At 69.4% G+C, this 57,491-nt stretch carries 50 protein-coding genes (1 of these 50 running past the window's edge); 23 read left to right on the plus strand and 27 right to left on the minus strand.

The genetic code is table 11. The features are described 5' to 3' along the window. Positions 1 to 9 precede the first annotated feature (9 nt). From lipB to Q0Z44_RS06760, 3 genes are all read right to left on the minus strand, one after another. Positions 10 to 717: a lipoyl(octanoyl) transferase LipB gene (gene lipB, locus Q0Z44_RS06750; RefSeq protein ID WP_298011368.1), complete on the minus strand. Its 708-nt coding sequence runs from the start codon at positions 715 to 717 to the stop codon at positions 10 to 12. Between the two features lie 39 nt (positions 718 to 756). Further along, positions 757 to 1,899, minus strand: coding sequence for a DNA-processing protein DprA (gene dprA / locus Q0Z44_RS06755; RefSeq protein ID WP_298011369.1), 1,143 nt, complete (start codon positions 1,897 to 1,899; stop codon positions 757 to 759). A 102-nt stretch (positions 1,900 to 2,001) separates the two neighbouring features. After that, the gene (locus Q0Z44_RS06760) at positions 2,002 to 3,210 is read right to left on the minus strand and encodes a LysM domain-containing protein (protein ID WP_298011370.1); all 1,209 of its coding nucleotides are present in this window, start codon (positions 3,208 to 3,210) and stop codon (positions 2,002 to 2,004) included. 210 nt (positions 3,211 to 3,420) lie between these two features. On the opposite strand from Q0Z44_RS06760, the gene def reads away from it, so the two are divergent. The 4 genes from def to Q0Z44_RS06780 all read left to right on the plus strand — a co-directional run bounded on the left by def (position 3,421) and on the right by Q0Z44_RS06780 (position 9,232). Further along, positions 3,421 to 3,936 carry a peptide deformylase gene (gene def, locus Q0Z44_RS06765; RefSeq protein ID WP_298011371.1) on the plus strand — a complete coding sequence of 172 codons (516 nt, stop codon included), beginning with the start codon at positions 3,421 to 3,423 and terminating at the stop codon, positions 3,934 to 3,936. Between the two features lie 5 nt (positions 3,937 to 3,941). Next, positions 3,942 to 4,898 (plus strand): methionyl-tRNA formyltransferase, encoded by a 957-nt coding sequence (fmt, locus tag Q0Z44_RS06770; RefSeq protein ID WP_298011418.1) that lies wholly within the window; start codon positions 3,942 to 3,944, stop codon positions 4,896 to 4,898. 79 nt (positions 4,899 to 4,977) lie between these two features. Further along, a complete protein-coding gene (gene htpX, locus Q0Z44_RS06775) occupies positions 4,978 to 5,829 on the plus strand; it encodes a zinc metalloprotease HtpX (protein ID WP_298011372.1) in 852 nt (283 codons plus the stop codon). A gap of 97 nt (positions 5,830 to 5,926) precedes the next feature. Beyond that, on the plus strand, positions 5,927 to 9,232 hold the full coding sequence (locus Q0Z44_RS06780) for an EAL domain-containing protein (RefSeq protein WP_298011373.1): 3,306 nt from the start codon (positions 5,927 to 5,929) through the stop codon (positions 9,230 to 9,232). Between the two features lie 23 nt (positions 9,233 to 9,255). Here the strand turns inward: Q0Z44_RS06780 and Q0Z44_RS06785 are convergent, their stop codons facing one another. The 11 genes from Q0Z44_RS06785 to Q0Z44_RS06835 form a co-directional block, all read right to left on the minus strand. After that, positions 9,256 to 9,822 (minus strand): TMEM165/GDT1 family protein, encoded by a 567-nt coding sequence (locus Q0Z44_RS06785; RefSeq protein ID WP_298011374.1) that lies wholly within the window; start codon positions 9,820 to 9,822, stop codon positions 9,256 to 9,258. Positions 9,823 to 9,877: 55 nt separating this feature from the next. Next, complete coding sequence (locus Q0Z44_RS06790; RefSeq protein ID WP_298011375.1) at positions 9,878 to 12,352, minus strand: DUF1631 family protein; 2,475 nt, start codon at positions 12,350 to 12,352, stop codon at positions 9,878 to 9,880. Positions 12,353 to 12,419: 67 nt separating this feature from the next. Next, positions 12,420 to 13,436 (minus strand): protein translocase subunit SecF, encoded by a 1,017-nt coding sequence (gene secF, locus Q0Z44_RS06795; protein ID WP_298011376.1) that lies wholly within the window; start codon positions 13,434 to 13,436, stop codon positions 12,420 to 12,422. Positions 13,437 to 13,463: 27 nt separating this feature from the next. After that, positions 13,464 to 15,326: a protein translocase subunit SecD gene (gene secD, locus Q0Z44_RS06800; RefSeq protein ID WP_298011377.1), complete on the minus strand. Its 1,863-nt coding sequence runs from the start codon at positions 15,324 to 15,326 to the stop codon at positions 13,464 to 13,466. A 24-nt stretch (positions 15,327 to 15,350) separates the two neighbouring features. After that, positions 15,351 to 15,674 (minus strand): preprotein translocase subunit YajC, encoded by a 324-nt coding sequence (gene yajC, locus Q0Z44_RS06805; protein WP_298011378.1) that lies wholly within the window; start codon positions 15,672 to 15,674, stop codon positions 15,351 to 15,353. A 97-nt stretch (positions 15,675 to 15,771) separates the two neighbouring features. Continuing rightward, positions 15,772 to 16,083: a DUF493 family protein gene (locus tag Q0Z44_RS06810; protein WP_298011379.1), complete on the minus strand. Its 312-nt coding sequence runs from the start codon at positions 16,081 to 16,083 to the stop codon at positions 15,772 to 15,774. A 63-nt stretch (positions 16,084 to 16,146) separates the two neighbouring features. Then, positions 16,147 to 17,433, minus strand: a complete 1,287-nt coding sequence (locus Q0Z44_RS06815; RefSeq protein ID WP_298011380.1) for a D-alanyl-D-alanine carboxypeptidase family protein — start codon at positions 17,431 to 17,433, stop codon at positions 16,147 to 16,149. Positions 17,434 to 17,522: 89 nt separating this feature from the next. Then, complete coding sequence (locus tag Q0Z44_RS06820) at positions 17,523 to 18,185, minus strand: alpha/beta fold hydrolase (protein ID WP_298011381.1); 663 nt, start codon at positions 18,183 to 18,185, stop codon at positions 17,523 to 17,525. An 11-nt stretch (positions 18,186 to 18,196) separates the two neighbouring features. Then, a complete protein-coding gene (locus Q0Z44_RS06825) occupies positions 18,197 to 18,523 on the minus strand; it encodes a 2Fe-2S ferredoxin (RefSeq protein WP_109034117.1) in 327 nt (108 codons plus the stop codon). 9 nt (positions 18,524 to 18,532) lie between these two features. Beyond that, a complete protein-coding gene (locus Q0Z44_RS06830; RefSeq protein ID WP_298011382.1) occupies positions 18,533 to 19,693 on the minus strand; it encodes a VanZ family protein in 1,161 nt (386 codons plus the stop codon). Between the two features lie 34 nt (positions 19,694 to 19,727). Then, positions 19,728 to 20,174, minus strand: a complete 447-nt coding sequence (locus Q0Z44_RS06835) for a CopD family protein (protein WP_298011383.1) — start codon at positions 20,172 to 20,174, stop codon at positions 19,728 to 19,730. A 295-nt stretch (positions 20,175 to 20,469) separates the two neighbouring features. Here Q0Z44_RS06835 and hemB point away from each other — a divergent pair, with 295 nt between their 5' ends. Then, positions 20,470 to 21,471 (plus strand): porphobilinogen synthase, encoded by a 1,002-nt coding sequence (gene hemB, locus Q0Z44_RS06840; protein WP_298011384.1) that lies wholly within the window; start codon positions 20,470 to 20,472, stop codon positions 21,469 to 21,471. A gap of 24 nt (positions 21,472 to 21,495) precedes the next feature. Further along, positions 21,496 to 22,716 (plus strand): CorA family divalent cation transporter, encoded by a 1,221-nt coding sequence (locus tag Q0Z44_RS06845; RefSeq protein WP_298011385.1) that lies wholly within the window; start codon positions 21,496 to 21,498, stop codon positions 22,714 to 22,716. Here the strand turns inward: Q0Z44_RS06845 and Q0Z44_RS06850 are convergent, their stop codons facing one another. From Q0Z44_RS06850 to tsaB, 3 genes are read right to left on the minus strand one after another with little or no spacing between them, the layout of a single operon-like run. Then, positions 22,717 to 23,577 (minus strand): uracil-DNA glycosylase, encoded by an 861-nt coding sequence (locus Q0Z44_RS06850; protein ID WP_298011386.1) that lies wholly within the window; start codon positions 23,575 to 23,577, stop codon positions 22,717 to 22,719. It lies immediately after the preceding gene. Further along, positions 23,564 to 24,067: a ribosomal protein S18-alanine N-acetyltransferase gene (rimI, locus tag Q0Z44_RS06855; RefSeq protein ID WP_298011387.1), complete on the minus strand. Its 504-nt coding sequence runs from the start codon at positions 24,065 to 24,067 to the stop codon at positions 23,564 to 23,566. The genes Q0Z44_RS06850 and rimI overlap by 14 nt, the downstream gene beginning before the upstream one ends. Continuing rightward, positions 24,068 to 24,832: a tRNA (adenosine(37)-N6)-threonylcarbamoyltransferase complex dimerization subunit type 1 TsaB gene (tsaB, locus tag Q0Z44_RS06860; RefSeq protein WP_298011388.1), complete on the minus strand. Its 765-nt coding sequence runs from the start codon at positions 24,830 to 24,832 to the stop codon at positions 24,068 to 24,070. It abuts the gene before it with no gap. A gap of 41 nt (positions 24,833 to 24,873) precedes the next feature. Between tsaB and Q0Z44_RS06865 the strand changes: the two genes are divergently transcribed. Continuing rightward, the gene (locus tag Q0Z44_RS06865; RefSeq protein WP_298011389.1) at positions 24,874 to 26,451 is read left to right on the plus strand and encodes a D-alanyl-D-alanine carboxypeptidase; all 1,578 of its coding nucleotides are present in this window, start codon (positions 24,874 to 24,876) and stop codon (positions 26,449 to 26,451) included. Positions 26,452 to 26,518: 67 nt separating this feature from the next. Beyond that, the gene (locus Q0Z44_RS06870) at positions 26,519 to 26,851 is read left to right on the plus strand and encodes a SemiSWEET transporter (RefSeq protein ID WP_298011390.1); all 333 of its coding nucleotides are present in this window, start codon (positions 26,519 to 26,521) and stop codon (positions 26,849 to 26,851) included. A gap of 42 nt (positions 26,852 to 26,893) precedes the next feature. Here the strand turns inward: Q0Z44_RS06870 and Q0Z44_RS06875 are convergent, their stop codons facing one another. From Q0Z44_RS06875 to purE, 4 genes are all read right to left on the minus strand, one after another. Then, entirely contained in the window at positions 26,894 to 28,024 is a 1,131-nt protein-coding gene (locus Q0Z44_RS06875; protein WP_298011391.1) for an SGNH/GDSL hydrolase family protein, read from the minus strand. A gap of 94 nt (positions 28,025 to 28,118) precedes the next feature. Then, positions 28,119 to 29,174 (minus strand): L-threonylcarbamoyladenylate synthase, encoded by a 1,056-nt coding sequence (locus Q0Z44_RS06880; RefSeq protein WP_298011392.1) that lies wholly within the window; start codon positions 29,172 to 29,174, stop codon positions 28,119 to 28,121. Positions 29,175 to 29,209: 35 nt separating this feature from the next. After that, positions 29,210 to 30,385, minus strand: a complete 1,176-nt coding sequence (locus Q0Z44_RS06885; protein WP_298011393.1) for a 5-(carboxyamino)imidazole ribonucleotide synthase — start codon at positions 30,383 to 30,385, stop codon at positions 29,210 to 29,212. After that, a complete protein-coding gene (purE, locus tag Q0Z44_RS06890; protein ID WP_298011394.1) occupies positions 30,382 to 30,906 on the minus strand; it encodes a 5-(carboxyamino)imidazole ribonucleotide mutase in 525 nt (174 codons plus the stop codon). The genes Q0Z44_RS06885 and purE overlap by 4 nt, the downstream gene beginning before the upstream one ends. A gap of 84 nt (positions 30,907 to 30,990) precedes the next feature. On the opposite strand from purE, the gene Q0Z44_RS06895 reads away from it, so the two are divergent. The 15 genes from Q0Z44_RS06895 to Q0Z44_RS06965 all read left to right on the plus strand — a co-directional run bounded on the left by Q0Z44_RS06895 (position 30,991) and on the right by Q0Z44_RS06965 (position 49,326). Further along, positions 30,991 to 31,977 carry a tetratricopeptide repeat protein gene (locus Q0Z44_RS06895; protein ID WP_298011395.1) on the plus strand — a complete coding sequence of 329 codons (987 nt, stop codon included), beginning with the start codon at positions 30,991 to 30,993 and terminating at the stop codon, positions 31,975 to 31,977. Between the two features lie 255 nt (positions 31,978 to 32,232). Next, positions 32,233 to 32,847 carry a GspH/FimT family pseudopilin gene (locus tag Q0Z44_RS06900; protein WP_298011396.1) on the plus strand — a complete coding sequence of 205 codons (615 nt, stop codon included), beginning with the start codon at positions 32,233 to 32,235 and terminating at the stop codon, positions 32,845 to 32,847. Further along, the gene (locus Q0Z44_RS06905; protein WP_298011397.1) at positions 32,844 to 33,257 is read left to right on the plus strand and encodes a pilus assembly protein PilV; all 414 of its coding nucleotides are present in this window, start codon (positions 32,844 to 32,846) and stop codon (positions 33,255 to 33,257) included. Before Q0Z44_RS06900 ends, Q0Z44_RS06905 begins: the two co-directional genes overlap by 4 nt. Then, positions 33,254 to 34,378 carry a PilW family protein gene (locus tag Q0Z44_RS06910; protein ID WP_298011398.1) on the plus strand — a complete coding sequence of 375 codons (1,125 nt, stop codon included), beginning with the start codon at positions 33,254 to 33,256 and terminating at the stop codon, positions 34,376 to 34,378. Before Q0Z44_RS06905 ends, Q0Z44_RS06910 begins: the two co-directional genes overlap by 4 nt. Beyond that, complete coding sequence (locus tag Q0Z44_RS06915; protein WP_298011399.1) at positions 34,375 to 35,010, plus strand: pilus assembly protein PilX; 636 nt, start codon at positions 34,375 to 34,377, stop codon at positions 35,008 to 35,010. The genes Q0Z44_RS06910 and Q0Z44_RS06915 overlap by 4 nt, the downstream gene beginning before the upstream one ends. Before the next feature lie 11 nt (positions 35,011 to 35,021). Beyond that, complete coding sequence (locus Q0Z44_RS06920; protein WP_298011400.1) at positions 35,022 to 38,864, plus strand: PilC/PilY family type IV pilus protein; 3,843 nt, start codon at positions 35,022 to 35,024, stop codon at positions 38,862 to 38,864. A 44-nt stretch (positions 38,865 to 38,908) separates the two neighbouring features. After that, entirely contained in the window at positions 38,909 to 39,763 is an 855-nt protein-coding gene (locus Q0Z44_RS06925; RefSeq protein WP_298011401.1) for a sulfurtransferase, read from the plus strand. Between the two features lie 192 nt (positions 39,764 to 39,955). Further along, positions 39,956 to 40,438: a type IV pilin protein gene (locus tag Q0Z44_RS06930; protein WP_298011402.1), complete on the plus strand. Its 483-nt coding sequence runs from the start codon at positions 39,956 to 39,958 to the stop codon at positions 40,436 to 40,438. Positions 40,439 to 40,450: 12 nt separating this feature from the next. Further along, on the plus strand, positions 40,451 to 41,107 hold the full coding sequence (locus tag Q0Z44_RS06935; protein ID WP_298011403.1) for a GspH/FimT family pseudopilin: 657 nt from the start codon (positions 40,451 to 40,453) through the stop codon (positions 41,105 to 41,107). Then, positions 41,104 to 41,532, plus strand: coding sequence for a prepilin-type N-terminal cleavage/methylation domain-containing protein (locus tag Q0Z44_RS06940; RefSeq protein WP_298011404.1), 429 nt, complete (start codon positions 41,104 to 41,106; stop codon positions 41,530 to 41,532). Before Q0Z44_RS06935 ends, Q0Z44_RS06940 begins: the two co-directional genes overlap by 4 nt. Position 41,533: 1 nt before the next feature. Next, entirely contained in the window at positions 41,534 to 42,742 is a 1,209-nt protein-coding gene (locus Q0Z44_RS06945) for a PilW family protein (RefSeq protein WP_159098802.1), read from the plus strand. Positions 42,743 to 42,755: 13 nt separating this feature from the next. Then, the gene (locus Q0Z44_RS06950) at positions 42,756 to 43,397 is read left to right on the plus strand and encodes a pilus assembly protein PilX (RefSeq protein WP_298011405.1); all 642 of its coding nucleotides are present in this window, start codon (positions 42,756 to 42,758) and stop codon (positions 43,395 to 43,397) included. Between the two features lie 14 nt (positions 43,398 to 43,411). After that, complete coding sequence (locus Q0Z44_RS06955) at positions 43,412 to 47,674, plus strand: PilC/PilY family type IV pilus protein (protein ID WP_298011406.1); 4,263 nt, start codon at positions 43,412 to 43,414, stop codon at positions 47,672 to 47,674. A 7-nt stretch (positions 47,675 to 47,681) separates the two neighbouring features. Further along, complete coding sequence (locus Q0Z44_RS06960; protein ID WP_298011407.1) at positions 47,682 to 48,416, plus strand: hypothetical protein; 735 nt, start codon at positions 47,682 to 47,684, stop codon at positions 48,414 to 48,416. A 61-nt stretch (positions 48,417 to 48,477) separates the two neighbouring features. Beyond that, positions 48,478 to 49,326, plus strand: a complete 849-nt coding sequence (locus tag Q0Z44_RS06965) for a carbon-nitrogen hydrolase family protein (protein WP_298011408.1) — start codon at positions 48,478 to 48,480, stop codon at positions 49,324 to 49,326. A 23-nt stretch (positions 49,327 to 49,349) separates the two neighbouring features. Here Q0Z44_RS06965 and Q0Z44_RS06970 read toward each other — a convergent pair whose 3' ends face one another. The 6 genes from Q0Z44_RS06970 to Q0Z44_RS06995 form a co-directional block, all read right to left on the minus strand. Further along, positions 49,350 to 49,754, minus strand: a complete 405-nt coding sequence (locus Q0Z44_RS06970; protein WP_298011409.1) for a hypothetical protein — start codon at positions 49,752 to 49,754, stop codon at positions 49,350 to 49,352. 163 nt (positions 49,755 to 49,917) lie between these two features. Then, entirely contained in the window at positions 49,918 to 50,514 is a 597-nt protein-coding gene (locus tag Q0Z44_RS06975) for a hypothetical protein (protein ID WP_298011410.1), read from the minus strand. 16 nt (positions 50,515 to 50,530) lie between these two features. Next, a complete protein-coding gene (locus Q0Z44_RS06980) occupies positions 50,531 to 52,885 on the minus strand; it encodes a hypothetical protein (protein ID WP_298011411.1) in 2,355 nt (784 codons plus the stop codon). Positions 52,886 to 53,020: 135 nt separating this feature from the next. Next, on the minus strand, positions 53,021 to 53,818 hold the full coding sequence (locus Q0Z44_RS06985) for a Crp/Fnr family transcriptional regulator (RefSeq protein ID WP_298011412.1): 798 nt from the start codon (positions 53,816 to 53,818) through the stop codon (positions 53,021 to 53,023). Positions 53,819 to 53,836: 18 nt separating this feature from the next. Then, a complete protein-coding gene (ccsB, locus tag Q0Z44_RS06990) occupies positions 53,837 to 55,192 on the minus strand; it encodes a c-type cytochrome biogenesis protein CcsB (RefSeq protein WP_298011413.1) in 1,356 nt (451 codons plus the stop codon). 18 nt (positions 55,193 to 55,210) lie between these two features. Continuing rightward, positions 55,211 to 57,491, minus strand: partial view of a cytochrome c biogenesis protein ResB gene (locus Q0Z44_RS06995; protein ID WP_298011414.1) — the 3' portion only. It continues 35 nt past the right edge of the window; 2,281 of the gene's 2,316 nt are visible here — the last part of the coding sequence; its start codon lies beyond the right edge, outside the window; it ends in the stop codon at positions 55,211 to 55,213.

Consider the following 57,491-nt stretch of genomic DNA (forward strand, 5'->3'; position numbering starts at 1 on the left):
CTCGGACGCTCAAGGTGCGAGACGTTGCACGAGTTGCGCAGCCAGCACTGCGGCCGCCTCGGCCGGGTCGACCTGCACGCCCAGCGACGCCAGATCGACCGTCGCCAGCCCGGCATAACCGCAGGGGTTGATGCGCTGGAAAGGCGCCAGGTCCATCGCCACATTGAGCGACACGCCGTGGTAGGTGCAATGCCGCGTCACCTTGATGCCGAGCGCCGCCACCTTGCCCAGGCCCTTGAACGGATCGCGCGGGTCGACCGGCGTGGTGAGGGCCGCATGCGAGAAAGGGTCATTGAGCCGCACGTAGATGCCGGGTGCGCTGGCCACGCGGTGGCCGGTCACACCAAAGTGCATCAGCGTGCGAATGACGGCCTCTTCGATGCGGTAGACGTATTCCTTGACGAAATAGCCCCGGCGCCGCAGGTCGAGCAGCGGGTAGGCCACCACTTGGCCCGGGCCGTGAAACGTGACCTGCCCACCGCGGTTGGTCTGCACGACCGGAATGTGGCCGGCGCCTTCGGGATTGAGCAGCACGTGCTCTGGCTTGCCCGCCAGCCCCTGGGTGAACACCGGCGGGTGCTGGCACAGCCAGAGTTCGTCTTGCGTGTCGGGCGTGCGGGCCTCAGTGAAGGCCTGCATGGCGGCGTAGGTCGGCGCGTAGTCGACCCGGCCGAGGTCGCGCACCAGCGTGGATGGAGAAGATTCGGGCGTGCTCACGGACCCGTTTGTATCACCGGGCGGTTCGCCGTGCGGCAATCAGGCCCGCGCGACACGCTGGAACAGCTGGCCCGGCAGCCGGGCGACATGACCTTCCAATTCCAGCTCCAGCAGGCGGGCGCCGAGTTGCGCCGGGCCCCAGCCGGTGCGGGCGCACAGGGCCTCCTGGCTGACCGGGTCGTGGCCCATGGCGGCCAGCAGCGGGTCGGACGGCGCATCAACCTGGTCCCCCGGCGGCTCGCCATGGGCCTGCACCAGGTCAGCCAGCAACTGCACCGGGCGCTGTAGCTGCAACTCTTCCAGCACGTCCTGTGCCGTCTCGACCAGCCGCGCGCCCTGCTTGATGAGCGCATGGCAGCCGCGTGCCTGCGGCGCATGGATGGAGCCCGGAATGGCGAGCACCTCGCGGCCCAGTTCGGCGGCCAGCCGGGCCGTGATCAGCGAACCCGACTGCACGGCCGCCTCTACCACCAGCGTGCCGCGCGGCAGTGCCGCCACCAGGCGGTTGCGCTTGGGAAAGTGCGCCGCCAGCGGCGGCGTGCCGGGCACGAACTCGCTGAGCAGCAGGCCGTGTTCGGCGATGCGGGCGGCCAGGCCGGCATGGGCCTTGGGGTAGACCACATCGGGCCCCGTGCCGACCACCGCGATGGTGCCGCCGCCGGCGCGCGGCTGACGCGCCTGCCCCTCCAGCGCGCCGACATGCGCCGCCCCATCGATGCCCCGCGCCAGGCCGGACACCACCACGACACCCACCTCGCTGAACGCCGCAGAAAACGCCTGGGCGTGGTCCGCGCCCTGCGGCGTGGGATGGCGGCTGCCGACCACGGCCACGGCGGGCCGCTGCAGCAACGTCAGGTCACCCTGCGCGAACAGCAACACCGGCGGGTCGGCCAGATCCAGCAACGCCACGGGGTAGCGCGCGTCGGCGAGGCTCAGCACGTGGTGGCGCGGGCTTTCGGCCAGCCAGGCCTCGGTGCGGGCCAGCACGTCGGGCAGATCGGGCGGCGGGCTACCCAGATTGGCGGCTTCACGCGCCGACACCAGGGTGCCAAGCGCCGACGGCGTGGCCGCGAAGATTGCCTGGGGCGAGCCGAAGGCAGCCAGCAGGCGGCGCGCCAGCAAGGGCCCCACGCGGGGGCTCAGCAACAGGCGCAGCCAGGCGCCGAGTTCATTGATGTCCATCCCTGGATCGGCCCGAGATCGGGCCCGTGAGGCGCTGACCAGCCGCCCTCGCCTCTGCCGGGCGATGGAGCGGGGCCGCGCCGGGTGAAATGCGCAGCCGGATCAGGGCTGCGTGAAGCGGTCGCCGATGCGGACGGCGTCCTGCGTGCGCATGATCAGCGCATACGACATGCGGTCGAACACGCGGAACACGAACAGCAGGCCCTGACGCTCGTCGGGCAGCTTCATGTCCGGCTTGTCGGGCAGCGTCATGTCGCGCACGACACGGCCATCGCGCCACAGCGCCAGCACATGGCCACGCTCGAGGCCGTCGCGGGTGCCACGGTTCAGGGCCACGATCTGGTACTGCCCCGCAGCCAGGGCATCGCCGTAGATCGACACGATGGAGCCTGCGAGGGGCTGGGCCGGCGGGTGCGGCACCAGGTTGTCAAACTCGCGCGGCGGCACAGGAGCCAGCCGGTCGCCCACCGAGGCCTCCTGCCGGATGGTGTTGACGGTGAAGGTGGACGGGATGACGAGCGGCTTGCCGTCGGCGCCCGTGCCCTCGGCGCCCTCGCGTTGCAGCGTGAGCGTGCCGACGTACTGCGCCTCGTAGCCCAGCACCTCCTTGGTGCCCGGGTCGCGCAGGGGCTTGGGTTCGCGGAACAGGCGCCACTCGCGGCGGTCGCCGATGTCGCCACGCACGTAGGCGGTTTCGCCGCGCGACAGCATCACGCGGCCCTCCTGGGTGGCCACGACACGCGGCGCGCTCAGCAACTGCTGGCTGTCTTCGACCAGGATGGCCTCGTTGAAGAAGGATTCGAGCAGGTGCATGGGCACTGCGGCGATCGCGTCGTACAGGCTGCCTTCGCGCACACGGGGCGTGAGCTTGACGTCACCCGACGCACCCAGCGGCTGGCCCACACGCAGCACGGCACGACCGTTGCGCTTGTCGAGGTAGAGGACCTGACCCGGAAAAATGAGGTGCGGGTTGCGGATCTGCTGCAGGTTCATGCCCCACAGCTCGGGCCAGCGCCACGGCGACTTCAGGAACAGCGAAGCAATGTCCCACAGGGTGTCGCCGCGCTTGACGGTGTGGCTGTCCGGCGCGTTGGGCGCCAGCTCGGACAGGGGCACGCCGGCTTCGGCCACCTTCTGGGCCGTGGCCTTTTGCTGCGGCGTAACAGGGAGATTGGGCTCGGCGCCGGCCTGGTGGGCGCCCAAGGCGAACAGGGCCAGCATGGCAGCGCGGGCCACAGGGACGGCCAGCCGGCGGGCGTTGCCTGACACCAGGACGCCTGCCTGCCCCCGGGGCAGCGATTGCTCGGTCATGAAATCGGTCTCCGAAAACCGCCGAAGGGATTTCATCCAGCAAGGACTCCCCGGATTCGGCAAAATCTGGTCAGTGATCGAACGATTCTGCCCGCAAAAACCGGGCGGTCGCAACGAAAATTGCCCGGTGTTACGGCCGGATACCCGCCCCTGGGCGAAGCCGTCGTTGCGCTGCATCCACATTTCATCTCCCTGATTCCACACGCTGCCATGGCCCTGCTGCCCATTCTTCATTTCCCCGACCCGCGTCTGCACACGGTCGCCAAGCCTGTGGCCCAGGTCGATGACCGCATCCGGCAGCTCGTGGACGACATGCTGGAAACGATGTACGACGCCAAGGGGGTGGGCCTGGCCGCCACGCAGATCAACGTGCACGAGCGCGTGGTGGTGATCGACACCAGCGAGGAGCGCAACCAGCCCATGGTGCTGATCAACCCGGAAATCATCTGGGCCAGCGACGAGATGATCGTGTGGGAAGAGGGCTGCCTGTCGGTGCCGACCATCTACGACAAGGTCGACCGCCATGCCCGCGTGCGTGTGCGCGCCACCAACCGGGACGGCGAGGTGTACGAATTCGACGCCGACGAGCTGTTGGCCGTGTGCGTGCAGCACGAACTGGATCACCTGAAGGGGAAGGTGTTCGTCGAATACCTGTCGCCACTCAAGCGCAACCGCATCAAGACCAAGCTGATCAAGCGCGCCCGCGACGAGCAGCACACCGCATGAGTGCACTGAAGGTTGCGTTCGCGGGCACGCCGGAGTTCGCCCGCGAAGCCCTGGCCGCCATCCTGGCCGCCGGGTACACCGTGCCGCTGGTGCTGACCCAGCCCGATCGGCCCGCTGGCCGCGGCATGAAATTGCAGGCTTCGGCCGTGAAGCAGCTGGCGTTGGAGCACGGCATTGCCGTGGCACAGCCGCACAGCCTGAAACTCGACGGCAAGTACCCCGACGAGGCCGCAGCCGCGCGGGAGGCCCTGCTGTCCGCCGCCCCGGACGTGATGGTGGTGGCCGCCTATGGCCTGATCCTGCCGCAGTGGGTGCTCGACCTCCCGCGCCTGGGCTGCCTGAACATCCACGGCTCGCTGCTGCCGCGCTGGCGGGGGGCGGCGCCCATCCACCGGGCGATCGAGGCGGGTGATGCCGAGACCGGCATCACCATCATGCAGATGGACGCGGGGCTCGACACCGGCGACATGCTGCTGATGGCCCCAGACGCGATCCGGCCGGACGACACGACTGCCGCGCTGCACGATCGCCTGGCCGCGCTGGGCGGGCGTCTGATCGTCGAGGCCCTGGCCCGGGTGGACGGCGGCGGCCTGGCCCGCACGCCGCAGCCCGCCGAGGGCGTGACGTACGCGCACAAGATCGAGAAGGCGGAGGCCGCCATCGACTGGCGCCTGCCGGCCATCACACTGGCCCGCCGGGTGCGCGCCTTCGATCCGTTCCCCGGTTGCACCTTCACGTTGCCGGGCGCAGCCAAAGGGGCGGACACGATCAAGGTGTGGGCCGCCAGCGTCGTGCCGGCCAGCGGCCAGCCAGGCGAGGTGCTGCATGCACAGGGCGACACCCTGGTGGTGGGCTGCGGCGAGCAGGCGCTCGCCCTGCATACGCTGCAGAAACCCGGCGGCAAGCGCGTCGGTGCGCGTGAATTTCTGCAAAGCACGACCCTGCCCGCCACACTGGCTTGAACCGCGCGGCACCATCCGCATCTAACGGCTTGTCACCGTGGGGTGACGCCGTTTTCACGGACCAAGGAGGGTCCTCAAGATGTTCAACATGATGAAAACCGCCATCCTGATGGCGGCGATCACCGCCCTGTTCATGGCCATCGGCGCCATGATCGGCGGCCGCGCCGGGATGATGATGGCCCTGGTCGTGGCGCTGGGCATGAACTTCTTCAGCTACTGGTTCTCCGACAAGATGGTGCTGAAGATGTACAACGCGCGGGAGGTCGACGAGACCTCGGCGCCACGCTTCTACGGCATGGTGCGCGAGCTGGCGCAGCGCGCGCAGATGCCGATGCCCAAGGTCTACCTGATCGACGAGCAGGCCCCCAACGCGTTTGCCACCGGCCGCAACCCGGAGCACGCGGCCGTGGCGGCCACGACCGGCATCCTCAACGTGCTCACCGAGCGCGAACTGCGCGGCGTGATGGCGCACGAGCTGGCCCACGTCAAGCACCGCGACATCCTGATCAGCACCGTGAGCGCGACCATGGCCGGCGCCATCTCGATGCTGGCGAACTTCGCGGTCTTCTTCGGTGGGCGCGATGAGGACGGCCGCCCGGTCAACCCGATCGCGGGCATCGCCGTCGCGATCCTGGCGCCGCTGGCCGCCAGCCTGATCCAGATGGCGATCAGCCGGGCGCGTGAGTTCGAGGCCGACCGGGGCGGCGCCGAGATCAGCGGCGACCCCGCGGCGCTGGCCAGTGCGCTCGACAAGATCCACCGCTATGCGCAGGGCATCCCGCTGCACGCCGCCGAGGCTCACCCCGAGACGGCGCAGATGATGATCATGAACCCGCTGTCGGGTGGCGGCCTGCGCGGGCTGTTCTCGACCCACCCTGCCACCGAAGAGCGCATCGCGCGCCTGATGGCGCTGGCCCGCCAGGGCCGCTGAGCCACACAGGCGCCCGGGGTCAAGCCGGCGGGCTGACAGCCGATATCCTCCTGAGCCGTGCCGCGACCCCGTGTCGCGGCAGGCCCGAGGACGCTGGATGCCCATCGACGACCAACACACGCCTGCCCCCCCGCTAGACAAGCCCGTTCTGGGCAACCGCGCCGCCTGGGTGGCGCTTGTGGCCGGCCTGGCCATGAGCGTGGGCGCGTGGTGGGGCGCCGCCCGCCACCTGCAGGACGAAGCCGACGCCGCCTTCCGGCGTGACGCAGCCGACGTGTCTGCGCGGCTGGACGACCAGATGACCCACCATCTGGTGATGCTCAAAGGCTTCCAGGCGCTGTTTGCGGCCTATGGCGACGCCGGCCGCGAAGCGTTTCACCGCCACTACGAGGGCCTCAACGCCGAACGCACCTACCCGGCCATGTGGGCCGTGCATTACGCGCCCCTCGTCAGCGAAGACGACCGCCCCGCGTTCGAAGCGGCGGTGCAGGCCGACCGCACGGTGCGCCCCGATGGCCACCCGGGCTTCCACATCCGGCCGGCCGAGCCGGCACGCGCCACCTACGTGCCCATCACCTACGTCGAACCGGCCGGGCGCATCGACGCCATGCTGGGTCACGACCTGCTCGATGAGGCCGCGCGCCGACAGGCGGTGGTGCGCGCACAGCAGTCCGGCCAGATCGAAGCGGCCCCACCCCTGCAGATCCAGGGGATCACCCAGGGCAGCGGCGTGGTGGTGCGGCTGCCCGTGTACCGAGGCGGCGCGGTGCCCGCCAGCGAGCCCGCTCGGCGGGCCGCCTTCCAGGGCGTGGTGTCCGGCGTGCTGGAATGTCAGACGCTGATGCGACAGGTGGCCGGCCGGCTGGACTGGCGGGACCTGCACTGGCGCGTGGAAGACCGCGGGCCGCTGGACGGCATCCCGGACCATGACTCGGCCGACGTGCTGCCGGTGGTGTTCGACAGCGCTTCTCTGCAGGGGGCCTGGGCTGGCCCGGATGCCGTGAGCCCGGTGGACGACCGCGATCGGGCCGTGCACACGCTGGGCGTGGCCGGCCGCCGCTGGGCGCTCACGTTCACGCGCCCCCCCGTGCGCCCGCTGACTGCGCCCTACCCGCTGGCGCTGTTGCTGGGCGGGGTGGCCGGCTCGGTCGGACTGTGGTGGGCCTGGCGCAACCGCGGGCTGCGTGCGCAGCAGGCCGCCGCACTGGCCGACGAACTCAGTGCCCGCGCCACCGACAACGAACGGCGCCTGCGCGCCATCATGGACCACACCGTCGACGGCATCATCACCGTGGCGCCGTCCGGGCGGGTGCTCAGCCTGAACGCATCGGCGTGCCGCATGTTCGCGCGCCACGCCGACGAGGTACTGGGCCAGCATCTGCGCCTGCTGCTGCCCGAAGCCGGGCGCCACGAACGCGGCGGGCGCGTCGAGCAGTTCCTGCAGCAGCAGTGCACGGGCATGGACGGCCTGGGGCAACGCACCGAGGGCCTGCGCGGGGCGGCCGGCAGCGTCTTCCCGCTCGAGCTCTCCGTGAGCTCGATGGTCTACAAGCAGCAGAAGCACTACATCCTGATCGTGCGGGACCTGAGCACGCAGGAGACCGCCGAGCGCGCCGTGCTCGAAGCGCAGCGGCAGCTCAACGAGGTCGACGAGATGCGCCGGGTGATCGTGCACCACGCGCCCTACGCCATCTGTGTGCTGAACGGGCAAGGCGTGATCCAGGCCATCAACCCGGCGGGCGAGCGCCTGCTGGGCCAGACCGCGATGGAGCTGGTGGGCCGCAGCACGGCCACGCGCTTCTTCGACCCCGAGCAGGTGGCCGAGCGCACCCGCATGCTCGCGATGCGGATGGAGCGCCCGGCCCACACGGTGAACCTGTTCAGCCACCTGGCCGACCAGAGCCCCGGCATCCCGACCGAATGGCTGCTGCGCCGTGGCGACGGGCAGCCGCTGATTGCCGAGCTGTCGGTGACCGAGCTGCGCAATGAGCACGACCAGCTCACGGGCTACCTCGCCATGGCGCAGGACGTGACCTCGCGCCGCGAAGCCGAAAAGCAGGTGCAGCACATGGCGCGCCACGACGCGCTGACCGGCCTGCCCAACCGCAACATGCTGCAGGAGCAGCTCAAGGTCAGCCTGGCCCAGGCCGAGCGCCACGACGGCGCGATGGCCATGATGTTCCTCGACCTCGACCGCTTCAAAAAGATCAACGACAGCCTGGGCCACCACATCGGGGACCATGTGCTGATCGAGGCGGCCCGCCGCCTGAGCACAGCGATGCGCACCTCGGACATCGTGGCGCGCCTGGGCGGCGACGAGTTCGTCGTGCTGCTCACGCAGATTGCGGAGCCGGGCGACGGCATGCGGGTGGCCGACAAGCTCATGGCCCTGTTTGCCGAACCGCTGCGGGTCGGCCCGCACGAGCTGCGCGTGACGCCCAGCATCGGCCTGGCGCTCTACCCCGAGCACGGCCGCGATGCCGTCACGCTGATGCGCCATGCCGACCTCGCCATGTACCAGGCCAAGCACGCCGGGCGCAACCGCATCCAGGTCTACAGCGACCGCATGGAGTCGCCCTCGGCCGAGTCGCTGATCCTCGAGAACGACCTCTACAAGGCCCTCGAGCGCGACGAGCTGCGCCTGCACTTCCAGCCGCAGTTCAGCTGCCGCACGGGTGCCATCACCGGCGCCGAGGCCTTGCTGCGCTGGGAACACAAGGGCAAGCTGGTCTCGCCGGCCGAGTTCATTCCGCTGGCCGAGGAGACCGGGCTGATTGTGTCCATGGGCCGCTGGGTGCTGCGGCGCGCCTGCGCCCTGGCGCAGCGCTGGCGCACCGACACCGACTGGCCGCTGCGCGTGGCGGTGAACCTGTCTGCCGTGCAGCTGGACCGCCCCGACATCGTCGACGAGGTGCGCGCGGCGCTGTCCGACACCGGGCTGCCAGCCACGGCGCTGGAGCTGGAGATCACCGAAAGCGTGGTGGTGCGTGAATCGCTGCGGGCTGCGGCGGTGTTGAACCAGTTGCGCGCCCTCGGCGTGGGCATCGCCATCGACGACTTCGGGGTTGGCTACTCGAGCTTTGCCTATCTGCGCGAACTGCCGGTCGACCGATTCAAGCTGGACCGCAGCTTCCTGAGCGCGGTCCCCCAGTCACCGGGAGACAGCCGTCTGGCCGCCGCGCTGATTGCCATGGCACACCGGCTGGAGGTGGGCATCGTGGCGGAAGGCGTGGAGACCGCCGAACAGGCCGCCTTCCTCGCAGCCCACCAGTGCGACGAAGCCCAGGGCTACTTCCTGGGGCGCCCGATGACGGAGGATGCCTTCGGCGTGCTGCTGCGCCAGCACGTGCGCACCCAGCGCGAAGCGGCCGTCAGCCCACCGGACGCCAGCCTGGCGATCTGAGGCCGCGGCGCCAGCGCCTCAGCTCAGAACAGCCAGAAGGTCAGCACCGCCAGCAGCGCAAACAGCAGCGCCGAGCCCCGGTGGATCCAGTCCATCGGCAAGCGCCGGGTGAGGCGGTCGCCCAGGTAGACGGCCGGCACGTTGGCCAGCAGCATGCCTGCCGTCGTGCCCGCCACGACCTGCACGAAGGCATCGGGAAAGCGCGCCGCCAGCACCACGGTCGCGATCTGAGTCTTGTCGCCCATCTCGGCGATGAAGAACGCGACCGTCGTGGCCGCCAGCACACCCAGACCGGATGGCAGCTTCACCTCGTCGTCGTCCATCTTGTCGGGGATCAGCATCCACACGGCCACTGCCAGGAAGGAGCCGCCCACCAGCCAGCGCAGTGCGTCGGGTCCCAGCCACTGCGTGAGCCACGCCCCCAGCGCGGCCGCCAGCGCATGGTTCAGCACGGTGGCGATCAGGATGCCGAGCACGATGGGCAGCGGGCGCCGGTAGCGCGCGGCCAGCATCAGTGCCAGCAGCTGGGTCTTGTCGCCCATTTCGCCCAGGGCGACGGCGGTGGAGGAGAACGCGAAGGCTTCAAGCATGGCAGAGACAGACCACGGCGTGGGGACGCCCGAGGGCCATAAGGAAATGTGGGGTTCAGTTCAGCAGGCGCTCGGGATCGGCGTCCAGCTTGGCCAGCGCCTCGCGGGTGGCGCGGGTGGTGAGCGACTCTTCTTCCACCGGCACCAGCAGGCCGGCCTGCAGGAAGGCGGCCAGCCGCCGCAACTGAAACAGCACCCCCCGCCCGGACGGCGTGACGAACAGCGCCAGCTGCTTCTGCAGCCCCTGCCAGGCCAGCTGGACGGGCTCGCGACGTTGCCGGTAGTCCAGCTCGAACCAGGCGCCGATCTGCAACTCACGCGCCCAGGCCAGCATCGCCGGCGTGGGCATCGTGCCGCCCTCGGCCACCACTTGCAGTTCGTCGGTCTCGTGCCCCGACAGATCGCGCAGCGTCTGCTCGTCGAGGTCGACTTGCGCCAGGTCGGGCAGCACCTCGTCGAGCGCATCGAGCCGGTCGGTGACCGCCTTCAGGTGGGCCGGCGAGATCGACGCCGAGCGCGCCGAGAACGCCGCGGCCAGGGCTGCGTTGAGCTGCTGCACATGCTCGTCCTGCCGGGCCACCGACAGGCCGGCGCGGGCCATGCCGTCACGCACGATCTTCAGCAGCGGCGGAAGGCGCCGCAGCACATCGGCCCGTTCCTCGCGCGAGGTCTTGGCGCTGGCCGACCAGATCAGGTCGGCGGCGGCCCGCTTGAGCGCGCGGGTCTCGTCGCTGCCGGGGCTGGACTGCACCGCGCTGTGCGCGAGCACGTCGGCCCACACCCGGAACAGGAAGTCGCGCACCCCTTCGTGCACGGGCACGCCATCGAGCATCTTGCGCAGCTCGATCGTGTACTGGATGGCGCAGGTTTCGCGCTGCTCCACCTGCTGCGCCAGCGACACCCCCTTGCGCGACGCCTCGTTGGCATCGCGGAAGTAGGTCTCCAGGAACTTCTGGAACTCGATCAGCACGGTCTGGAACACGCGGCGGCCGGTGTCCGGATAGGCCTCGACCACCTGCACCACCCGCCGGATCTCGGCATGCAGCGCCTCGGCGTCGGATTCGGCACCACCGCCAGCAAAGCCCATCACGCAACTGCCCATGCGGTCGATCAGCATGCGCGCGGGATGGTTGGTGGTGGCAAAGAAGTCGGGCTCGCTGACCGCCACCCGCAGCACCGGCATCTGCAGGCGCGCAAACCAGACGCGGATGGTGGCCGGCAGGCGCTCCTCGGTCAGGATGTGCTGGAACAGCAGTGCGACGATCTCGATCGTGGCGCGCTCGACTGGCGTGGCCGCCGCCTGTTTGAGCGCGCGCTTGCTGTCTTCCAGGTCACGCAGGATCAGCGCCGGCGTGGGCGCATCGCCCACCAGCACGTCGACGTCGGTGTGGCGGCGCAGCGCATGCCCGGCCTCGCGCATCGCCTCGCCCAGGCCCGGGCTCACCAGCACCGGCGAGGTGCCCGTGACCTGCGGCGCCGTGGGCACGAAGCCGGGCACCTGGCGCGCCACCATCTGGTTCAACTTGCCCAGCACCGCCTGGGACTGCCCGGGCGAGCGCAACCCGGGCGTCTGGGTCAGCAGGTGGGTCTCATCGAAGGACTGGCCCAGGGGCTGCAGCCCGCTGTTGTCACGCGTCCCGGCCACCGAGGGCGAGCCAGCCGGCACGCCGCCGCCGGTGCCTCCGCCGGAACCACCCACGCCCCCGCCATGGCCCGCGCCGGGTGGCATCGGCCCGCCAGGCGAACCGGGTGTGCCAGCACTGCCGCCGCCGGTGCCACCACCGCCACCCGCTCCCGTGCCCCCGCCGCTGACGCCAGCACCAGCCCAGCCACCGACCACGCTGCGCCCCGGCACCCCGGTGTCGGCAGCCCGGCGAATGAACGGCCGCAGGTCGATCTCGGGGCGCACGCCGTTGTCCAGCAGCAGCTTGTTCGCATGGTGGTAGGCCTCCTGGGCCCACTGCGCCGTCTCGTTGTTGAGCACGGTCTGCAAGGTCGCCCAGTGGCCGAGGTTCAGGCCGGACAACAGCCAGGCGTCCAGCATCACCCGGCCGAGCCACGACGGGTTGAGCACGTCGACCACACCCGGGGTGTTGTCGATCGCGCCCTGGATGACCTGAAGTCGGGCGCTGAGGTCGGTGTACTCGGAGCCGGTCAGGTCGGCAACCGCCTGCCCCAACCGCACACCCACGATGTCACGCTCGATGTGGCTGTCTTCGACCAGGCTGAGCACCGCCGGCATGCCCCCCCCGACCACGGGACGGGGATCGACCGGACGGCCCAGGCGCAGGGCCTGAGCGGCTTCCCGCAGACGCTGTTCGAGCGCCTGCTGCCATGCCGTCTGCGCACGCGGGAAGTCGAGCACCAGATCGCGCCGCCGCTGGTAGAGCGCCGGCTCCGCCGCCTGGGTTGCCAGCAGCTTGGCTCCATCGACGCAGGCCAGCACCAGCCCGGCACTGCCCCTCAAGAGGCACTCGATGAAACTGACGCGGACGCTCAAGGCCAGCGCTCGATGGGGTCCAGCGGACATGCGGAAGTGAAAACGCCGGGCTCATCACACGACGAACCCGGCGGGGTGGTTCCTGTTGAAAGGGACTCTACACCACGGCACCCGCGTGCGGGTCGTTGGGATCGATGTCTTTTTTGGTGTTCTTCACGAGGTCTTCACGCTTCACGCCGAGCCACATGGCGATGGCCGCCGCCACGAAGACCGACGAGTAGATGCCGAACAGAATTCCGATGGTCAGGGCCAGCGCGAAGTAGTGGAGCGTGGGGCCGCCGAACACCAGCATGGCCAGCACCATCGCCTCGGTCGAGCCGTGGGTGATGATGGTGCGGCTCATCGTCGAGGTGATGGCGTGGTCGATGACCTCGCTCGTGCTCATCTTGCGGTACTTGCGGAAGGCCTCGCGGATCCGGTCGAAGATCACGACCGATTCGTTGACCGAATAGCCCAGCACGGCCAGCACGGCCGCCAGCACCGACAGCGAGAACTCCCACTGGAAGAAGGCGAAAAAGCCCAGGATGATGATGACGTCGTGCAGGTTGGCGATGATGCCGGCCACAGCGAACTTCCACTCGAAGCGGATCGCCAGGTAGATCATGATGCCGAGGACCGTCACCGCGAGCGCGAGGGCGCCGTCGCGGGCCAGTTCATCGCCGACCTGCGGGCCGACAAACTCGCTGCGCTGCAACGTCAGCGGCTGCACAGCCCCCGCCTGACACAGCTGGGACGGGCCCTTCTCGGCGGCCTGCGTGCTCACCTGCCCGCCTTCGGCACGGCACAGCGCATCGAACACCTTGCCGACCACCTCGCCCTGCTTCATGCCGCCGCGCAGTGGCAGGCGGATCAGGACGTCACGCGAGGTGCCGAAGTTCTGCACCTGCACCTCGCCGTAGCCGAGCGATTCAACGGCCTCACGCGCCTTCACCAGGTTGGCGCTCTGGGCGTACTGCACCTCGATGAGCGAGCCACCGGTGAATTCGATCGAGAAGTGCAGCCCCCGGGTGACCAGGAAGAACACCGCTGCGGCAAAGGTGAGGAAGGAAATTGCGTTGAAGACCAACGCGTGGCGCATGAAGGGGATGTCGCGCCGGATGCGGAAGAATTCCATGACCGAGTGTTCCTTGTCTTCCGATTCTTATTCCTGAGGCTTCCAGACCTGGCCGATCGAGACGCTCTTGAGCTTTTTCTGACGGCCGTACCAGAAGTTCACCAGGCCGCGTGAGAAGAACACCGCCGAGAACATCGATGTGAGGATGCCCAGGCAGTGCACCACGGCAAAGCCCTTGACCGGGCCGGAGCCGAAGGCCAGCAGGGCCAGACCGGCAATCAGCGTGGTCACGTTCGAGTCGAGGATGGTGGCCCAGGCGTGCTCGTAGCCGGCGTGAATGGCCGTCTGCGGGGCCGAGCCGTTGCGCAGCTCTTCGCGCACGCGCTCGTTGATCAGCACGTTGGAGTCGATGGCCATGCCCAGCGTCAGGGCGATAGCGGCGATGCCGGGCAGCGTCAGCGTGGCCTGCAGCATCGACAGCACGGCCACGAGCAGCAGCAGGTTGACGGCCAGCGCGATGGTCGAGAAGACGCCGAACAGCAGGTAGTACAGCATCATGAACACCGCGATGGCGCCAAAGCCGTAAACCAGGCTCTTGAAGCCCATCTCGATGTTCTCGGCGCCCAGGCTGGGGCCGACGGTGCGCTCTTCGATGATCTCCATCGGCGCGGCCAGCGAACCGGCGCGCAGCAGCAGCGCGGTGTCGGCGGCCTCTTCCGAGGTCATGCGACCCGAGATCTGCACGCGACCGCCGCCGATCTCGCCACGGATCACCGGTGCAGTCACGACCTCGCCCTTGCCCTTTTCGAACAGGATGATGGCCATGCGCTTGCCGACGTTCTCGCGGGTCACGTCCTTGAAGATGCGCGCGCCACGGGCGTCGAGCGTCAGGTGCACGGCGGCTTCCTGGTTCTCGTCGAAGCCGGGCTGCGCGTCGGTCAGGTTGTCGCCGGTCAGCACCACCTGGCGCTTGACGATGACGGGCACGCCACCGCGCTCGAAGTAGCGCTCGGTGCCGAAGGGCACAGGGCCACCGGCCAGCGCGGCCTGGGCCTCGGTGCTGTCATCGACCATGCGCACTTCCAGCGTGGCGGTGCGGCCGATGATGTCCTTCGCCTTGGCGGTGTCCTGCACGCCGGGCAGCTGCACGACCACGCGGTCGATGCCCTGCTGCTGGATCACGGGCTCGGCCACGCCGAGTTCGTTGATCCGGTTGTGCAGCGTGGTGATGTTCTGCTTGAGGGCCTGCTCCTGGATGGCGCGGGCGCTCTGGGGGTTGAGGGCGCCCACCAGGGTGAGGTCGCCCGAGCCGCCGGTGTCGGTGCCCGGGGTCCAGACCAGGTCGGGCAGGCGGTCCTGCAGCACCGGCAGCGCCGCCTGGCGCGCGGCCCCGTCGCGGAAGCGCACGATCAGGCTGTCGCCCTCGCGGCGGATGCCGCTGTGGCGCACGTCCTTGTCACGCAGCAGGGAGCGGATGTCGACCGTCTGACCATCGAGCTTCTGCGTGATGGCCGCCTTCATGTCGACCTGCATCAGGAAGTGCACGCCACCGCGCAGGTCGAGGCCCAGAAACATCGGGTTGGCGTGCAGGCTGCGCAGCCATTGCGGCGAGCGCGACACGAGGTTCAACGCCACGATGTAGCTCGGGTCGGCCGGATCGGGGTTGACCGCCCGGGCGATCACGTCGCGCGCCTGGATCTGGATGTCGGTGCTGGCAAAGCGGGCGCGCACCGAGTTGCCGTCGAACTCCACGAAGTCGGCCTGGATGCCGGCCTGCTTCAGCGCCGCCTCGACCCGGGCCACGGCCGAGCTGTCGAGCTTGAGCGTGGCCTTGCCGCTGGAAAGCTGCACGGCCGGCGCCTCGCCGAAGAAGTTCGGCAGGGTGTAGATCAGGCCGACCAGCAGGGCCACGGCGATGATCAGGTACTTCCACCAGGGGTAGCGGTTCATGGGGTCCTCGACGGCGCAGCGGGATTACTTGAAGGTGCCCTTGGGCAGCACCTGCACGATGGCCGCGCGCTGCACCTGCAGCTCGACGCCGTTGGCCACTTCGAGGTGCACGAAGGTGTCGCCCAGCTTGCTGATGCGGCCGATGACACCCCCCTGGGTCACGACCTCGTCACCCTTGCTCAGGGCTTCCAGCATCGCGCGGGTTTCCTTCTGGCGCTTCATCTGCGGGCGGATCATGACGAAGTACAGGACGACGAACATGAGGACGAGCGGCAGCATGCTCATCAGGCCACCGGTGGCGCCGGCGGCAGGGGCCGCGGCTTGGGCGTAGGCTTCAGAAATCAACACAGTCAGGTTCCTTCAAACAAAGGGCCGAGGCGCCTCCCGGCTGGGAGGGGCGCGCCGGCCATTGAACGGGGCATTGTATGCGGCAGGCAACCGCACCTCAGAGCACGTACTTCACCAGGGGGTGACCGCTGAGCGCGCGGTACAGGTTGTCGAGCTGGGTGCGGCTGGTGGCCGTGACGGTGACGGTCAGGCCGAGGTACTTGCCGGAACTGCTGGGGCGGCGCTCCAGGGTGTGCGCGGCAAAGCCGGGATCGTGCTCAATGACGATGGCCACGACGGTCTCGACAAAGGTCTCGTTGTGTGCACCCATGACCTTGATCGGGAAGGCACACGGGTATTCGATCAGCGATTCTTCCGGCGGGATCACCGGGTTGGCGGGGGTATGGGCGGGGGGCGTGGTGGAGGCCATGTCAGCGTCCTTTCAGGAAACGGGTACGGAAAGCAGGAAAAGAGGGGGGCAGAAGGTGAGCGGTCACTTCACGCCGAGCCGCACGGCGTCCCACAGGCGGCCGAACCAGCCGGCCGGCGGCACGTCTTCCAGCGCCAGCAAGGGCACATCCTGCCAGTGCTGCGGGCCGATGGCCACCCGAAGGCGTCCCACGGTCTGCCCCTGGCGCAGCGGCGCCATCAGGGGCTCCTGGCGCACCACGCTGGTCTGCAGCTGCCCGCCCTGCCCGCGCGGTACCACGACCACGATGGGCGCGGGGCGGCCCAGCCGCACGGTGCTGGCCTGGCCCTTCCACACCTGCGCGGTGGCCACCGGCTGGCCGGCATCGAACAGGCGGACCATGTCGAAGGCGCTGTAGCCCCAGTTCAGCAGCTTCTGGGTCTCGGCGGCGCGGGCCTCGGGCGACGCGGCCCCGAGCGTGACGGCGATCAGCCGGCGCTCGACCCCTCCCAGGCTGCGGCGGGCGGTCGCCACCATGCCGTAGCCGGCCGCCTCGGTGTATCCGGTCTGCAGGCCGTCGACCGTCGGATCGCGCATCAGCAGCAGGTTGCGGCTCGGCTGGCTCACGCCGGCCACGGTGGCCTGCTGCAGGGACGAGATTTTGAGCACCTCGGGGAAATCGGTGACCAGGCGGGCGGCGATCAAAGAAAGCTCGCGCGCGGTGCTGCGGTGACCGCTGGCGGACAGGCCCTCTGGATTGCGGAACCGGGTGGCCTGCAGCCCGAACACCTCGGCCTGGCGGTTCATGCGCTCGACAAAGGCCTCGACCGAGCCGGCCAGCCCCTCCGCCAGCGCCACGGTGGCGTCGTTGGCGTTGTGCACCACCATGCCGCGCAGCAGGTCGTCGACGCGCGCGCTGCCACCGGCCTTCAGGAAGGCGCGCGATGCACCGGCCATGCCGGCCTTCCAGGCGCGCTCGGACACAGGCAGCGTCTGGTCGGCGCGCAGCTTGCCGTCGCGCAGTGCCTCGCACACCAGCCAGGTCGTCATCAGCTTGGTCAGCGAGGCGGGCTCCAGGGGCTGGTCGGCCTGGCGGGCGGCCAGTGTCTGTCGGCTGGCCAGGTCCTGCAGGATGAAGGCGCGGGCGGCCACCTCGGGCGGCGACGGCATCGCGGTGGCGGGTTCGGCAAACACACTGCGCGCATCGGCAGCCGGGGCAGCGGCCAGCGCCACCGGTGCCTGCCCGCTGGCCAGCGTCACGGCCAGCGAGGCCAGCAGCACACGCCGCCGCCACGCAACAGCATGACGGTCGGGGTGCACTGCCGGGCAGGTGTCGGGGCAGCGAGAGACAAGGCGACGGAGGGCGAGCATCGGTTCAGCAGGGCACGCGGAAGGAGGCAGGTGGGGCCACGGGTGCGGAATTGCAAGCGGCACGCGCGCCCGCCCCGCGGCGGACGCGTTCAGCCGCCCGCGGCCGCCAGGCGCAGGTGCTTGCGCACGACCTCGCGCAGTGTGGGCAACTGGCCGTGAAAGAAATGGCCCGTGCCGGGCACGACGGTGATGGGCAGGCTTTGCGGGCGGGCCCACGTCAGGATGTCGGCCAGCGGCACGACGTCGTCCTCTTCCCCCTCGACCACCAGCGTGTGCGCCGGCACGGGCGGCACGTCGAAACGGGTGGTGGCCGGGCTGACCAGCACCAGCTGGGACGGGCGCGCGGCATTCGGATCGGTGTCGGCAGCCGCCATCAAAGCGGCGTGCGCCCGAGCGGCAACGAAGCCGCCGAACGAAAAACCGGCCAGGGCCAGCGGGAGGTCCTGCAGCGCCGGGTCGGCCCGATGTTGCGCCACCACGGCGAGCATGTCGTCGGTCTCGCCCCGGCCCTCGTCCCAGGCACCCGCCGAGCGGCCGACACCACGGAAGTTGAAGCGCACGGCCCGCCACCCCTGCAGCACAAAGGCGCGTACCAGAGTGTGGACCACCTTGTTGTCCATCGTGCCGCCCATCAGCGGGTGGGGGTGGGCCACGACGGCCAGCCCCACGGGCGCCTGCGCAGGCTCCTCGACGACGACTTCCAGCAGGCCGGCCGGCCCCTCGAGGGTGGTGGATGCGGGGCGTCCGATCATCGCGCGGCCTTTCAGCGGCCGACCGACGGCGGCAGCACCAGACGCTCGACGACCTCGCCCTTGATCAGGTGCTGGTCGACGATCTCGTCGATGTCGCTCTTGTCGACAAAGGTGTACCAGGTGCCCTCGGGGTAGACCACCGCGACCGGACCGCCGGCACAGCGGTCCAGACAGCCGGCCTTGTTGACGCGCACCTGGCCCGGCCCCGCCAGCCCGGCGTCCTTGACGCGCGCCTTGCAGTGGTCGAAGCCTTCCTTCGCGTTGTGGTCGGCGCAGCAGTCCTCGCCGTTGATGCGCTGATTCAGGCAGAAGAAGATGTGGCGCTGGTAATAGCTCATCCCCGCATTCTAGGCACTCGGGCCTCGCCGCACCGCAGCAGGGATTCGGGGCTCGCGGTGGAGCAGTCGTGCCAACAGCCAGGCGAGCGCCACGTAGGGCCACAGCAGCCCGATCCAGCGTGACAGGCCGTGAAAGCGGATGAAGCGCCCTTGCTCCCATGCGGCCAGGGTGGCGGCGTAGTACGGGTCGGTCGGGGCGAGGTGGATCAGGACGATGAGGGCCAGCGTGAGCGCCACGCCCAGCACCGCGCACAGGGTGCGACCCAGCCCCACCAGCACCACCGCCCCCATCGCGCCAAGCATCAGGCCGACCAGCGTGGGCATGGTCATCCACGTGAGCGCGTGCACGGGCGCGAAGTTCAGGGCGGTGGCCAGCGTGGTGACGGCCACGGCCACCACGACCGCCCCGCTCAGCAGCAACAGGCGGAGGCGGCGTGGGCGCGCCACCGCACACGCCAGACACATGGGCACCAGCAGGCCGGCCGCCACGGTCAGCGACTCCAGCAGGGGCGGCCACCCCTCGTGCAGCAAGGCCCCCGTGCCGGCCCACAGGGTGAGCGGGTCTTCGGGCAGCAGCCAGCGCTGCAGCGGCGTGTCGGCCGTCCAGTCGACCAGCAGCACGTGCAGGTGAGGCCACAGCTGTCCCTGCCCCAGCGGCAGCGGCGGCGGAAACAGCAGGCCCAGCGGCCACACCCACAGCAGCGCCAGCCCGTGGCCCGCCTGGGGAATGAACCAGCGCTCGCGCAGACGGTGCCAGCCGTCGATGAGGCCCAGCGCGTGGACGGTGACCGCAGCCAGTGCGCCCCAGGCCGCGCCCAGGGTGTTGAGCACCCAGTCGGTGACAGACGGCACGCGCGCCGGCAGGGTGAACTGGGCCAGTTCCAGCGCGTAGGACAGCGCGGCCCCGCTGAGCACGGTCAGCAGCGCCGACACCGGCACAGAGCGGCCCGAGCGCAGGTGCGCAATGCACAGGATGGCGCCCAGCGGCAGGTAGCCCACGAGGTTGCCGGCCAGGTCGCCGGAAAACTCCTGGCGCAGCTTGGGCAGGGCCCAGCTGAACACCCGGGCATCGGGCCAGTGCCAGCCGCTGAGCGGGTACAGCGTGGCATAGGCGATCAGGGCGATCGCCAGCCAGCTCAGCGGCCAGGCCGCGCTGCGGTGTGCGCTCATCGCCGTCGGTCCCGCGCCAGGCGCGCCGTGGTCCTCAGCCGACCGTCGGCTTGAGCACCACGAGGATCACGATGGCGGCAAACAGCAGCACCGAGACCTCGTTGAAGACACGGAACCAGCGGTGACTGCGGCGGTTGTGCAGCGCTTCAAAGTCGCGCAGCAGCCGCTTGCAGTAGTGGTGGTAGCCAATGGTCAGCACGACCAGCGTCAGCTTGACGTGCAGCCAGATCTGGCCCGGGCCCTTGCCCATGCCGAAGTACAGCCACAGCACCAGCCCCAGCCCGACCGCCGGCATCATCAGGATGGTCGCGAACCGGTAGAGCTTGCGGGCCATCACCAGCAGGCGCTCGCGCTCGGCATGGCTGTCGCCCGGCACCATGGCGAGGTTCACGAACAGGCGGGGCAGGTAGAACAGACCGGCAAACCAGCTGGCCACGAAGATGATGTGCAGGGCCTTGACCCAGAGGTAGGGAGTGCTCATGGAGAGATTATGAGCAGCAGTGCACAGTGGGCGCACGCGCGGTGTGTCGAAACCGCGCAGACAAAAAAAGAGCCCCGGCACGAGCCGGGGCTTTCAAGCCTTAACGCTGTCATCACGGTAAGGCACCTGCTCAGGGAGGAAAAGCAGGGAATGAAAGCCTCGCGGCGTATCATTCGGGATCCATTATAGGGGGGCCCGCGCGGCATGTCTTTCGGCCATGTCCGAAAAACCCCAGATGCCGGCTGATTTTTTGCCAGCTTTGCAATCTTTCACGGTCTTTTCATTGTTCCCGTCGATGTCCATCACCCCCGCCTTCCCCCTGCATCGCCCCCGTCGCCTGCGCAAGGACGCCTTCAGCCGCCGGCTGGTGCGCGAGCACGCACTGAGCACGGACGACCTGATCTACCCGGTCTTCATCCTGGACCAGGACGAAGGCACGCAGGACGTGGGATCGATGCCCGGCGTAGCCCGGCTGGGGCGCAGCGCGCTGTGGGCCGTGGCCGAGCGCTGCGTGGAACTGGGCGTGCCGGTGCTGGCCCTGTTCCCCGTGATCGACCAGGCCCATAAAACCCCCGACGGCCGCGAGGCCTTCAACCCAGAGGGGTTGGTGCCGCGCACGGTGCGCGAGCTGAAACGTCGCTTTCCCGAACTCGGCATCATGACCGACGTGGCGCTGGACCCGTACACCAGCCATGGCCAGGACGGCCTGCTGGACGAGACCGGCTACATCCTCAATGACGAGACCGTGGCCGTGCTGACGAAACAGGCGCTGGCCCAGGCCGAGGCCGGCGTCGACATCGTGGCGCCCAGCGACATGATGGATGGCCGCATCGGCGCCATCCGCCGCGCGCTGGAGGCGCAGAACCTGATCTACACGCGGATCATGGCCTACAGCGCCAAGTACGCGAGCGCCTTCTACGGCCCCTTCCGCGACGCCGTGGGCTCGGCCGCCAACCTGGGCAAGGCCGACAAGAAGGTCTACCAGATGGACCCGGCCAACAGCGACGAGGCTCTGCACGAGGTGGGCATGGACATCGCCGAGGGCGCCGACATGGTGATGGTCAAGCCCGGCATGCCGTACCTGGACATCGTGCGCCGCGTGAAGGACGAGTTCAAGGTGCCCACCTTCGCCTACCAGGTGAGCGGCGAGTACGCGATGCTCAAGGCCGCAGCGCAGAATGGCTGGCTGGACCACGACGCCGTGATGATGGAGAGCCTGCTGGCCTTCAAACGCGCGGGCGCCGATGGCGTGCTGACCTATTTCGCCCTGGAAGCCGCGGCCAAGCTGCGCGCCTGACCGGGGCCGCATGGCGGAGACCGTGTGCGCTTCTTTCTGATCAACGACCAGTTCACTGAGCTGCCGGGCTGGCCGGCCTCACTGCCGTCCCACGGCTTTCTGTGGGTGACCTCTGCGCGGCGCGTCTTCGAGGTGCAGCTGGCCGAGGTGCAGCGCCACTTGCAGCGCCTGGCCGGAGGCAGCCTGGTGGACCTGCACGTCTCGGACCTGCTGAACCCCCAGTTGCCCTCGCAGTACGACTACACCTCGTGGTACGACCTGCTGGTGTTCCGCCGGTTGGCTGCGGGCCAGGGCACGGCCCACCTCTTTCTGGACGACGAGCGCGGCACGGCGTCGAGCGCGCGCAAGGCGCTGGCGGCCATCGACACGAGCCCCGTGGGCTTTGCGGTGTTCGATCGGGTGCTGCTGACCGTGCACCCGGCCGACTGCTCGGTGCGCGACTTCTTCGAGACCCGCCTGAGCCAGCTCAGCCAGGGCCCGCAGGACGGTCAGGGCGCCCCGCGCCTGGAGCCACAGCTGGCGCAGGGCGCGGGCCACGGCGCCGACGACGACGGCCACCTCAGCGCCGACGCCGTGCTGCACGGCTTGAGCGAGAGCCTGCCCCACCGGACGGAAGGCCGCGGCCCGTCGCGGCTGCCGCCCAGCCCGGCGGACTTGATGTTGCGCATCGTCAACCACATGGTCGACAGCTACCTGGACCTGCGCCGCCTGCTGACCCGGCAGCTCGGCTACCTGCAGCAGGAGATGCTGCACAACCGCAACCGCTTCCGCAACTGGCAGGCGCTGCTCGAATCGCGCAACACCCTGCACATGCTGGAGGACACCTGCGAAGACCAGCGCAGCGCGGTACAGGAATGGCTGGATGCGCTGGAAGACGTGCCCATGCCGCAAGACCCGCAGGCCGCCCGCGAACGCGAGGTGCTGCGCGTGCGTTCACGCGATGTGCAGGAGCACATCGAGCGCGTGCTGAGTCATGTGCGCCGGCTGGAGAGCTCGTCGGAAAGCGCGGTGCAGATGCACTTCTCGCTCCAGGGCAGCCGAGCCAACGAAATCATGCGCACACTGACGGTGCTGACGGCCATCTTCCTGCCCCTCAACCTGATCACCGGCATCTTCGGCATGAACTTCGACATGCTGCCGTTGATCCACGAAGCGGCCGGTTTCTGGATCGCGATGGCGCTGATGGGGGTCGTCGTGGTCGGGCTGGTGTGGTGGTTCCGCCGCCAGCGCTACATCGACAGCTGATCAGCCTGCCTCAGCCCGCACCTCGCGGGCCAGGCACAGGTCGGCCCAGGCCAGCGCCTTGTCGGCCGGGTTGCGCAACAGGTAGGCCGGGTGGTAGGTGACCACCACCGGCACGCCCTGCACTGTGTGCACGCGCCCGCGCAGCTTGCCGATGGGCTCGCTGGTCTTGAGCAGCGACTGCACGGCAAAGCGGCCCATGGCCAGGACGACCTTGGGTTGCACCAGCGCCATCTGCCGCAGCAGATAGGGCTCGCACTGGCTCACTTCCTGAGGCTGCGGGTTGCGGTTGGCTGGCGGGCGGCACTTCAGCACGTTGGCGATGAAGACCTGACGGGCGGGCGCGTCTTCGCCGCGGGTCAGGTCGATGGCGTGCAGCATGCGGTCGAGCAGCTGGCCGGCGCGGCCGACGAAGGGCTCGCCTTCGCGGTCCTCCTGCTCGCCCGGGGCTTCGCCGACGATCATCCAGTCGGCCTGCTCATGACCCACGCCGAACACGGCCTGCTTGCGGCTGGCTCCCAGGCTGCAGGCATGGCAGCTGGCCACGGTGGTGCGCAGGGCGGCCCAGTCCATGGTGTCGACGCCGGCGGGGCGGGCGCCCAGCGGGGCCTCGATCGGGGCCGGCTTGTCGGCCATGGCGGGGGGGCGGCCGATCGGCGCGCGGGCGGGTGCGGCCGGGGTAGCGGCGACAGGGCGCTGCGGCACGGCGGGAGGCGCCACGGGGGCCCCTGCGGCAGCGACCGGCAACACCGGCGCGGCCGCCGACTCGGTGACAGTCTCGGCGGGCGCCTCCGCCTCTTCGGGCCAGAACGGCGGCACGCCCATCTCGCGCAGCATGGCGCGCTGTCGTTCAGTCCACCGCATGGGCTTCTCCAGGCCCGGCAGGCGTCAGCGCCAGCCGCATCACGATCGCATCCTCGCGCCCCTCGGGCGCCGGGTAATAGCCTTTGCGCCGCCCCACCTCGACAAAGCCGAGCCGTGCGTACAGCGTCTGCGCCGGCATGTTGCTGGGGCGGACTTCCAGCCACAGGGACTCGGCGCCCTGCTGGACGCAGCGTGCGGTCAGCACGTCGAGCAACGCACGGGCCAAGCCCCGGCCCTGCCAGGCGCGGTCGACCGCGACGTTGAGCAGGTGCACCTCATCCGGGCCGTCCATCGCCACACAGACGGCCACCACCCGCCCGCTGTCCGCATCACAGCGCACGCGGGCCCAGTAGCCTGCTCGCAGCGACGAGCGATAGTTGTCGGCCGTCCAGGCGTGCGAGGGATGCAGGCAGGCCTGGGCCTCCATGGCCACGACGGACGCGATGTCGGCGTCCGTCAGCGGGCGGTCTACATACCGGGGCGGCACCACTCAGCCCCCCTGCCCGGCCGGATGACGGGCGGCGGCGCGTTCGGCCGTGGTCTGGGCGACCTTGTCGCGCACGTAGGTGGGCAGGGCCAGTGCGGCATCGACAGTGTCACCGCGAGCCCATGCGCGCCGTGACAGCGAGGCCAACGCCTGGCCCGAAGGGCGGGCCTCGGCATCGGCCAGCCGACAGCGGCCTGTCGCCAGCACAGGCGCCAGCGCCTCGGCGCAAGCCGAGAGGGCGTTGCCCGCCAGACGCAGGTCGTCGGCCACAGCGCCCTCACCCCAGCGGCGTGCGGGCTCGGCCACGGGCCACAGGCGCGGGGGCTCGACGGTCTGCCATTCGCCATCGCGCCAGGCCAGGGCCGCCACATACAACTCGTCCATGCGGGCGTCCTGCAGCACCCACACGATGGCCCCCTCGGGCACGGCGTCGGGCTGACGCAGGCGGGCGTCTTCGGCCACCGCACGCAGGGTGTCGAGGGAGATCACGGGACACCCCAGGCCCAGGGCCAGGCCCTGCGTGACGGAGCACGCCGTGCGCAGGCCGGTGAAGGCGCCCGGGCCGGCCCCGAAGGCGATGGCATCGACATCCTGCCAGGTCAGCCCGCCCTCGGCGAGCAGGCTCTGCAGCGCAGGCAGCAGGTCGCGCGAGGCCTGGGCACCGCCCGGCAGCTGGCGCACCAGCGTGGCGTCAGGGGTGGCCAGGGCGGCGTGGATCAGGTCGGTGGCGGTGTCCAGTGCAATCAGGACGGCAGGGGACGCGGGCATGGCCGGGAGTGTAGCCACTGCGGCGCTCCTATGATGGCGACATGCCCGTCTCGTCTCTGATTCCGTGCCTGCTTGCCGGGGCTGTGGCCCTGATCGGACCCTGGACCGCCGCGCGGGCGGACGGCACGCCGGCCGCCCCGGCCCCGGACATGGCGACAGCCGCCTCTCCAGCCGGTCTGCCGGACAACGTGCGCCTGGCGCTGGCGCGTGCCGGTGTCCCGCTGGAGGCCGTGTCGGTCGGCGTGTGGCCGGCCGAGGGGGGGGCCGCTCGGGTGGCCCACCTTGACGGGGTCGTGCGGCAACCGGCATCGCTGATGAAGCTGTTCACGACCGGCGTGGCGCTGCAGCGCCTGGGGCCGGCGTGGACCTGGCGCACCGAAGTGGGCCTGGGCGGCCCGCTGCAGCCGGACGGCCGCCTTGCCGGCCCGCTGTACCTGCGGGGCCAGGGCGACCCGGCCCTGGTGCTGGAGCGCCTGGACGCCATGCTGGCGCGGTGGCGGGCCGCCGGGTTGAGGCAGGTGGACGGCGACATCGTGCTGGACCGCCAGGCCTTCGCACTGCCGCCGCACGATCCGGCCGCCTTCGACGGACAGGCGCTCAAGCCCTACAACGGCGGGCCGGACGCGTTGCTGCTCGCGCACCGGGCGGTGACCTTGCGCCTGCGACCCGATGCGGCGCGGCCCGGCTGGGCCCGCGTCGACGTGAGCCCCCCACTCGACGGCGTGCAGTTGCGGGCCGACGTGCCGCTGGGCGACGGCCCTTGCGGCGACTGGCGCCAGGCGATGGTGTTGGGCTTGGCCCCGTCGGCGGGCCTGGCGCAAGGGGGCGACGCCGCGCCATTGCCCGCCCCGGTGGGCTCAGCCCCATCGACACCGTGGACGGTGACCCTGCAAGGGCGCTACCCGGAGAGCTGCGGTGAGCGCGACTGGCCCGTGCTGTGGCCGGCCACCGACGACCACAGTGCCCGGCTGCTGGCATCTCGATGGCGGGCGGCGGGTGGCGCGCTGACGGGGCAGGTGCGCGCGGGGACGTGGCCCGCGGGACTGGCGGTGTGGCAGACCTGGGTGTCTCCGCCGCTGGGCGAGGTGGTGCGTGACATCAACAAGTTCAGCAACAACGTGATGGCGCGGCAGCTGTTTCTGACGCTGGGGCGTGCGCCGACGCCGGATGCACCGCCCGCCAGCCCGGACAGCGCCCGCCAGGTGGTGACGGAGGCGGTGCGCGGGGCCACGCGAGAGGCAGGACAGGACACCGGCCCGTGCGACGGCGAGGCCCTGGTGCTGGACAACGGCTCGGGCCTGTCACGGCAGGAGCGCAGCACCGCCGCGTGCCTGGGCCGCTGGCTGCAGCGGATGTGGGCGGCGCCCACGATGCCGGAGTTTCTGGCGTCGTTGCCGGTGGCTGGGCTGGACGGCACCGCGCGGCGGCTGCGCGGCGTGGCGGGCCAGGCCCACCTCAAGACCGGCTCTCTTGACGGGGTGGCGGGCATTGCCGGCGTGGTGAGCCGCGACGATGGTCGCAGGCTGGCCGTGGTCTTTCTGGTCAACCACGCACGCGCCGAAGCGGCACGCCCGGCGTTCGACGAACTGCTGCTGTGGGCGCGCGCCACAGCGCCATGAAAACTGGGAGAATCCGCGCCGGCCCGATCACCGACGGGCGCAGTCCTTCTAGCCCGGAACCCGCCCCGTGAACCTCGCCGCCCTCCTCGCCTTCGATCCGCATGTCATCGACTGGGTGGGCTCGGCGGCAGCCGTGCTGACCACCAGCGCCTTCGTGCCCCAGGCGTGGCTGACCTTCCGCACGCGGGATGTCAGCGGCATTTCCCTGGGCATGTACTCGGCCTTCACCGGCGGGGTGGCGCTGTGGCTGGTCTACGGCCTCGCGCTGGGTGCCTTGCCGATCGTGATTGCCAACATCATCACGCTGAGCCTGGCGCTGAGCATTCTGGGGATGAAGCTGGCCTATCGCTCGCGCGACGCTGGCGTGGCGGACAAGGTCGCCCCGCACCGCGAGCGCTGAGCGACCCTTCGCGCTCGGCTCCGAGGCCGAGCGCAGACCGCGTCAGAGCGGGTTGCGGTTGACGTTGCTGACGACCAGCGCAGCCAGACGGGCATGGGCCTGGGGCGCGAAGTGCGTGGCATCGGCCCACAGGTACACCGAAGACACGGTGCTGTTGACGACGCCCTGCGACGCGGTGGGATCGGCGTAGCTGGTGTTGCACAGCGGGGCCGCGGTGCCCCGCCCGCTGGCGCAGCCGACGTCGGTCGAGTTGCTGATGCCGTAGCTGCTGCGGGTGCGCGAATCGAACATCTGCTGGCTGAGGGTGTCGGTGCGGACCAGCGTGAGCTGGCGGCCGTCGAAATCGACCTCGGCCTGGTTGGTGACCCCGTCGTTGAAAGCGACGACCAGCTGAAGCAGCGCCTCACGCTCGGTCTCGGTGGCGGCCTGGCCCAGGGGGCTGAGCGACAGCAGCGGCAGCCGGACCAGCGCAATGCGGGCGCCGGTGGGCTTGATGTACTGCGCCATGGCGGTGGACAGGCTGACACCCAGTGCCTTCATCTCGCTGACCAGCGAGGCAAGGGACGACGGACTGGCCCTGTAGCGCGCGAAGGCGTCAAGCACATCGGGTTGGCCGGCCATCATCAGCACGAGGGTGCCGTTGTTGAGCAACGCCACGTTGTTCTGCATGGCGGTGATGACCTTCGCGACACCGGCATTGGTCTTTGCCGCCGCGGCGGACGTGGCGTCGAGCGCACCTGCCGAGGTGGTGGCCGTCACGACCGGGTCGAGGGCCAGCAGGTAGGCCTCACGCGTGGCACCGCTCACCGGACACTGGCTCGCATCGAACCCATAGGCCGCCGCCACCGTCTGCACCCACACGGCGTTGACCTGGCAGTTGTAGCCCATCTGGGTGGGGTCGTTGGTGGTGGTCGTGGTGCTGCCGCTGACATAGGCGTTGCCGGATGCGTCGAGGCTGACGGCATTGACCGTGTACTTCTTGCCCGCGCTGCTCACGAAGCTGTTGTCGTCGCCGAAGCTCACCACCCGAGCGGGCTTGAACTTCGATGCCTGCGAGCCCCCGCCACACGCCGTGACGGTCACCGCCAGCGCACAGGCGGCGGCCACCGCGCCCACGGCCTTCAGGGGCCGGCGCAGTGAGGAAGACGTCAGGGAAACGGGCAGGCGGAACATGGACTCTCCAGATACGGGTCGCGAGACTGAGGCGGCAAGAATAACCGCCTTCACACAGGCGGACGATGTCAGGACGTAAAGAGCCGGTGCGCGATCAGGCCGCGGCGCGACGCAGGCGGTCGCGGACACCGTCCCACGCGGCATCTTCGGGCGGGGTCTCGACCCAGATGAGCTCGACCCCCAGGGCGTCAAGCTCACGCAGGTCGGCAAACAGGTCGTGGGCGGCGGTGGCCGCGTCACCGGGCATGGATCGGTGCACCACGCCCTTGCTCGGCGCGCGGCGGGCCCACAGGCTGCGGGAATACACCGCCACCTTCGGCGGATGACCCGGTTCGCGCAGCGCAGCGGCCAGCAGTTCGGGCTCGAGCACGTCGAGCGCCGCGTCGAGCTGGGTGTCGGCCATCAGGCGCAGGCGGGCGCGCGGCGCGTAGTGCGACGCGAGCGTACCAGGGGCTTTCGGCGCGGCCGGGTCCGGCGCCTCGGGGCTGGACCACAGCACCGGCTGGCCCGCGGCGGCCTCGATCTCGGCCAGCGTGAGGCGGCCAGGGCGCAGCAGCACGGGCTGCTCACGCGAGCAGTCGACGATGGTGGACTCGATGCCCACCTCGCACGGCCCGCCGTCGAGCACCCAGACCTCGTCCAGGCCCTCGCCCGCATCCTGGAACTCGTCGACCACATGGGCCGCCTGCGTCGGGCTGATGCGACCGAAGCGGTTGGCGCTGGGGGCAGCCACACCCAGCACGTCAAGGTTGGCGCACGCCTCGAGCAGCTGCCGCGCCACCGGATGCGAAGGGCAGCGCAGGCCGATGGTGTCTTGCCCGCCGGCCGCAGCGGTGGCGACATCCGGGTCGCGCGGCACGATGACCGTCAGCGGCCCGGGCCAGAAGGCCGCGCACAGGCGCTGCGCCACCGGCGGAAATGCCGAGACGAAGTGGAGCGCCGCCGCGCCGTTGGGCACGTGCACGATCAGCGGGTGGTCGCTGGGCCGGCCCTTGGCCGCGAAGATGCGGGCCACGGCATCGGCGTCGTCGGCGCGGGCCCCCAGGCCATAGACGGTTTCGGTGGGCAGGGCCACCAGGCCGCCGGCCACGATGCGGCGGGCCGCCTGCTCGATGGCGTCGGGTTGGGTCGCGGGATCCAGCAGGCGCATGGTGGTGTGGGCGTTGAAGGCCAGGTCTGGCCGGGTCAGAACGGGGCGATGCCCAGGATGGCTGCGGCCTTCAGTGCCGTGTCACGGGCTGCTTCGGGTGTGGCCGCGGTGACGGTCAGGTGGCCCATCTTGCGGCCCTTGCGCGCCTCGGTCTTGCCGTACAGGTGCAGGTGCGTGCCGGACAGCGCCAGCACGGCGGCCCAGTCGGGCTCGACCTGCGCGGTGGCGCCGGCCGGGAACCACAGGTCGCCCAGCAGGTTGAGCATCAGGCAGGGGCTGTGCAGCACCGGTGCCACCAGCGGCAGGCCGGTCATGGCGCGCACCTGCAGCTCGAACTGCGACACGTCGCACGCGTCGATGGTGTGGTGACCCGAGTTGTGCGGGCGCGGGGCCATTTCGTTGGCGACGATGCGGCCGTCCTGCAGCACGAAAAACTCGATGCAGAGCACGCCCACGTAGTTCAGCGAGGCGGCGATCTTGTGGGCGGCATCGTAGGCCTGCTGCGACACGGCCTCGGTCACGTTGGGCGCGGGCACCGTGGTCACAGCCAGGATGCCGTCGCGGTGCAGGTTCTGCTGCAGCGGGAAGTGCACGACCTGGCCGTCGCGGCCACGCGCCACGATGACGCTGACCTCGTAGGCCAGCGGCAGCATCTTCTCGAGCACGCACTCGACCTGCTGGAGCTCGGCCCAGGCGGCTTCGAGCTCGGCGCGGGTCTTGACGCGCACCTGGCCCTTGCCGTCGTAGCCCAGGCGGGCGGTTTTCAGGATGCCGGGCAGCAGGTCGTCCGACACGGCGGCGAGTTGCTCGGGCGTGGCGATGATGGCGTGCGGCGCGCAGTCGACCCCGCAGCCGACGAAGTGGGCCTTCTCGCGGGCGCGGTCCTGGCAGACGGCCACGGCGGCACCAGCGGGCGCGACGGGGCGGGTCTCGGCCAGCTTGTCGAGCGCGGCGGCGGGCACGTTCTCGAACTCGGTGGTGATGGCCGCGGCCTCGCGGGCCAGGGCGGCCAGGCCGCTCTCGTCCAGATACGGCGTCTGGATGTGGGCGTGCGACACCAGGCCGGCCGGGCTGGTCGGGTCGGCATCGAGCACGGCGGTGCGGTAGCCCATGGCCTGGGCGGCATGCACGAACATGCGGCCCAGCTGGCCGCCACCCATCACGCCCAGGGTGGCGCCGGGCAGGATCACGTCGGAAGCGGCCTTGCTCATGCCTTGGGTTCCATGGTCAGGTCGGCCGTCATGGCGCGGGCCACTTCGGTCTGGCGGGCGCGGAAGGCGTCGAGCTTGGCGCGCAGCGCCGGGTCGGTGCCGGCCAGCATGGCCACGGCAAACAGCGCGGCGTTGCCCGCGCCGGCGGTGCCGATGGCGAAGGTGGCCACGGGGATACCCTTGGGCATCTGCACGATGGAATGAAGCGAGTCGACGCCCTGGAGGTGGCGCGACGGCACGGGCACGCCCAGCACCGGCACGGTCGTCTTGGCGGCCAGCATGCCCGGCAGGTGGGCCGCACCGCCCGCGCCCGCGATGATGGCGACCAGGCCGCGATCGGCCGCTGCTTCGGCATAGCGGAACATGTCATCCGGCATGCGGTGTGCGGAAACCACCTGCGCCTCGAACGGAATGCCGAACTCGGTCAGAATGTCGGCGGCGTGGCGCATGACATCCCAGTCGCTGCTGGACCCCATCACGACACCCACTTTCACCTGGCTTGCGCCCTTCGTTTCCGACACGGTTGGCTCCTCAAACGTCAAAGAACGAATTTTAGGCGCTGCCTCACCGAATCAGACGCCCCCAAAGGCGGCCTGCTGCACACCATGATCGACATCACCATCGAAAACTTCGAATCCGACCTGATTGCCACCTCGATGCAGGTGCCGGTCCTGCTCGACATCTGGGCCGAATGGTGCGGGCCGTGCAAGGCGCTGGGCCCGGTGCTCGAGAAGCTCGAACAGGAATACGCCGGCCGCTTCGTGCTGGCCAAGGTCAACGCCGACGAGCAGCCCGAGATCGCCGGGCAGCTCTCGCAGATGTTCGGCGTGCGCTCCATCCCGTTCTGCGTGATGTTTGTGGGCGGCCAGCCGGTGGACGGCTTCGTGGGCGCCCTGCCGCCCGAGCAGATCCGCAGCTTCCTGGACAAGCACGTGCCGTCCGAAGGCGCTGTCGAGTCGGCCGAGGAGACCGCAGAGGCCGAGCAGTTGCTGGCCGATGGCGCCGAGGACTCGGCCGAAACCCTGCTGCGCGACGCCCTGGACAAGGACCCTGCCAACGACGAGGCCCGCTTCGACCTGATCAAGCTGCTGCTGGGCGAGGGCCGCGTGGACGAGGCCCAGTCGGCCTTCGCGCCCATCGCTGCCCGGGCCACGGGCCCGGTGCCCGAAGCCCGCGTGCTGGCCTTCAGCCGCTGTGTCGAGGCTGCCCAGGCTGCGCGAGCCGGCCGCTCGCCCGCGGAACTGGACGCGGCCATCGCCGCCAACAAGCGTGACTTCGCCGCGCGCTTCGAGCTGGCGCAGATCTTCTGGGCCGCGGGGCAGCCCGAGCAGGCCATGGACGAGCTGCTGGAAATCATCATGCGCGACAAGGCGTGGAACGACGAACTGGCCCGCAAGACCTACGTCGCCATCCTCGAAGTGATGAGCAAGCCGGCGCCCAAGCCCACCCCGGCCCGCGCGACGCCGCCGGGCGCACCGGGGGCATCAGGGGCAGACAAGCCCAAGCTCGAGATCGCTGGCAAGGTGGAGGTGCAGGCCGCCGATCCGGTGATCGACGCCTATCGTCGCAAGCTCAGCATGGCGCTGTTTTAAGGGCCTGGGCGGCACCCCTCGATCGGGTGTCGCAACAGATTCCCATGGGTACCGGCAGGGCGGGATAGCGCGAACTTTCACACGGTTATCGCTTCTTTGCCTCCTCGCAAGCCATTTCAGAATCGCGTCAACAGCCGATGATCTGCGTTCACATGCCGTGAATGCAGCGCCGGGTCGCTGCGATCCTGAATGCGTTTGTCCGAGTCTGTCACCGCCAATCTCTGCCCTGCCAGCGCGCCTTGCGAGGGCGGCAGCTTGCTGCCCTCCAGCAGCCTGGGGCTGACGCTGATCGAGCTGATGGTGACCCTGGCGGTCGTGGCCATGCTGATGGCGGCCGTGGCGCCCACGCTGGGGGTGTGGGTCACCAACCAGAAGGTGCGCAACACGGCCACGTCCATCGTGGCGGGGCTGCAGTACGCTCGATCGGAAGCGGTGCGGCGCAATCGGCCAGTGACGTTCTGGCTGGTGCGCAGCGGCAGTGCCGCCCGCATGGACGACAACTGCGCCGTCGCCTCCGACAGTGCCTCATGGGTGGTGACGCTGGGTACCGCCTCGCCCGCGGGCAAGTGCGCGCAGGGCACCTCGTCGCTGCAGCTCAAGGCCAATCTGGCAGCGCAGGATGGTGGAGGTGGCGATGCGACGGTGGCGGTGACGGCCATCAACGCTGACAGCGGCGACAGCGCCACCCAGGTGACCTTCAACGGGTTCGGGCAGGTGACGAACGCCTCGCCCATCTCGCGCATCGACGTCACCGGCACCGCCGAAGGCGTCAACAAGTCCTGGCGGGTGGTGGTCTCGGGTGGCGGGCACAGCAAACTGTGTGACCCCACCGTGACGGCCACCACCGACACACGCGCGTGCGGCTCATGACGCCCGCCCGGCACCGCCACATCGGCGGCTTTCTGCTGATCGAATCGCTGATTGCCATCCTGATCTTCTCGGTCGGGATCCTGGGGCTGATCGGCCTGCAGGCCCGCATGACGAAGGCCCAGACCGAGGCCAAGGCCCGCGCCGATGCCGTGAACCTGGCTTCCGAACTGCGCGGGGTGATGTGGGTCGACATGGCGAACCTCGCGCAGTACGAGACCAGCGCCTGCGCCGCGCACGGCCCGTGCGCCAACTGGCTGGCCAAGCTGCAGGCCACGCTCCCGTCCGGCGCCGCCACCGTGACGCGCGACACCACGCGACCAGGCTGGGTGAGCATCTCTATCACCTGGCGCCTGCCCAACGGCCAGAACCACACCTACCAGACGGTGACCGTCATCCGGGGGGCGGCATGAAGCGCGCGCAGCGGGGCCTCAGCATCGTCGAGCTCATGGTGGGGGTGCTGATCGGCATGCTGACGGTGGTGGCCATCAGCCAGGTGCTGATGAACGCGGAAGGTCAGAAGCGCACGGCAACCAGCGGGGGCGATGCCCAGGTCAACGGCACGCTGGCGCTCTACGCGCTGCAGCGCGACGTAGAGATGGCCGGTTATGGGCTCACCGGCCAGCCCGCCGCGCTGGGCTGCGAAGTGAAGGGCCAGTACGGAAGCGGGACGGCAGCCAAGGTGCTTCCGGCGCTCCCGCTGGTGCCCGCCCGGATCACACCCGGCAGCGGCGCCACGCCCGACCAGATCACGGTGTGGCAGAGCAACAAGCCGAGCTATGCCGTGCCACTGCGGGTGGCCGAGGACCACGCCAAGACCGGCACGCGTTTCATCGTGCCGAGCACCTTCGGGGTGGCCGCAGGAGACCTGCTGCTGGCCGTGCCCGCCACGCCCTCGGCCACCGCCTGGTGCAGCGTGCTGGCCGTGGCGGCAGACAGCAGCACGGCACTGACAAGCACGCAGATTCCGCATCTGGCGGACCTGGGAGGGTGGAACGCGGTGGGCTCAGCCCTGTTGCCCCTCGCTGGCTACCCCGCCGGCAGCCACCTGATCAACCTCGGCAGCGGCCTGCCGCGCACCTACAGCATCAGTGCGGGCAAATCGCTCGTGGCGACCGATGTGCTGGCCACCAGTGGCGGCACCAGCGTTCAGACGATCGCACCGCAGATCGTGCAGCTCAAGGCGCTGTACGGCAAGGACACGGATGGCAACGGCACCATCGATGCCTTCAACGCCACGGCCCCGACCACCAACGCCGAATGGTTGCAGGTGATGGCACTGCGCGTGGCGGTGGTGGCGCAGAGCGCGCAGCTCGAGGCAGAGAAGGGGCAGCGCCGCGATGTGACACCGGCCATTGGCGTGGAGTGGGTGGTCGACGCTCTCACCGAAAACGCCGTGACCTGCAGCTTCGATGGCAACCAGAAGTGCCTGCGCATCAATGTCAGCGGTGTGGGCAGCGACTGGAAAAGCTACCGCTACAAGGTGTTCGACACCGTCGTGCCCCTGCGCAACATGTTGTGGACCCGCGGATGACGCATGCCCACCGCCGCCCCCTGCCGATGGCCGCCTCGCGCGGTTCTGCGCTGATCTTTGCGCTGATTGCGCTGGTGTCGATGAGCCTGGCCGCGCTGGCCCTGGTGCGCTCGGTGGACACGGGCACGGTGATCCTGGGCAATGTGGGCTTCAAGCGCGAAGCCACGGCCGCGGCCGATGAGGCAACCCGCCAGGCTATCGACTGGCTGCAGACAGCCGACGTGAGTGCCAACAATGCCGCTCAAGGCTATTACGCGACCACCGCCACCACGCTGGATGCGACCGGCTTTCAGCAGGCCGCCAACACACGCACGCTGATCGACTGGGACAGCGACAACTGCGGCTACGCCGACAGCGGCACCTATGCCGGCTGCGGGCAGCGCCCCCGGTCCGTGTCGGTCAGCGGCGTGACCGCGCATTACGTGATCCTCAGGCTGTGCGCTGATCTGGCCGCCACGCAGTGCAGCCGGCCGCTCAACGCGGTGGCCTCGGCCGACGGCAGCAAGGGCTCGCTGGATTACGCCAACCCCGGCGGGCCCGAGGTGAACACCGCCGTGTATTACCGGATCGTGGTGCGGGTGCAGGGGGCGCGGCAGTCGCAGTCCTTCACCGAAACCATCGTGCAACGTTGAGGAGCCCGACGATGTGGTCCAGACGCTTCCTCCTCTGCATCGGGCTGGCCCTGTGGCTGAGCCTTGGCCTGGCGCCCGCGCGGGCCGCCCTGACCGAACTGAACGACGAGCCGCTGGCCACCCAGTCGAACAGCGTGCTGGCGCCGCCAAACGTGATGTTCATCGTGGACGATTCGGGCAGCATGGACTGGGAGTTCATGCCCGGGGCCTCGACGGGCGACCTCCCTGCGCGCACTGGGAGCTATGGCTACAAGTCGGCGCAGTGCAACGGGCTGGCCTACGACCCGAGCGTGAGCTACACGCCCCCCGTGAAGTGGAACGGCGTGCCCTACCCACAGGCGAGCTATGGCGCGGTCTGGGACAACGGCTACACGCCTCAGTTCAAAAGGAATCCACTCAACTTCAATAAGGCAGAGGCATACGCGGCTGCCTCTGGCAGCGGCACCAAGCATGCACTTGGTGCTCAGACGTTCGTCTTTAAGAGCGGCGGTGGGGTGCTTGATTGGATCTTCGGGCTGCTGGAAGGGCTCGTGGATCTGCTGTTCGACACCGGGGTTCAGGAAATCGTCGACGGACTTCCTGAATGGAGCGTCGGGACGGAAGTCGTGATGGTCCAGCAGAACGACAGTGCGTACTGGATGCGCGGCAAGGTAACCGCCAAGAGCGGCGTCTCTGGCAACAGCATCTTCTGCCTGCTCCTTTGTACGCTGACTCAGACGTACACGGTCGATGTCAGTTTTTTCACTGGGAAGGACAACTCAACCCATCCAGACTGGCTAGTGAACATGCCCGGCACGGCAGCCCTGGGCACACGCACCCACTACCGCTACACCGGCACCGAACCCAAGCTGGGCTGGAGCTACACCAGCAGCGGCGCGCTCGATGGCACCACGGCGTTTGCCCAGCAGTGCAGCAGCAACGTCGGTGCGGCGCCGGGCTCTGGCGTGTTCTCGGCTGTCACGGTCAACAGCGCCTCGCCCGCCGCCGACCAAGCTAACTACGCCAACTGGTACCAGTACTACCGCACGCGGCTGCTGCTGATGAAAACGGCCACGGGCCGTGCCTTCCTCAACATGCCGGCCACCTACCGGGTCGGCACCACGAAGATCAGCCACAGCCAGTACAGCGCAATCAACGGCAACTACTTTTTGCCGGTGGGCGTGTTCACGGAGAACGCCTCCTCGACCGCGGCAGGGCAGAAGTTCAACTTCTACGTGCACCTGTACAACTCGAAGTTCTATGACCGGGATGCCGCCAGCGTGTTCAACAACCGGCGAGCAACCTCGTTCGGCACGCCGCTCCGCCTGAGCCTGAGCCAGGTCGGCAAGTACTACGCCAACAAGCTGAGCGGCCAGACGGACCCGATGACGGCGGCATGCCAGCGCAACTACGCCATCCTGTCGACCGACGGTTACTGGAACGACAGCAGCAACCCGACGGGCCTCACCGGCGCAGCCATCGGCCATCAGGACGGCAGCCCCGAGGTCCGGCCCATGCTCGATTCGCTGGCCGCCTCGAACACCCTGGCCGATGTCGCCCAGTACTACTACGTGACCGACATCCGCGACACCACGCTGTCGAACTGCGGCAGCGGCACCAGCTTGTGCACCAACGACAGCACCATGAGCACCGACATCGGCACCCCGGGTCGGCAGAACATGGTCACCTACACGCTGGGCCTGGGAGTAGGCAGCACGCTGCGCTATGACGTGAACTACGCGTCGTCCGGTGCGGGCGACTTTGCGGCCATCCGGGCCGGCACCAAGAGCTGGCCCAACCCCACCCTGGCCGAGAACGCCACCCGCGTGGACGACGTCTGGCACGCGGCGATCAACGGGCGGGGCCGCTACTTCAGTGCGCAGAACGCCACCGAGCTGAGCAGCTCGCTGGAGAGCACGATCGGCTCGCTGTCCCAGACGCCCGGCGCCGGCTCCGCCATTGCCAGCAGCGCCTTCCAGCTCAGCAGCAGCGAGACCAACTACGTCTACGCCGGCAGCTACGTGACCGGCCGCTGGACGGGCGAGCTCGAAGCCTTTGCCATCAGCGCCAGCGGCACGCTGGCCAGCAACCCCACCTGGACGGCACAGGCCCAGCTCGATGCGCTGGCCAACCGCAACGGCCGCACGGCACCGGCCAGCGGCGTGACTTCGCCGCAGTGCGGCGCGGAGTACAGCAACTGCAACGACGAGCGCCAGGTCTACTTCATGCACCCGTCGACGAAGGCGCTCACCGCCTTCACCTACCCCGCCCTGCAGGCCGCCGGGCTCGACGGCGATGGCAAGTTCAGCACGGCCTGCAGCGCCAGCCGGCTGTCGCAGTGCAGCAGCCTGACCGCGGACCAGAAGACCTTGGCCAACACCGGCAAGCACCTGGTGAACTTCCTGCGCGGCGACGCCACCTACGAGACGACGAACGGCAGCAACCCGCTGTTCCGGCTGCGCCATTCGGCGCTGGGCGACATCGCCAACGGCACGCCGGCGTTTGCGGGCAAGCCACCCTTCCAGTACACCGATGCAGGCTACAGCGATTTCGTCGCCGCCCAGGCAAGCCGCACCAAGGTCGTGTATGTGGCCGCCAACGACGGCATGCTGCACGCGTTCAACGCCAGCACCGGCAAGGAGCTCTGGGCCTTCGTGCCGCAGGCGGTGATGCCGAATCTGTACAAGCTGGCCGACAAGAACTACAGCCACCAGTACTTCGTCGACGGCAGCCCGGTGATTGCCGATGTGAAGGTCAGCGGTGCCTGGAAGACGATTTTGGTGGGTGGGCTCAACAAGGGCGGCAAGGCCTATTACGCGCTCGACGTGACCAACCCATCCGCCCCCGTACCGCTGTGGGAGTACACACACACACACCTGGGCTACACGTATGGCAACCCGGTGGTGACCAAGAACGCGGCGGGCGACTGGGTCGTGGCCTTCGGCTCGGGCTACAACAACAGCGGCCTCGGCTACCTGTTCGTGCTGGACGCCTACACCGGCGTGCCCAAGACCGGTTCACCCATCGCCACCACGGCCGGCGACGCCACCACCCCGTCCGGCCTCGCGCCGATCAACGCCTGGCTGGATTCCAACCGGGACAACACGGCGCGACGCATCTACGCGGGCGACCTGCTGGGCAACGTCTGGCGCTTCAACATCGATGCCGGGACGGTGGCGCCGGTGGCCCGGCTGCTCGTGTCCTCGACCACGCCGCAACCGATCACGGTGCGCCCCGAACTCGGCTCGGTCACGCAGAGTGGCACAGCCTACCCCGTGGTGCTGGTGGGCACGGGGCGCCATCTGCACAGCAACGACGCCGCTGACCGGACGCTGCAAAGCATCTACGCCCTGCGCGACAAGCTCGACGCAACGGGCTGGGGTGACGTGCGCGCGGGCACCAACCTGGTCAGCAAATCGGTCACGACCTCGGGCAGCGGCACCAGCCTCACCCGCACCGCCACCAGCAACAGCAAGGTCGACTGGTCGACCAAGGCGGGCTGGGTGTTCGACCTGCGCCCCAGCAGCACGGGCACCCTCGAGGGTGAGCGCGTGACGACCCGCATGCAGGTCGCTTATTCGACGCTGGTCGTCGCGGGCAACATTCCCGGCACCGGGGCGGTCTGCCGGGCCTCGGGCGGCACCTCGTGGCTCTACTACTTCACGCTGGCAGACGGCTACACCGAGGTGGCCCCGATGTACCAGGGCGACGCGATGGTCAGCGGCATCGGCATCGTCTATGACGCCACCGGGCGGGCCATCGTCATCACCCACACCACCGACGGCGAAACCGTGCGGCAGACGCAGTCGCCCACCTCACCCACGGCCAGCACCGGCGGCCTGCGCCGCGTGTCATGGCGGGAGCTGGTCAACTGAACATGGCACCATCGGTGGGTGTCTCACCTGCCGAGCCCGCTGCCATGACTTCACCGCTGATCGCTGCTGCCGACCTTGCCCACCTGCTGGCCACCCGGCCGACCGACGTGAGGGTGATCGACTGCCGCTTCAACCTGGCCGACCCGACCGCCGGTCAGGCTGCCTGGCGGGAAGGGCACATCCCGGGCGCCCTCTACGCGCACCTGGACCACGACCTGTCCGGCACGAAGACGGGCCACAACGGCCGTCACCCCATGCCCGCCATCGCGGACTTCACGGCCACGGCGCGCGGCTGGGGCATCGGGCCCGGCACCCGCGTGATCGCCTACGACGCCAGCGGCGGCATGTTTGCGGCCCGGCTGTGGTGGATGCTGCGCTGGCTGGGCCACGAGGCGGTGCAGGTGCTGGATGGCGGCTGGAACGCCTGGCAGGCCCTTTCCGGCGCCGTGAGCACCGACACGCCCCCTGCCCCGGCCCTGGGCGATTTTGTCGCCGCGCCTCAGACCGGCTGGCTGCTCGACACAGCGGACGTCGAGGCGGCGCTCGCCCGGCCCGGCACGATGCTGTTGCTCGACGCCCGTGCGCCCGACCGCTTCCGCGGCGAGAACGAGACGCTCGACCCGGTGGGAGGCCACATCCCCGGCGCCCTGAACCGGTTCTTCCAGCTCAATCTTGCGCCCGACGGACGCTTCCAGCCCCCTGAAGCGCTGCGCGCAGCCTACCTCACCCTGCTGGACGGCCGCCCGCTGGACACGCTGGTGCACCAGTGCGGCTCGGGCGTGACCGCCTGCCACAACGCGCTGGCCATGGCCCACGCCGGGCTGCCGGTCATGCGGCTGTACGGCGGCTCGTGGAGCGCCTGGTGCGCCGACCCGGCTCGGCCAGTGGCGCGCGGCTGACGGAAAGCCGGTCGATCTGCACCGACAAACGGCACCCGCCGTGCGCGGGGGCTTCGTCACGCGCTTGTTACAGATCGTAAGCCCCCTGGAATGCGCGCACTTTCACACGGTTTTCCGCCCATGGCGGTGCGCCGTGCCTGCCAACAATCTGCCTCGTCCGCACATGATTTCCTCTAACGCAAGGACGCTGGCATGGTGCACCCCTCTTCTTTTCAAGGCCGACTCACGGCCGCAGGCTTCACGCTGATCGAAGTGATGATCACCGTGGCCATCGTGGCCATCCTGGCCAGCGTGGCCCTGCCCGCCTACACCGACTACGTGCGGCGCGGCCAGATGCAGGAGGCTTTCACGCTGCTGGCCGACTACGGCGTGCGCATGGAGCAGTACTACCAGGACAACAAGAACTACGGGGTGGCGTCGGGCACGACCTGTGGTCTGGCCATGCCCGCATCCACCACGACGCGTTACTTCAACCTGACCTGCGCCACCGCGAGCTCGGGCCAGACCTACACGCTCACGGCCACCGGCAAGGCCGGCGCAGTGGCCCCGAGCGGCGGGGCAGACACCTTCATCTACACCCTCAACAGCAGCGACCAGAAGGCCACGACCCGTTTCGCAGGCAGCACCGTTGCGCTGTCGTGCTGGGCCAGCCGCTCTGGCACGGCCTGCGACTGACCGGATACCACCATGCCCACCCGTGCCCGCGGTTTCACGCTCGTCGAGATGGTGGTGGCCATGGCCATCCTCGGTCTGATGATGGCGGCCGTGGCACCGGATGTCAGCGCCTGGATGCGCAACCTGCGCATCCGCAACCAGGCCGAATCCATGCAGAGCGGTCTGCAGCGCGCCCGCGCGGAAGCCGTGCGCCGCAACACCCCGGTGACGTTCTGGCTGGTCACGCTGACCGACGCCGACGTGCTGAACAACGACTGCACCCGCGCGGCCAGCGGCACCTCGTGGGTGGTCAGCCTGGATGACCCGGATGGCAAGTGCGGCACCGCCGCCTCCACCTCGGAAGACCCGCGCCTGGTCGTGGCCCACAACGCGGGCGATGGCGGCAGCCGTGTGGCCATCTCCGGCACGCGGCCTGACCTGAGCACCAGCGCCAACAAGGTGACCTTCGACGGCTTTGGCCGCATCGCCTCGGCCAGCGTCGCCACCGACCTGCATGCCATTGCGATCGCTTATCCGGCCGACGCGAGTTCCACCGGCGATCGCCCGCTGCGCATCGAGATCACGCCGGGTGGCCAGATCCGCCTGTGCGACCCCGCCGTGGGCAGCACCGACGCCCGGCATTGCGACTACACCGCCCCCACCCCGGCCCCCAGCGGGAGCGCCTCATGACCCGTCGCCCTGTCCTGCCCCCGCCGCGTGCACGCCACCAGCGGGGCTTTCTGCTGCTCGAGGTGCTGATCAGCGCCGTGATCTTTGCGATCGGCGTGCTGGCCCTCATCGGCCTGCAGGGACGCATGAACCGAGCCCAGGCCGAGGCGCGCGACCGCGCCGATGCCGCCTACCTCGCATCGGAACTGCAGGCCCGCATGTGGGGCGACCTGGCTCATCTGACGAGCTACAACGGCTGCCCCACCAGCTACGCCGCATGCCAGGAGTGGCGCAACAAGGTGGCCACCGTGCTGCCGGGCAGCGCCGGGCAGACGCAGACGATCTCGGTCTCGGGCAACCTGGTCTCGATCACGTTGCAGTGGAAGACCGCCAATGGCGAACTGCGCAACTACAGCACGCAGACGACCATCGTCGCGGCCCAGTGACATGCACACCCCGGCACACCCCCTTGCACGCACCCGCGGCTTCACCCTGGTCGAAGTGATGGTCGGTCTGGTGCTGGCCATGCTGACCACGGTCATCGTCTCGCAGGTGCTGATCCGTGCGGAAGGCCAGAAGCGCGCCGCCACCTCGGGCTCGGATGCCCAGGTCAACGGCACCCTGGCCCTGTTTGCGTTGCAGCGCGAGGTGCAGAACGCGGGCTATGGTCTGGCGGTCAACCCCAGCGCGCTGGGCTGCACCGTGAACTACCGCTACAAGGGCGCGGGGGCGAGCGCTGCCACGTCGGCCAGCTTCACGCTGGCGCCGGTGGTGATCACCCAGGGCGCATCCGGCGCACCGGACACCGTGCGCGTGCTGCGCAGCGACAGCCCCGGTGCAGCCGTGCCGGCCATCCTCACGGCCGCCCATGCCCAGACCGCCGGCGTCTTCATCGTCAAGTCGTCGTTCGGCATGACCTCGGGCGATCTGGTGACCGCCGTTCCCTCGACCTGGGGCAGCGGCGCGCCGTGCACGCTGTTCCAGGTCGCCACAGACAGTTCGTTCAGCCTGACCGACACCAATGTGCCCCACGCCGCGGCCACCACCGGCTGGAACACCGAATCCGCCGTGTTCCCCTCCGGGGGCTACGCTTCGGGCACCACGCTCGTCAACCTCGGGCGCATGGTGAACCGGACCTACTCGGTCGCAGACAACAACCTCGTCTACACGGAGTTGAGCGGCACCAGCGGTGCCGAAAGCGGCGCCAACGCCAACGGCACGTCGCCCGCCCGTGTGGTGTTCGCCCAGATCGTCAACCTGCAGGCCCTGTACGGGCTCGACAACGATGGCAACGGCGTCGTCGACCAGTACACAGACACCACGCCGAGCGACTTCATGACCTGGTCGCGCGTGCTCAACGTGCGCGTGGTGCTGGTGGCCCGCAGCAGCAACCGCGAGAAGGAGGCCGTGACCACCGCCGAGCCCGAATGGAACCTGGGCCAGAACGAGACGCTGGTCCTGACCACCGCGAACCCGAAGACCAACCCCGGCAGCCCGACCCTCGAAGGCAAGTGCAAGAACGGCGCCACGGCAGACCGCTGCTACGCCCTGCGGGTCAACTTCGCCACGCCCAGCACCGACACCGAGTGGCAGCACTACCGCTACCGCGTGTTCGACACGGTGATCCCGCTGCGCAATGTGCTGTGGAACAGCTGAGGATGCACCGGCCATGACCCCCATCCACTCTCCTGCGGCCCGCGGCATCTCGCTGGTCTTCTCGTTGCTGGCCCTGGTGGCCCTGTCGCTCGCTGGCGTCGCGCTCGTGCGTTCCATCGGCACGGGCACGCTGGTGCTCGGCAACATCGGCTTCAAGCAGGCTGCCACCCTCACGGCCGACACGGTTGCGCAGGAGGCCATCCAGGCTCTGCGCACCGTCACCGACAAGAAGGTCGACCTCAGCACCGCGGGCTATTACGCCTCGGTCGATAACAGCAAGCTCGACGTCACCGGCCAGCAGCTGCCGAACGACACCAGCCGCCAACTCATTGTCTGGGAGGCCGACTGCAAGCATGTCAGCAGCAACCGCGTGGGCTGCGTACACGCGCCCAAGGCCGCGACCAGCACACTGCCGAGCAACTGGTCGGCTCAGTACGTGATCTTCCGCATGTGCAAGGCGGCCGGTGAGGTCAACCCCGAGACCTGCGCCATGCCGACCACCAGCACCAGCGGTACCTCCACCAAACGCGGCAAGCTCGACTACGCCGACTACGCCCGCTTCGGCAGCGCCGCCAGCCCCTACTACCGCGTGATCGTGCGCATCCAGGGCGACCGCAACACCGTCAGCTACACCGAAACGCTGGTGCACTTCTGAGCAGGAGCCCGACCATGTCGTCGTCACGCCAACTCGCCGCGCGCGCTGCGCCCCTTCTCGCCACCGTTGCCATCGCCCTGCCTGCCCCGTGGGCGCATGGCGGCCTTACCGACATCGCCAGCGAGCCCCTGATCACGTCGCAGACGGCGGCGAAGCCCAACATCCTGTTCATCCTCGACGACTCGGGTTCCATGGGCTGGGAGTACATGCCGGATGACATGAGCCCGAACGACACCTACGGCTACAAGTCGTCGCAGTGCAATGGCGTGGGCTACAACCCGGCCCTGCCCTACGACCGGCCCTTGACCGCCGACGGGCGCCTGTTTCCCGCCATGTCGATCACTGCCGCCTGGCCCAATGGCTTTCTGCCCACCATCGGCGGCAGTGTGGCGACCACCAGCAGCACCAGCCTGACAATGCCGGCGGTGGGCACCCACAGCCGCACCGGGGTCACCGTGGCCCCCACCACAGCGCGCCTCGTGGTCGCCAGCACCAGCAACATCACGGTGGGCGCCCGCATCGCAGCCATCAGCACGGACAATACCGCGCACTGGGTGACAGGGGTCGTCACGGCGGTCAACAGCACCTCGCGCGAAGTCACCTTCACCCTCGACTTCGCTTCGGCCACCAGCACCTACAGCAGCTGGACGGTGGGCCCGGTCACCACGAATAACCGCAGCGGCCAGACCTACTACACCTACCGCGGAGCGCAGCAGGCCTTGAACTGGGTCTACACCAGCGCGGGCGCCGACAGCACCAGCACGTTCTACCAGGAATGCCGCAGCCGGATCGGCAACGAGCCCGGCTCGCGCGTGTTCACGGGCGTGACCGTGTCGGCCACCTCGGACGAGGCCGGGAAGTACGCCAACTGGTACAGCTACTACCGCACCCGCATGCTGACCATGAAGACCGGTGTGAGCCGGGCCTTCGCCGACCTCGACGACAAGAAGCGCATCGGCTACACCCGCATCAGCGACGCCACGCTCGGTGACACCAGTTTCCTGCCCGTGGCCGACTTCAATGACACGCAGAAGGTGCGCTTCTACAGCCAACTGTTCAAGGCGCCCGCGAGCGGCACCACGCCCTTGCGCGGCGCGCTGTCCAAGGCCGGCCGCTATTTTGCCGGCAAGGCCCCGGGCCAGACCAGCGAGCAAGACCCGGTTCAGTACAGCTGCCAGCGCAATTACGCGTTGCTGTCAACCGACGGCTACTGGAACACCGGCAGCGAAAGCACCACCTACGGTCCGCTCAAACTGAACGGCACCGACCTCGTCGGGCAGCAGGATGGCCTGGAGGTGCGCCCCATGTACGACGGCGCCGCCATCGTCGTGACCTCGACCAGCACGATCACCCGCCAGTCGCCCCAGCAGCAGACCGCCTCCACGTACCTGACGCAGAAGAACCAGCGACGCACCGTCGCCACCGGATCGAAGGACACGTGGTACTGCGGCTCACGCAAGCCCTACAAGGTCACGCAGTGGACGGAGCAGCAGACGCAGAGCATCTACACGCGCACCACGGTGGTGGCCGACGTGACGCAATCCCGCACGCACACGGTCGAGACCACCAACGGCCGCGTGACCCGGGACACCTACGGTGACTGGACGACCACCAGCAGCACGGAGATCAGCCGGGCGGAGAACGTGCCGGTCAGCACGAGCACTGGAAGCTGGGGCACCGTGTCGGGCTCAACGAACACGAACTGCGTCAGCAGCACCCCTTACACCAGCACGCCCACGTACGGCACCACCACGCTGCACAGCACGGTAGGCCCCAACCTGTACAGCACGGCCGTCACCGACCTGGTGGCGGTCACCCAGACCGAGAGCGAGCCCGAGGCGGTCACCAGCACCGCTGGCGGCTCCAGCAACAGCCTGGCAGACGTGGCGCAGTATTACTACGCCACCGACCTGCGCACCGAGGGGCTGAACAATTGCACCGGCAGCCTCGGTGTCAACGTGTGCGGCAACGACGTGACGGCTTCCGGCCGCGACGCAGCCACGCACCAGCACATGACGACCTTCACCATCGGGCTGGGGGTGAAGGGCACGCTGGCATACGACCCGAATTACCTCACGCAGGCCACGGGTGACTACGTCAACCTGAAGAACGGTCCGGCGGTGTGGCCCGTGCCTGTGGAAAGCAGCACCGGCGGCTCGGCCAACAACGTCGATGACCTGTGGCACGCCGCGGTCAACGGGCGTGGCCGCTACTTCAAGGCCGATGACCCACAGACGCTGTCGGAGTCACTCAACCAGATGTTCAAGGACCTGGACGAGGTCAATGGCGCAGGCACGTCGGCGGCCACCAGTTCGCTGGAGCCGGTGCAGGGCACCGACCAGATCTATCTGGCCTCCTACGCCACCGTGGCGTGGACCGGCGATGTGAAGGCCTATGACTTTGAAGTCAACCGGACCACGGGCGAGATCACCAAGACCGAGGCCTGGAGCGTGCTCACCGGTCTTGACAGCCTCAACGCTACCACGGCCGCCTCGCGCAGCATCCACTACATGCTGCGCACGACGGGCGATGGCGCGGTCACCCACAGCCTGCGCGCTCTGACCTGGGCCAACCTGACTGCGGACGGCCACGGCAGCGGCTTCTCGAACCTCTGCAGCAAGACCCCGACACCTGCGCAGTGCCCCAAGCTGGCGACGACCAACTCAGGCGGCTTCACCCAAAGTCCGCTCGATATGGCCAACGACGGCACCACGCTGCTGTCTTACCTGCGCGGCGATCCGACCCATGAAGGCAGCACGCTGGGCGACTACGGGCTCTTCCGCGCACGCAAACACAAGCTCGGCGACATCGTCGGCGGCTCGCCGGTGTACGTCGGCCCGCCCGTCTTCGGCTATGGCGACACGGGCTATGGCGAGTTCAAGCAATCCAAAGCCAGCCGCAAGCCGATGCTGTATGTGGCCGCCAACGACGGCATGCTGCACGCCTTCTCGGCGGCGCGCAGCGCCCCCGGCAGCGATGGCGGCACCGAACTCTGGGCCTTCGTGCCCTCGATGGTCCTGCCTCACCTCTACCGTCTGGCCGACACCGAATACACCACCCGCCATCGCTTCTACGTCGATGCGCCTCCCGTGGTGGCGGACATCAAGGTGGGCAGCAACTGGAAGACCATCCTGATCGGCGGCCTGGGCGCCGGTGGCCGGGGCTACTACGCGCTCGACATCACTGACCCGGCCAGCCCGCAGGCCTTGTGGGAGTTCACGCACGACAACCTGGGCCTCAGCTATGGTCAGCCCGTGGTCACCAAGCGCGCAGACGGCACCTGGGTGGTGGTCTTCACCTCGGGGCTGAACAACGTCAGCCCGGGCGATGGCAACGGCCACCTGTTCGTGCTGAACGCCGGCACGGGCGCGCTGCTGCACACCGTGCCGACCTACATCACGGGCACCACGGCCGCGGGCAACACCAGCACCCCCAGCGGGCTGATGAAGCTCAACGCCTGGGTGCCGGAGGCGGCCAACAACACCGCCCTGCGCTTCTACGGAGCGGACATGCTGGGCAACATCTGGCGCTTCGAAATCGACGGCCCGGCCACCGTGGCCACCGACGGCACCAGCACCCCCTTCGTGCCCAAGGCCACGCTGCTGGCCCAGCTGGAAGACGCCAACGGCAACGCGCAGCCCGTGACCGCACGCCTGGAGCTGGCCGAGGTGACCTATGGCACGGCCACCTACCCGGTGGTGCTGGCCGGCACCGGCCGCTACCTGGGCAAGAGCGACCTGAACGACGCCACCGAGAACCTGGTGCAGTCCATCTACGCCGTGAAGGACCCGCTGACCAGCACCGGCTGGGGCGTGCTGCGCGACCTCTCCACCGTGGTGGCGCAGACCCTGACGGTCTCCGGCAACACCGCGACGGTGACGAGCAATGCCGTCGACTGGAGCACCAAGGCAGGCTGGTATGTGGACCTGCCGAACGCCAACGAACGCATCGCCATCGACATGTCCCTGCAGTACAACACGCTGGCGGCCGTCTCGGCCATCCCGACCAGCGACACCTGCTCGGCCTCGGGCGAATCGTGGCTGTATTACTTCAACGTCAACAACGGTTCGACCGTGCTGTCGAGCGGCTCGACGGCCGGCAACAAGCTGGGCAAGAACCTCGGCATGGGCCTGACTTGGGTGCAACTCAGCGATGGCACCTCGCGCCTGCTGATCCCGTCAAGCAACGCCGAGTTGCGCATCGAGAAGCCCGGCGTCAGCACCGGCAGCGCCGGCGACACCCCGCGCCGCACGTCGTGGCGCGAGCTGCTGCCCTGAGCCGAACATGCTGAGCGCCCGCCTGCTGGCCCCCGTGGCCGCTGCCATCGGCCTGCACGCGACGCTGCTGCTCGGTGCAGGCGGGCAGCCCGCGGGCGGACCAGGCCTGCGCACTGACGGCGCGCCGCCGGCAAACCAGCCCCAGGCACGCAGCCAGGCGCTGCGGGTACGCTGGGTCGCGCCCACCATCGCGCCCGCCACAGATTCGACGGCCGAGCCCCCCGCGACGCCCACCGAGCCGCAGCCCGCCACGCGGGTCGCGCCAGCGCCATCCACCGAGACGGCATCCGTGTTGTCACCGCTGGACGACGCGCAGCCCGCCGCAACGGCCCTACCCGGGACGGCACATGCGGGCCCTGTCTCCACCGACCTCGGTCCGCCGCCCGGTGAAGACGCCCTGGGCTGGTTGCCGCGGCAGGCGCTGACCCAGCCCCCGCACGCCCTCGGCCCCATCGTGATCGACTACCCGGAAGGTGTGCGCCCGGCCACCCCGGTGGTGCGCATGAAGCTCGCGCTCTACATCGACGAGCGCGGCCACGTGCGCCGCACGGAACCCGTCGGCGAGCGCCTGGAAGCGGCCTTCGAACACGCAGCCAACAACGCCTTCCTGCAGGCCCGCTTCGCGCCCGGCCAGCTCGGGCCCCACGCGGTGCGCGCGCGCATCACGGTCGAGATCGCGTTCGAGGCGCTGCCCGAGCAGGGCGCCGAGGCCCGCGGCGTGCGTGTGGCCATCACGCACTGACAGCGGGGCATCGTGCCGCCCGCCTTGCCCGCGGGCCCGTGCTTCCGCGATGATGGCAACCATGAAAGTCGCCGCCCTCCAGATGGTTTCCACGCCCCGCGTGGCCGACAACCTCGACCAGGCCCGTGCCCTGATCGCACAGGCTGCCGCAGCCGGCGCCGAGCTCGTGGCCCTGCCCGAGTACTTCTGCCTGATGGGCCTGCGCGATGCCGACAAGCTCGCCATCGCCGAGCCCCTGGCCCTGGCCGGGGCCGCCGACCCAGCCGTCGCGCCCATGCAGGCGATGCTGGCCGAGGCCGCACGCACGCACGGCGTCTGGGTCATCGGCGGCACGCTGCCCATCACGAGCCATGAGGCGAACCGCGTCTTCAACACCACCCTGGTCTACGACCCGACCGGCCGGCGTGTGGCCCGCTACGACAAGGTCCACCTGTTCTGCTTCGACGACGGCGAGCGCCGCTACAACGAGGCCGCCACCCTCACGCCTGGCGAGAGCCCGACCGCCTTCTGGCTCACCGACCGAGCCGGTGATCGCTGGCGCGTGGGCCTGAGCGTGTGCTACGACCTGCGCTTTCCCGAACTCTTCCGGCAGCTGGGTCAGCCCGATCCGCTCGACCTCATCGTGCTGCCGGCCGCCTTCACCGACACCACCGGTCGGGCGCACTGGGAGTTGCTGCTTCGCGCCCGCGCCGTGGAGAACCTCTGCCACGTGCTGGCCCCCGCCCAGGGCGGTCTGCACGAGAACGGCCGCCGCACGTACGGCCACTCATTGGTGGTCGGCCCGTGGGGCGAGGTGCTCGCCGTTCAGCCGGAAGGCGCCGGGGTGGTGCTGGCCGAGCTTGATCGCGCACGGCAGGACGAGGTGCGGCGGCAGTTGCCTGCCCTCACCCACCGCGTGATGCGGGGTTGAGCGCCCGGGTTCAGCGCCGCTGTTCAGCGCGGCAAGTCGGGCGGGAGGATCCCATCGCCCCACGTTGAGCCCGCCGGCGCGCCCTGGCTGCTGCCGGCGTCCCCCGGCTGGTGCGCCGGCGCACCAAACAGCGACAGCGCATGCGCCTGCATGCCTTCGCCGAAGTGCTTGCGATAGAACAGCGTTGCCAGCGCCACGGGCGGCAGGTCGGTGATGTTGATTAAGTTGAGTCGGATCAGCGCATCGATCAAGTCTTCAAGCACCCGCACCAGGTCGGCATCCAGCGCGGCAAAACGCTGCTGATCCCGGTCCTGCCCCAGAAAGGCGACCACCTCGGGGTGATCAGGCGGCAGCGCCTCGCCGCCCGGCACGGGCTCGCGGTGCAGGCTCAGCAGGCGGCCCTCGGCGTCGCGCAGGACATGGAGCATGGTGGATCAATCGCTTCGCGTGGTATCGGGATCCCATCTTATCGGCACGCCAAGCACAAAAAAAAGCCGCCGGGCAAGCCGGCGGCACAGACGTGAAACACGCCATAGGAGAACGGACCATCGCGTGTCTGGTGTATGCAAGCACCGGGCCAGCTTCGCCCTCCTAACGGCAATCGGCCATCACGGGCACGCCCATGATGCGCCCGTGAGGCAGGCAGTCCAGCGTGGCCATCTGCCCTGGCAGCCGATCCGGTGATGTCGCCGCCACGCCGGGCGCGAGGACCAGACGCAAGGCCGGTTCGCCCTCCCCCGCCGCCATGCCGAGCACGACGAGCCCATCGGCGCCGGTCTCGACCGACAGCACGCGGCCGGCCACCCTCGTGCGGGTGCCATCGGCCTGGGCAGCCGGTGGATAGGGCGGAGCCTGCAACGCCCGGGCTGCGGCCGAGGCTGCCTGCGCGTGCGGCGCCGCGGGCGCGGCCCTGCGCCCGGCCTCGGCCACCTGCGCCAGCACCGCGCCCACCGCATCCGGGTGCGCCAACGGCCTGCCGCGGCCCGGCACTTCAGCACGGTCTGCCGTGGCGGGGCTGCGCAGGCCGGCCTCTGCGCCGATGCCCGCGCTGGCCGTGGCCATGGGCGCCGTGCCACCGGCAGGCCCTTGGCCCTCGTTCACCGGTCGCCACGCCCCCGGCCACCACACGGCGGCCGCGAGCGCCGAGGCCATCAGCGCCAGCGCAACCGACCCACTCTTGCGCGTCATCGCCATCCGCTTCACGTCACAGCGTCAGCAGGTACTGCACCAGGTCGGCCACGGCCTCCTTGTTCGGCGCACACCACGGGTGGGGCGTGGCCGGCAGGCCGATGGGCGCGGGCGAGCCCATTTCATCGGGGCCGTACTGCGCACGCATCTTCTGGAAGTCCCAGTAGTAGTGCGACGCGTCCCACGCCACCGTGCTGAAATACTTGTGGCGCTCGACGAAGCGGTTGCGGGCCGGCGCCACCGTGTCGAGCAGGTTCTGCGGCTTCTCGCGGTACACCCGGAAGACGTCGCCGCGGCGGTTCAGGTCGGGTGCCGCCAGAGGCTGGTCCGGCGTGCCGGCCGCCGGTCGCACCGGGCTGTGCAGCGTGTAGTACTGGCGGTACAGCGCCGACTGTGCATCGCAGCGGTCCGGGTGCACCAGGTCCTCCAGGTTGCGCACGTGCCCGTCCGACAGCAGCCCGCGCGAGCTCACCCAGTACAGGTTGCGCAGGTAGGTCGCGCGGATGGCCTGCTGCTTGCGCTGGAAGTCGGTCGGCGCAAAGAAGCGCCCCACCTCGTTGAGCGGCACCATGATCTCGCTGGTGTGCGCGCCGAGCTGGTCCTGATGGCAACGGGCGCAGGCCTGGTCGAAGCTGCCCTTGCCGCGGGCCACGGCGGCCTTCACGCCGTCATAGGCCCGCCAGCCCTGCTGCACGAAGCTGCCCTCGCCCAGCAGGCCCGAGCCCGTCTGGGCGCCGAGCCGCCCGGTGAACTTGAGCCACCGGTACATGCCCACATCGCGCAGGACGTCGTCGTCCTGATCCAGCGTCGACATGTAGGCCGTCAGCGCCTTCAGCGACGTGGCGTCCATCGACCCCATCGCGCCGTCCGGCTCCTCGGCGTGCACGTACGAGCCCTCGAAGCCCACGTACGACTCGGTGTGCGACAGCGCCCGCCGGATCGGCAGGTGGAAGGTCACGTTCGGGATGGCCGTCGGGTTGAACATGTAGTCGTTGTCGTACAGCCCGCCCTCGCCTGCCGTGCGCGTGATGGTGGCCTCCCCGGTGCCCGGCGGCATCAGGTACATCAGCGGCGTCTTGTCGACGCGGGCCTTGCCACTGGCCCACTTCGGGCCATGCTCGTCCTCGTTCACGTACGCGAACTTCGAGGTCGTCTTGCCGGTGCCCGTGCCCAGCGCCGCCCACTTCATCGTCCAGCCGGGGTTCGGCAGGCCCGGGAACACCTTGGTGACCGTGCTCGTGCCCTTCTGGTAGCTGATCTGGTAGCCGTGGCACGAGGCGCAGTTGAAGCCGATCCACGCGCCCTTGCCCAGAAACGGGTGCTGCGATTCGGCGTAGCGGTAGCCGGCCCAGCCCGTGGTGCGCGTCAGGCCTTCCTTGAGTTGCTCGCCGATGGCCAGCAAGCCCGGCGTCGGGTTGAACTGCGGATAGGGCTTGAAGTACACGTCGTCGATCGACTCCGGTGGCACCTGGCCCGCCACGTTGCGCACCGCCCCGAACAACCGCGCCGGGTCGGCCTTCTGCCGCGTGTACGGGTCGGTCGCCTGGCCCTTGACGATGGCATCCCACTCCAGGCCCTTGTACTTGTGGCTCAGGCCCAGGTTGTAGTCGTACGACCAGAAGATCTCGCGGCCGCGCTTGAGCATGTCGGCAAAGCTCGGGTTGAGCACCGCCACGTCGATCGGGGCGATCGCCTTGGACTCGGCCGACAGCACCGACACCACGTCGCAGTTCGTGTCGGCCGGCGACGGGATGCGGTAGACCTGTGCATCAATGACGTTGTGCGGCTGCCCCGGGCGGGTCAGCGAGGCGTTGAAGCCGGTGCGCTTTTGCACCTGCAGCTTCAGCGGCCCCTTGCTGGCGTGCGAGGGCACGGTGAACTGCACCTCGGTGTCCGACCAGTGCAGCACGTCGCGCGGCCAGTGGCTGCGCGAAACACCCGTCTCGTAGTTCAGCGTGGAGAGGATGTCGAGCTTCTGCTCGTACATCTGCAGCGTCGTCTCCAGCGCCCGGCTGTTGCCGATCATGATCTTGCTGAAGTCGATGTCGGTGCCCGCGCCAAAGCCCGAGCCCAGCAGCGTGACCACGTCGCCCGGCCGCAGGGTGGGCCGGGGGTTCGCACCGCCCGCCGTCCACACCAGTGCCCCGTTCACCTTCATCTGCTGCACCACCGGCTGAGCAAAGCGCGCGGCCGAGGCCTGGCGCTGCTGTTCACGCTCGGCGTTGAAGCCGCACACCACCTCCTGGTTGGGATACGTGGGCGCGGCCTGCACGGCTGCCGCGGCACCAAGCAGGGCCACGCTGGCAGACCAGCGCACGGGCACACGCGGGCGGCGGGGCGGCCAACCGGCAGAAAGGGGCGGACGGGGCATGGCGGTCTCCTCGATTCTTGTGGGGGGACCGCGATGATGAAAAGCCACCGCCGGGCGACCTGTCAGCTGCGCGACAAACGCGGGAAAGCACCGGGACGGCCGGCCGACACCGGCCTGCGGCTCAGGGGGCGCCGCTCAGGCAGACCGCGGGGAATCCGCAGGGCCCGGTTCGCCCCCGCCGCGCCACTGAGACAGCACCACCTGCTCGGCCTTCGACAGCCCGGCTGCCTCGCACAGCGCCGGCCCGTCGCACACGGTGATGCGACCGTAGGCCACACGCAGCACCCCGCGGTCCTGCAGGCCCTGCAGGATCTGGTTGGTGGTCTGGCGCGACAGCGACAGCATCGCCGCCAGCTGACTCTGCCGCAGCGGGAGCACCACCTCGCCGCCGGCCGCTCCGGCCGGACGCTGGGCCACCGCCACCTCGCACAGCCACACCAGCCGACGGGCCAGGCGGGCCTCGGCGGGGTGCAGGGCCATGTCCTCCATCGCGATGAAGGCCAGGCGCAGCCGCGTGGCCATCAGCACGCCCAGGTCCCGCCAGCAGCCCGGTTCGCGCGCCAACAGCGCCAGCAACGGTGCCTGCGGCACATGCCAGACCTCGGTCGGCCCTTCGGCCACGGCATCGTGCGTGCGGGGCAGGCGATCGAACAGCGACACCTCGCCCAGCCAGGCGGGCGGCTCCAGCAAGGCCAGCACCGCTTCCTTGCCGTCTTCGCCCAGGCCGCTCACGCGCAGCGCACCGTCCAGCACGGCATACAGCCCGTCAGGGGCATCGCCCCGGAAAAAAAGGTGCTCTCCGGTGTTCAACCGGCGGGTCCCGCCCAGCGCCAGCAGGCCGTCCTGCAACGCCGGCGTCGCGTGCCGGAACCAGGCGTCCCGGGCCAGGCGCTCACGCAGTGCAGAGGCGGTGGCGTCGGCACGCGGCTGCATCGCGCCCCCGGCCCGAGGTCAGAGCTCGCCGTACGAGTGCAGGCCCGACAGGAACATGTTGACGCCGAGGAAGGCGAACGACGTCACCAGCAGGCCGGCGAGCGCCCACCAGGCGGCAAACGCGCCGCGCAGGCCCTTCATGAGCCGCATGTGCAGCCACGCCGCGTAGTTCAGCCACACGATCAGGGCCCAGGTCTCCTTGGGGTCCCAGCTCCAGTAGCCGCCCCAGGCCTCGGCCGCCCAGAAGGCGCCCAGGATGGTGGCGATCGTGAAGAAGGCGAAGCCCACGGCAATCGCCTTGTACATCACGTCATCCAGCACGTCGAAGGCCGGCATGCGCGCGGCAATTGGCTTGCGGGCGGCCACGATGCCGGCCACGATCAGCGCCGAGATGCCGAAGTACACGGCCCAGTAGGCACTGAGCCCGCCTTCGACGCCCGGCTTGGCGCGGAACACCACCGGCTCGAAGCACAGCACCACGCCCATCAGCCACAGCGGGGCCAGCTTCCACCAGCGGGTTTCGCCGGCGTGGTGCTTCACCAGGTAGGCAAAGGCCACCATGGCCGCCAGCGCAAACGTGCCATAGCCCACGAAGTTGGCCGGCACGTGCAGCTTCATCCACCAGCTCTGCAGGGCGGGCACCAGGGGCTGGATCTCGCTTGCGCCACGCACCACGGCGTACCACAGCAGAAAACCCACCGCGGCGCTCACCACCAGCATCACGAAGGCACCCAGCGATCCGAGCGCCTGGCCCATCTTCGCGAATCGGTCTTCGTAGTACAGCCAGTAGGCGGTGGTCAGCCACGCGAACAGCACGAACACCTCGTAGAGGTTGCTGACCGGGATGTGGCCGATGTCCGGCGCGATCTGGTGGCTCTCGAACCAGCGTACCAGCGTGCCGGTGAGGGCCATGAAGACCCCCGCCCAGGCAAAGCGCGAGCCCAGCCGGGTGGCGGTGTCGCCCTTGCTGACCACCCCCAGCCAGTAAAAGACCGTGCTCAGGAAGAACAGCACGCTCATCCACAGAATGGCGCTCTGACTCGACAGGAAGTACTTCAATAGGAACACGTTGTCGGCCTGGGCCAGGTCGGCGCCGTGCGCGTCGGTCGTACGCAGGTACAGCGCCATCGCGGCCCAGGTGGCCAGGCCGCAGCCCACCAGCAGCAGCCGCAGCGGCTTCCAGAACCAGCCCAGCGCGATCAGGCTGGGCACGGCCCCGGCCAGAATGGCTTTCTCATAGCCGTCCATGGCTGCACCGTGCGCCTGCCAGGCCCACCCGGCCACGGCCATGACGACGAGGGCAAACAGCCAGTCGGTCAAAGGGCGACGCGCTGCCGGCGCGCCAGGCAGTGCGGTGGAAGTGGTGGTGTTCATCTCGTCGTACTCCTCGGATCAGGCACGGGCGTCGGGGGCGCCGGTGGATGCGGCCGGCGTCGGGCCCAGCAGGGCGTCGCGCAGGCGGTCGAATTCTCGGTCGGTGTCCAGCGTCTGGCGCGTCGACGACAGGGCCAGGCGCACGGCGCTGCCGCCCTGGCCATCGTCCTGCAGCCACACCCACAGGCGACGCTCGCGGATGTAGAGCATGGCAAAGACGCCGACGATCAGCAACACGCAACCCAGATAGACCACATTGCGACCCGGCGTGCGCGTCACCTGGAAGACGCTGGCCTGCTTCTGCTCGAAGCCATCGAGCGTGAAGACGACCGGCGCCGGGTAGAACACGGCATCCGACAGCGACAGCACCGACTGCGTCATGAAGGCCAGCGCGGCCGGCGAATCCGGGCGCAACGGCGCCAGCCCGGCCTGCTCGCGGCCCAGATTGGCCAGCTCGAACAGCGCCCCGTTGAGGATGCGCATCAGGGTTTCGGCCGTGCGCGGGCGATCGGGCTCGGGCACCACGGCCGTGATGAAGTCCTGCAGCGCCTGCAGCCCGCCTTGCGGCGGCGCATCCGTGCCCATCAGGGCCCCGGCCCCCGGTGCCGGTGCAGACGGCGCGGATGCCGCCGCCCCCGTCGTGGCTGCAGCCGCCGCCTTCGGCGACGTCGCCCCGGCAAACAACTCCAGCGCACGCCGCGCAGAGTCGGCCAGCTGGTCTTGCAGGTCAGTGCGACTGGCCGGAGCGGCCATGCGGCCGAAGCGGCGCGCCGCCTCCGCGCGCAGGGCTGGCTGGCTCAGGTGGCGACGCAGACGCACCCAGCCTTCGATCGACATCTGGTCATCGGCCGGCACCCGCAGGAAGCGGAAGGCCTCGGCCGGCGTGTCCCGCACGCCCAGCAGGAACACGGCCTGGCCGTCCAGGGTCACCGGCGCCATGTAATTCTGGAACTCGCGCGCCTGGCCTGCGGCGTCGCGCAGCTTGTAGCTGACCGAGGGGCCGATGTTGGTCAGCTGCTTGGCTTTCGCCCCACGCGCGCCCGAGCCCAGGTGCTGGGTGATGCCGCTCAGGTTCACGCCCCGCACATCCTTGCCCCCCGCGGCCGAAGCGGCTGCGTCGGCCGCCTCGGCCTCCGCCACCGGGCCCTGCCGCGCCGTGCTCAGGTCTTCCACGTTGATCACGCGCAGCTCGGTGACCTCCAGGCGCACGTCGCCCACCCCCGCGCCTCCGCCCTGGCTCACCCACCACGCATTGGGGATGGAGAAGGCCTCACCGTTCACACGCGCATCCAGCACGCGCTCCGGCTCCGGCCCGGCGCCCAAGCCGCGTGCCTTCAGCTTCAGCTGCGAGCCCCCGTCTTCGAAGCTCGACTGGAAGATCGTCACGCCGTCGTACACCACCGGGTGGTTCACCTCGACCGTGAACGGCTTGCTCGTCTTCGTGCGCGCATCGTGGATCACGATGTCGCTGGCAAAGCGCTTGGGCATGCCGGTGTCGTAGTAGTCCACCTTGAAGCGCTTGAGCTCGACCTCGAAAGGCAGCGGCTGCACGAGCATGCCATCAGGCAGGTTGACCACCGCCGCGCTGCTGCGCTGGCCCTCGGGCACGAAGAGCTGCCCCCGGTAGGCCGGGTTGTCCACCGACAGGCGCCCGCGGTCGGACTCGATGCGCCCCTGGAAGGGCTGCAGCTGGTTGGCCCAGGCCTGCACCTTGATGATCAGGTCGCCATCGAACAGGCCACCCAGGCACACCAGCACGATGGCACTGTGGGCCGCGATGTAGCCCAGCTTGTTGGCCGCGCCCAGGCGCGCGCCGAACATCACACCCTGCTCTGCCCCGTCGGTGCGCACCTGCGTCTTGACGGACCAGCCCTGGCTGGCGAGCAGCCGGGCCACCTGGTCCTGCGTCTGCGCCAGCGGCTGAGGCAGATGCCCCTCGGCACGGTGATGGAAGGCCTTCAGCGCGCTGGCCCGCACATGCTCCTTGTGCGTGCGCCAGTCGGTCAGGATCTTCGGGGTATTGCGGGCAATGCACAGGCTGGTGGAGACCACCAGAAACGCCAGGATCACCAGGAACCAGACCGAGCTGTAGACGTGGTACAGCCCCAGCGAGCCGAAGACATCTGCCCAGAATGGCCCGAACTGGTCGACGTAGTTGACCAGCGGCTCGCCCTGCTTGACCACCGTGCCGATGGCCGAGGCAATGCAGATCACCGTCAGCAGGGCGATGGCAAAGCGCATCGAGGCCAGCAACTCCAGCCCCTCGCGCTGCCAGGAGGCACGCGGCGGGCGGGTCGGG

Origin of the sequence: uncultured Aquabacterium sp., assembly GCF_947366995.1 — a bacterium.
Classification (GTDB): domain Bacteria; phylum Pseudomonadota; class Gammaproteobacteria; order Burkholderiales; family Burkholderiaceae_C; genus Aquabacterium.

Bases quoted from the DNA above. Each gene is read 5' to 3' on its own strand.
- dprA (WP_298011369.1), bottom strand. From the start codon at position 1,899: ATGGACATCAATGAACTCGGCGCCTGGCTGCGCCTGTTGCTGAGCCCC.
- Q0Z44_RS06760 (WP_298011370.1), bottom strand. From the start codon at position 3,210: ATGACCGAGCAATCGCTGCCCCGGGGGCAGGCAGGCGTCCTGGTGTCA.
- def (WP_298011371.1), top strand. From the start codon at position 3,421: ATGGCCCTGCTGCCCATTCTTCATTTCCCCGACCCGCGTCTGCACACG.
- htpX (WP_298011372.1), top strand. From the start codon at position 4,978: ATGTTCAACATGATGAAAACCGCCATCCTGATGGCGGCGATCACCGCC.
- Q0Z44_RS06780 (WP_298011373.1), top strand. From the start codon at position 5,927: ATGCCCATCGACGACCAACACACGCCTGCCCCCCCGCTAGACAAGCCC.
- Q0Z44_RS06785 (WP_298011374.1), bottom strand. From the start codon at position 9,822: ATGCTTGAAGCCTTCGCGTTCTCCTCCACCGCCGTCGCCCTGGGCGAA.
- Q0Z44_RS06790 (WP_298011375.1), bottom strand. From the start codon at position 12,352: ATGTCCGCTGGACCCCATCGAGCGCTGGCCTTGAGCGTCCGCGTCAGT.
- secF (WP_298011376.1), bottom strand. From the start codon at position 13,436: ATGGAATTCTTCCGCATCCGGCGCGACATCCCCTTCATGCGCCACGCG.
- secD (WP_298011377.1), bottom strand. From the start codon at position 15,326: ATGAACCGCTACCCCTGGTGGAAGTACCTGATCATCGCCGTGGCCCTG.
- Q0Z44_RS06810 (WP_298011379.1), bottom strand. From the start codon at position 16,083: ATGGCCTCCACCACGCCCCCCGCCCATACCCCCGCCAACCCGGTGATC.
- Q0Z44_RS06815 (WP_298011380.1), bottom strand. From the start codon at position 17,433: ATGCTCGCCCTCCGTCGCCTTGTCTCTCGCTGCCCCGACACCTGCCCG.
- Q0Z44_RS06820 (WP_298011381.1), bottom strand. From the start codon at position 18,185: ATGATCGGACGCCCCGCATCCACCACCCTCGAGGGGCCGGCCGGCCTG.
- Q0Z44_RS06825 (WP_109034117.1), bottom strand. From the start codon at position 18,523: ATGAGCTATTACCAGCGCCACATCTTCTTCTGCCTGAATCAGCGCATC.
- Q0Z44_RS06830 (WP_298011382.1), bottom strand. From the start codon at position 19,693: ATGAGCGCACACCGCAGCGCGGCCTGGCCGCTGAGCTGGCTGGCGATC.
- Q0Z44_RS06835 (WP_298011383.1), bottom strand. From the start codon at position 20,174: ATGAGCACTCCCTACCTCTGGGTCAAGGCCCTGCACATCATCTTCGTG.
- hemB (WP_298011384.1), top strand. From the start codon at position 20,470: ATGTCCATCACCCCCGCCTTCCCCCTGCATCGCCCCCGTCGCCTGCGC.
- Q0Z44_RS06850 (WP_298011386.1), bottom strand. From the start codon at position 23,577: ATGCGGTGGACTGAACGACAGCGCGCCATGCTGCGCGAGATGGGCGTG.
- tsaB (WP_298011388.1), bottom strand. From the start codon at position 24,832: ATGCCCGCGTCCCCTGCCGTCCTGATTGCACTGGACACCGCCACCGAC.
- Q0Z44_RS06865 (WP_298011389.1), top strand. From the start codon at position 24,874: ATGCCCGTCTCGTCTCTGATTCCGTGCCTGCTTGCCGGGGCTGTGGCC.
- Q0Z44_RS06875 (WP_298011391.1), bottom strand. From the start codon at position 28,024: ATGTTCCGCCTGCCCGTTTCCCTGACGTCTTCCTCACTGCGCCGGCCC.
- Q0Z44_RS06880 (WP_298011392.1), bottom strand. From the start codon at position 29,174: ATGCGCCTGCTGGATCCCGCGACCCAACCCGACGCCATCGAGCAGGCG.
- Q0Z44_RS06885 (WP_298011393.1), bottom strand. From the start codon at position 30,385: ATGAGCAAGGCCGCTTCCGACGTGATCCTGCCCGGCGCCACCCTGGGC.
- Q0Z44_RS06895 (WP_298011395.1), top strand. From the start codon at position 30,991: ATGATCGACATCACCATCGAAAACTTCGAATCCGACCTGATTGCCACC.
- Q0Z44_RS06905 (WP_298011397.1), top strand. From the start codon at position 32,844: ATGACGCCCGCCCGGCACCGCCACATCGGCGGCTTTCTGCTGATCGAA.
- Q0Z44_RS06910 (WP_298011398.1), top strand. From the start codon at position 33,254: ATGAAGCGCGCGCAGCGGGGCCTCAGCATCGTCGAGCTCATGGTGGGG.
- Q0Z44_RS06915 (WP_298011399.1), top strand. From the start codon at position 34,375: ATGACGCATGCCCACCGCCGCCCCCTGCCGATGGCCGCCTCGCGCGGT.
- Q0Z44_RS06920 (WP_298011400.1), top strand. From the start codon at position 35,022: ATGTGGTCCAGACGCTTCCTCCTCTGCATCGGGCTGGCCCTGTGGCTG.
- Q0Z44_RS06925 (WP_298011401.1), top strand. From the start codon at position 38,909: ATGACTTCACCGCTGATCGCTGCTGCCGACCTTGCCCACCTGCTGGCC.
- Q0Z44_RS06930 (WP_298011402.1), top strand. From the start codon at position 39,956: ATGGTGCACCCCTCTTCTTTTCAAGGCCGACTCACGGCCGCAGGCTTC.
- Q0Z44_RS06935 (WP_298011403.1), top strand. From the start codon at position 40,451: ATGCCCACCCGTGCCCGCGGTTTCACGCTCGTCGAGATGGTGGTGGCC.
- Q0Z44_RS06940 (WP_298011404.1), top strand. From the start codon at position 41,104: ATGACCCGTCGCCCTGTCCTGCCCCCGCCGCGTGCACGCCACCAGCGG.
- Q0Z44_RS06945 (WP_159098802.1), top strand. From the start codon at position 41,534: ATGCACACCCCGGCACACCCCCTTGCACGCACCCGCGGCTTCACCCTG.
- Q0Z44_RS06950 (WP_298011405.1), top strand. From the start codon at position 42,756: ATGACCCCCATCCACTCTCCTGCGGCCCGCGGCATCTCGCTGGTCTTC.
- Q0Z44_RS06955 (WP_298011406.1), top strand. From the start codon at position 43,412: ATGTCGTCGTCACGCCAACTCGCCGCGCGCGCTGCGCCCCTTCTCGCC.
- Q0Z44_RS06960 (WP_298011407.1), top strand. From the start codon at position 47,682: ATGCTGAGCGCCCGCCTGCTGGCCCCCGTGGCCGCTGCCATCGGCCTG.
- Q0Z44_RS06965 (WP_298011408.1), top strand. From the start codon at position 48,478: ATGAAAGTCGCCGCCCTCCAGATGGTTTCCACGCCCCGCGTGGCCGAC.
- Q0Z44_RS06970 (WP_298011409.1), bottom strand. From the start codon at position 49,754: ATGCTCCATGTCCTGCGCGACGCCGAGGGCCGCCTGCTGAGCCTGCAC.
- Q0Z44_RS06975 (WP_298011410.1), bottom strand. From the start codon at position 50,514: ATGACGCGCAAGAGTGGGTCGGTTGCGCTGGCGCTGATGGCCTCGGCG.
- Q0Z44_RS06980 (WP_298011411.1), bottom strand. From the start codon at position 52,885: ATGCCCCGTCCGCCCCTTTCTGCCGGTTGGCCGCCCCGCCGCCCGCGT.
- Q0Z44_RS06985 (WP_298011412.1), bottom strand. From the start codon at position 53,818: ATGCAGCCGCGTGCCGACGCCACCGCCTCTGCACTGCGTGAGCGCCTG.
- ccsB (WP_298011413.1), bottom strand. From the start codon at position 55,192: ATGAACACCACCACTTCCACCGCACTGCCTGGCGCGCCGGCAGCGCGT.